Genomic DNA, 56,180 nt, shown 5'->3' with positions numbered 1-56,180 from the left:
ACATCGGCAAACATGGTCATAAGCACGCCAATCTTCACGGCGCCGTTCAGTGTTGAAGCGAGCTCGCGCAGTGGTGCGTAAATTTGATGGACCGGGATACCGCCGCAGGCCCACAGAATCTCCGCGTTCTTGGCCATATCAGCGGTGATGGTTTGTTCGCTGTGGACGACGACTTTGTTGGCGAACTTGCGGCCAAGCTGATGGCGTGCCGCCTCGATCTTTTCTCGAATATGGAAGCGCTCCATCGTGCCTTCATACTGCACGACAAAGGCGGTCCGCGTGCCGTCAGCATAGTCGACAAGGTAGTCGAATTTGCACTCGCAGATTTCCCCGTCCGCCGTTACGTAGGACACGGGGGCGGGGCGATCCTGGATCGAGATCACGTTGCGATTGACAAGCATCATGTAGAGAAACTCCGCCTGCAGATGGTTCTTATGAATCAAGGCGCGATTTGTCCGCGGGTCGACCAGGCTACCGTTGAAGCGGTGGCGCGAAGTCGGCTTCAGGGGACGTTCGGCAGTCGAGCTTTGATGGAGAAGGCGCGCCTTCCCACCGTAGGCGTCTACTTGGCGCAGACCCCTATGCGGCAGCCCCCGGCGGTGGTGGGCGCGGCAGGTTCCAACGTAATGAGATCGTTGGCCGGAAGCGGAAACTGGGGGATATGGGTATCAGAAGACATGGGATGACCTTTCAGATGGAGGCGAATAACTGCAGTGCCGTCACCAAGCGGTGACGGAGTTATTTGGCTGCAGCTATTTGTCTAAAGGTCGTCTTCATGGTGTGCATTGTTAGCAGATCCTTCCTAGTTTGTCGATCGAAATCTTCAAAAAACATAATAATATCAGTTAGTTGAAGAAAATTTGTCTCGACTTTTAAGGATCACGCCGACGATGAGCTGTAGTTTGCGAAGCGAGCCACCCGGCCAAGATGATCGCATCGCATCGAGTTCCACCTGATCGAACGAGCCCACCCATCTCGGGTCCAGGCCCTGTTCCTCATGTAGTGTAGCCATGATGCGGCTGGCCAAAGGCACCAGATGTTCTGCGGTCGGAGTTGGAAAGATAATGCGTCTGCAGCGATCACGCAGCGGAGCTGGAATCCCGTTCATGCTATTGGCCGTTCCAATCCAAAGAACATGTCGGAGGTCAACAGCCGCTTGAACGTAAGGATCATGCCATCGCTCGGACGATTGCGGTTCAGTCATGCTGAGCAACGCATCTAAGAGCGATCCGTTTTGCTTTGAGGTGGCCACTTTCTCAGTTTCATCAAGCAGGATGCCTGGCGAAGCAAGCATATGCCGCAGCATCAGCGAAAGAGGCAGGCAAGCCTCTCCACTGCTCCAGCGGCGAGCCGTGCCAGCCAGCGTGGCGTCCGCAACACCACCGCAGCCGTAGAGTTCGTAAGGGACGCCGAGAAGTTCAAAAAGCCTGCGAGCAAAGGCCGTCTTCCCACTTCCGGGGGTGCCGACAAAAATCGTCGGTCTGAACTTCACATGGTCGCGGCCCCGTAGATCATTGATGACGTTCTCGATAACAGGCGCCGCGTAAGAGAACTCGGTTAGTAAAGTCTTCCGGACGACTGCAAGGTCCGGCATGGGTAGCAACGGAAGGGGCGTATTCAAGATCGCCTGGAATTGCTTGACGATTGCTCTGCCTTCGGTGGAGGCAGGGCTGCCAATCTCCCTCATCACCACGGCTGTAGGGATGTTCTCCACATCAGCATCATCAGCTTCCTCGCCCGAGGCAGAATCGGCACCCCGTTTCTTAAGAGCTGTAAGGCGCGAGACTGCCTTGCGATCCTCTCCGGCTGTATCTGCCGAGATTTGTTTTTGGATTTTCGCGGCAGTGTCGACCTCGGTTACGATACGGTCCACCATCCTGAAGCCAAGTTCGTGGGCGATGACATGGCGCGGCTTCCAGTATCGCGGGAACCCCTTTGCTTTCCCGGCCGCCACCAGAACCCAACCGACGCCAACCGTACTGAAGGCGAGAACCTGCTCACCTGGTGTTCGTGGATCGTCAGCCAGATCGAAACAGTATCCGGCGATCCTCCACGCTGTCTCGTCACTGCCAGAGACGGCCGCATAGAGCTCACAGCGTCGGGCACTTTCTTCCCACATCACCTCATGCTTCTCATCCTCGTCCGCAGTGAAGCGAAGAGCCTGTGCCGCGGTGAGGCACGTTTCGGCATCAGTTGTTAGTGAAAGAGCGAGCAGGGCCTCCTTTGTGGGTTCAAACGTTGCCCAGTGAGGTTTCAAGCGGGTCATGAGGCGTTGCGCAAATACCTTGGCGTCGTGCTGCATGTCCCCGCCGCAAAACCCCTGCATCTGGAGCAGCTCATGCAGCGAAGGAAGATGGAGGCCCGTTTCGGCCGCCGCAGATCGGCGCTTGAACGCTTTGGCGCGGCGTGATCGAGCTAGGATTTCCTCGTTTGATACCTCGCTCATTGCACCTTCTCCTCCACTTCCTGGAGGGAAGCGCCGAGCTTGTACCAGCGGCTGTAAGTTCGTGCCCAACGAGCCGCGTGGTCTCCTGCCCAAACCTGCGAAGTCGTGATTTCGCTCATTCCAAGCAAAGGATGGCCGACGGACGTGCCTTTCAGGCATGGCGCAGACCTGATGGCCATGCGCCAGCCTACGAGGAGCGGGGCGTCCGCCAAATCGGCTGCGGTTGGAGCTTGTCCTGCGGCAATCCTCTTCAGGTCCGCGAGGAGGGCTTCGAGGGTACGGATTTCGGCGAGGGCGTACGCAAGCATGCGCCCTTCATACGGTGGCTTCATGGAGTTCACCTGCAAATTGGGATTGGGGCGGCCCCAGGAGGCCCAGGGCGGCGGCTAATGCAGGCGACGGAAAAGGGAGCGGTTAAGCAGCCATGGCGCCACCTGCAGCCTGACGTATTCGCAGGCGGCAGGTCGGGAAGGTCGTTTCGCCAGCAGAGTGAAGATAGATAGTCATGCTGGGAACATAAAGCGAACATAGAGCCGGAGTCAACACCCCAGCATCGTGAAAAACTGTGCTCCTGTAATTGCTTGCCAGTGTAAGGAGAATGAGCGAATTTCCTACAATCTCAAGGAATCATCGCGTTTTTCCGGGGGTAGTGTACGGCCTGACGATACCATTTTCCGGATCGTGCCTGTCAGGTCCGGCACGTTCAGCGCGTAGGCATGTCTAGGGGCAGCAATCACAATGAACGCCGTCGAGATCGAGGAAGCCATATCGACTCTCGCCGAGCAGCCGTTTGACGCTGCAGAATTCCCGTACCTTTTCCTGCAAGCGTTCGGGAACAAGGAGACGACGCTTAGAAGGCTGCGCAAGGGCGAGACAAACAAGTCCGATCTCGGCGGCGTTTTGCAAACTAATCACATCCACATAGCATCTGCCGCGCCGGGAGAAGTCACCAAGACCTTGTTTGCGCTCAAGGCCAGCCCGATGACGGGAAAGGCCAAAGCCAAATTCGTCCTTGCAACGGATGGCGCGACCTTTGAAGCCGAAGATCTGACAAGCGGTGGCACCGTAGCCTGCGCTTACAAGGACTTTCCTGACCATTTTGGCTTCTTCCTGTCACTGGCGGGTATTACAACCGTCGAACAGGTTAGGGAAAGCTCCTTCGACATTCGGGCGACCAGCCGTCTAAATCGGCTCTATATCGAATTGCTAAAGGACAATCCCGACTGGAGTACGTCAGCGCGTAGCCATGACATGAATCACTTCATGGCTCGGCTGATCTTCTGCTTTTTCGCTGAGGATACAGATATTTTTCGTAGCACTGGTCTGTTTACGAACACGGTCGAACAGATGAGTGAGAAGGACTCGTCCAACACCCACGAGGTGGTTGGAACGATCTTCCGCGCAATGAATACAAAGATTGAAGATCGTACCGCCGCGAAGCTGCCTCGCTGGGCAGATGCTTTTCCGTATGTGAACGGCGGTCTGTTTGCGGGCAGTACAGACACTCCACGCTTTAGCAAGATCGCGCGCTCATATCTAATCCACATTGGCAATCTCGATTGGAAGAAAATCAACCCGGACATTTTCGGGTCGATGATCCAGGCCGTCGCGGATGAGCACGAGCGTGGCGCCTTGGGTATGCATTATACAAGCGTGCCGAATATCCTGAAAGTTCTGAACCCTCTATTTCTCGATGACCTACGGGCTAGGTTAGAGGAGGCCGGAGACAACCCACGCACGTTACTCAATCTTCGGAAGCGCATGGCGAGGATAAGAGTATTCGATCCCGCCTGCGGGTCTGGCAATTTCCTCGTCATCGCTTACAAAGAGATGCGGTTGATTGAGGCGGAGATCAATAAGCGACGCGGTGAATCAGATCAGAATAGTGAAATCCCACTCACAAATTTCCGAGGAATCGAGCTGCGAGATTTTCCAGCCGAGATCGCACGGTTGGCGCTAATCATCGCGGAATACCAATGTGACGTTCTCTATCGCGGCCAAAAGGAAGCCTTGGCAGACTTCCTGCCGCTGGATACACAAAACTGGGTTACCTGCGGCAATGCCCTTCGTGTCGATTGGCTAAGTATCTGCCCGCCCACCGGAACGGGGGTGAGGTTACAGGCCGACGATCTCTTCGCGACGGCGCTGGATCAGGCACAGATCGACTTCGAGAATCAAGGTGGTGAAACCTACATTTGCGGCAATCCACCTTACTTGGGAGGGAAGACGCAATCGCCAGAGCAGAAATCTGAATTGGCTTCAGTCTTTGGCTCAAGCGAGAGCATCGGCGAACTGGACTACGTTTCTGGATGGCTGTTGAAGGGCGCAGAATGTGCTGCTACGACGCACGCAAACGTGGCCTTCGTGGTGACCAATTCGGTGAACCAGGGCGCGCAAGTGCATCAGTTGTGGCCGCGAATATTCAGCCTGGGTATCGAGCTGTTCTTCGCCCACAAAGATTTTAAATGGGCTAACAACGCAACACATAATGCCGCTGTTATTTGCTCGATCGTCGGTCTCAGACCTAAAGGCGGGAAGAAGAAGACTTTGTTCTTTGACGGTCTTGCACGTGAGGTGGATTGCATCGGTCCATATCTTGTGCCGGGCCATGAGATTGTTGTCGAGCAGGCCTTAGCGCCAATTTCCGAGTTAAGTCCAATCATTACGGGCAACAGCCCTTATGACGGCGGAAATTTGCTGCTCACGGCAGAAGAAAAATCGGATCTACTGTTGCGCTATCCAGAAGCGAAATCCGTGGTCAAACGCCTGTATGGGGCGAAGGACTACTTAAGCGGCGATCAACGATACTGTTTTTGGATCGATGACGCCTCTCTTCCCTTGGCAATTTCCATTCCTGAAATTCAAGGTCGGATAGAGAAGGTTCGTGAATTTAGACTGTCCGGGGGGCAAGTTGCCCGAAGTCTATCGTCGCGACCCCATCAGTTTCGATATACACACCAGGCGAAGACGCACTTGATTATCGCCCCCCGAGTTTCTTCGGAGCGCCGACCATACATCCCGTTTGGGCTACTCTCCGAGGATTGCATTGTTTCTGACTCCGCTCAGGCAATATATGACGCGGAGTTATGGCACCTGGCCATTCTTCTTAGCCTTCTTCATATGGCGTGGGTGAGAACTGTGGCAGGCAAACTCAAGACGGATCTGAGATACTCCTCAGCCTTGTGTTACAATACGTTTCCAATGCCGCGATTGACCGACAAGAACAAGGTTGATCTCACCAGATGCGCCGAAGATATCTTATTGGCGCGAGAGAAGCATTTCCCAACCACTATCGGCGACCTTTATGACCCAGATGGAATGCCAACCGATCTGCGTGAAGCACATGATCGCAACGATGAAGTGCTGGAGCGCATCTTTATCGGTCGTCGCTTTCGAAACGATACCGAGCGGCTAGAGAAGTTGTTTGAATTGTACACCAGAATGAGCGCCGGAAGCAGGGCGACGAAGAAGGCGAAATAGAGGTTGAGGAAATGACGGACGGCATCAAATCAGTTCCATCTATTTCTGTTTCTTACGCCCGCAACGGTAGCTCGACAAAAGCCAACGCCTTGGGGATGCGCTTGATGCAGGAGCGCGCATACGAAAGGCGCGGTGAGCAATATCTACTGATCAAGTCGCCACCCGCATCTGGCAAGAGTCGCGCGCTCATGTTTATAGCCCTCGACAAGCTAGCCAATCAGGGAGTTAAGCAAGCGATCATCGTTGTGCCGGAGAAATCGATTGGTGCGAGCTTCCATGATGAGCCGTTGGCTAAGTTTGGCTTTTGGAGCGACTGGAAAGTCGACCCGAGATGGAATCTCTGTGATGCACCTGGCACTGACAATGGCGGTAAAGTTAATTCTTTAGGCGCGTTTCTGGATAGCAGTGAAAAGGTGGTTGTTTGCACTCATGCAACCTTTCGCTTCGCCGTCGAGAAGTTTGGTATCGAAAAGTTCGATGGTCGGTTGATTGCTGTAGATGAGTTTCATCACGTATCGGCCAATCCGGACAATAAACTTGGACAGCATCTGGGACAATTCATCGCTCGCGACAGAGTACATATTGTAGCGATGACGGGTTCATATTTCCGCGGAGATGCAGAGGCAGTTTTGGCTCCCCAGGACGAAGCAAAATTCGATACCGTAACCTATACATACTATGAGCAGCTCAACGGCTACGAATACCTCAAGAGGCTCGATATTGGATACTTCTTCTATTCCGGTTCCTACGTCGACGACATCCTCCATGTCCTCGATCCGGAGGAGAAGACAATCATTCACATCCCCAGCGTCAATTCACGAGAGAGCACCAAAGATAAGATCAAAGAGGTCGAACATATCATTGAGGAACTGGGCGAGTGGCAGGGGACCGATCCCAACACCGGATTCCAGTTAGTCAAATCCCCTTCGGGCCGCATCCTTAAGATCGCTGACCTTGTTGACGACGATCCTAGCAAGCGTGAGCGTGTTTCAATGGCCCTAAAGGATCCAGGGCAGAAGAGCAATCGTGACCATGTCGACATCATTGTCGCGCTTGGAATGGCTAAGGAGGGATTCGACTGGATTTGGTGCGAGCATGCGCTGACTATTGGATATAGGGCCAGCCTAACCGAAATCGTCCAAATTATTGGCCGTGCTACGCGTGATGCGCCAGGCAAGACCCGCGCCCGGTTCACCAATCTAATTGCGGAGCCAGATGCCTCGGAGCAGGCGGTCACAGAAGCCGTAAATGATACGCTGAAGGCCATCGCGGCCAGCTTGCTTATGGAACAGGTCCTGGCGCCACGTTTCGAGTTCAAACCCAAGAATCCGGGTAACACCGCTACCCCTGGTTTCGACTATGGCGAAGGTGGGTACGATCCCACCAAGTGCAACGTGGGCTTCAGCGAGGAGACGGGGGAATTCCAAATTGAGATAAGAGGGCTGGCAGAGCCTAAGAGTAAGGAAGCACAACGCATCTGTCGTGAGGACTTAAATGAAGTCATCGCGGCCTTTGTGCAAGACAAGCCCACTATAGAGCGGGGACTATTCGACGAGGAGCTCGTCCCAGAGGAACTTACTATTGTTCGGATGGGGAAAATCATAAAAGAAAAATACCCAGAACTTGAGGACGACGATCAGGAAGCAGTGCGTCAGCATGCCGTAGCAGCCTTGAATCTTACGCAGCAGGCCAAGAGAATCGTTCTGGATGACGATGAACTTCCTAGTGCCAATACTGCGCTCATTGACGGTGTTCGCAAGTTTGCGATGGATGTGCGCGAGCTGGATATCGATCTTATCGACCGCATCAATCCTTTTGGTGAGGCGTACGCAATCCTCGCGAAGACAATGAGCGAAGAAAGCCTGAAGCAAGTGGCGGCAGCGATTTCAGCTAAGAGAACTACTCTGAATGCTGAAGAGGCTCGTGAATTGGCGAGGCGAGCGCTCAAATTCAAGCAGGAACGCGGACGACTCCCATCGATCACGTCAAGCGATGCCTGGGAGAAGCGCATGGCTGAAGGAATCGCATTTTTAGCGCGGATGAAAGCAGAGGCAGCCCGTGGCTAAGGGATTTACCGATGAAGATGATGCCCTTCTTGAGGAGCTAGGGGTCGAGGTTGACGTCAAGAAAGATACTGGCCGGACAGCGAGAGAGGAGCGTGTGATCACGGGGTTTGAAGAAATCCAGCGTTTCGTGGATAAGCACGGTCGCATGCCTCAGCATGGTGAAGGCAACGATATCTTTGAACGGCTTTACGCCATGCGCCTCGATCGACTGCGGGAGCAGATTGATTGTCGGGCCATACTTGAACCATTGGATCGCCAGGGGATTCTTACGGGAGCGAGTGTTGCTGCTCCTACCGTGGACACTCTAGATGATGATGCACTTTTGGCCGAATTGGGCGTGGATGTAGCTGGAGACCACATCTCCAGTCTGCGGCATGTTCGTTCCGCCGCCGACAAGCGGGCGGCCGAAGAAATCGCAAACCGTACGAAATGCGAAGACTTCGAGCAGTTCAAGCCGTTGTTCTTGGCAATTAAGGGAGATCTCGACGCGGGTATCCGCGAAACCCGTCCCTTTCAGAAAATGGCCGAGATTAAGAAGGGTGAGTTCTTTGTCGTCGGAGGTCAGGTTGCCTATGTTGCGGAAGTTGGCGAGGAGTTCATTTCGCAATATGAACGCCGCGACAGCCGTCTGCGAGTGATCTATGACAACGGAACGGAGAGCGATGTGCTCCTGCGTTCCTTGCAACGGGCCCTTCACCGTGACGGGACGGGGCGGCGAATCACCGACCCTGTGGCAGGACCGCTGTTCTCTGAAGAAATTGAAGAGGGCGACCAGTCGAGTGGCACGATCTATGTACTTCGCAGCCAGTCAGACGATCCTGTTGTGGTCGCCAATCGAGGTGTTCTGCACAAAATTGGGGTCACAGGCGGAAAAATTGAAACTCGCATCGCCAATGCCAAGCTTGATCCGACTTTCCTAATGGCTGACGTTGAGATCGTCGCAACCTACAAGCTTTCTAATATCAGCCGTGTAAAATTGGAAAACCTCATTCACCGGATCTTCGGTCCGGCTCGGTTGGATATCGAGATTAAAGATCGCTTTGGAAATGGCATTCTTCCGCGCGAGTGGTTTCTTGTGCCTTTGTTCGTGATTGATGAGGCAGTTGAGCGAATAAAAGACGGAACGATCACTAATTATAAGTACGACCCGATGAAGGCTTCTCTCGTTAGCAGTACGAAATAGCTAACCTCCGCCAGCCTGTTTCGAGCATCTCTGTTATCTGATATAGACACCCATAGGTAGAGACGATTCGTTTCGAGTCGCCTCACAATAGTGTGCGGGCGTGGTGCTCGAAAGAGGCGTCTATGTCTGATCCATCACTTAAGGACGGGAACAAGATCAAAATTCTGACCATCTTGGTCGCGAATCTTATTGTCTACTATCTCGCCGTCAAAACGGATGCGCTCTTTGCCACAGATTGGTCCACTCTCGCCAATTCGCTGGTAGAAGGAGCCCCTGCGGGCATCCTGCTAATTCTAAGCGGGATCGCCAATGCTCAGCTTTCGCCGATGGCAAAGGCGCGCATTTCGTTCCTTCGTTGGAATGATCCGCTTCCAGGCAGCCGAGCATTCTCTCACTACGCTCAGACCGATCCGAGAATCGATCCCGCCGCTCTGGCGCAGAAATACGGAACTCTGCCGACGGACCCCAAGGATCAGAATCGGCTTTGGTACAAAATGTATAAGTCGATCGAGAACGAAGCGGCCGTTCTGCAGGTCCATAGAGAATATCTCTTCACCCGAGACTACAACGGTTTGGCGCTATTGATGCTCATTGGCCTGGGTATCGCGGGAGTTATCCAAATCCCGTCCTTGGAAACTGCGGGGTACTACGCGGCAATCCTTCTCGCACAGTTCTGGTTCACAGGGCAGGCGGCGCGCCATCATGGGCAGCGCTTCGTTACGACCGTGCTCGCGCGGTGCGGCGCCAAGGAATAAGGGGAGTTCCATGGCGGACTATTTCGAAATCGATTTTCTCGACGTGGAGACCACGAAGAGTGGCGACGCTATCGCCTTGCGGTACTCCGTAGGTGGACAGGTACAAATCCATGTGGTTGATGGCGGTTACGTCGACACTGGGTCGTCTTTGGCAGCTCATATTCGCGCGCACTATGGAAACCCTGGGATCATAGACCGAGTCATCGTTACTCATCCTGATGGGGATCACGTGAATGGTCTGCGAACCATTCTTGAGGAGTTCCAGGTCAGGCAGCTCTGGATGCTGCGCCCGTGGGAATATGCGGCTGAGCTGCTGCCACGGTTTGCACGCTTTAATAATGTCGAGAACCTGAAAGCGCGCCTGAAGGAGATATATCCCTATATCGCAACCTTGGAAGATATCGCGAAGGCAAAGGGAATACCCATCGGCGAACCCTTCCAGGGAACTCTACTTGGTCCTTTCGCCGTTCTCGCTCCCACGAGAGCGCGGTACTTGGACCTAATCGTGGAGTCCGACAAGACACCCGAGGCGACGAAGGAACTGTTCGAGGCAGCGGCAGCCGCCATTGCTGAGCTTGGGGCAAAAGTGGTCGCGAAGGTGACCTTGAAGCTGTCTGATTGGGGGCTTGAAATATTCTCCCCCGAGGAGACCAGCGCCGAGAATGAGATGAGTGTGGTGCAGTACGCTAACATCTGCGAACAAAAAATACTTCTGACCGGGGATGCTGGACGCGGAGCGTTGGCCGAGGCTGCGGCCTATGCTCCTGTGGTTGGCCTCAATCTACCTGGTATCAATCGATTTCAAGTCCCGCATCATGGCTCTCGACGGAACGTATCATCTGCGCTTCTGGACCAATGGGTAGGCCCGAAGCTGGCCAATAAGATTGAGCCGGGGCAAGGGACCTTTTCCGCAATCATCAGCTCAGCTAAAGCGGACCCGGATCATCCGAGGAAGGCGGTGGTAAGAGCACTGATGCATAGGGGCGCAAATCTCTACACCACTGAAGGAAAGACGGTCTGCTCGTACAAAGACTCCCCAGCAAGGGCAGGTTGGAGTGCAGTGACACCTGAAGCCTATCCAGACGATCAAGAGGAATAAGCTGTGGCCGAGCCGGAACACCAATTTAGCGGGTATAATCTGGATGCCATGAACGAGACAGATGTTCGCGAGGCGATAGTATTCCCTCTGCTCCGCGAGCTTGGTTACAGGCATGGATCTCCAGCAAACATTGTTACCGAGAAGAAGCTCCGCTACGCGAATTCCTTTCTCGGCCGAAAGAAGGATACGGATCCACCTCTGGCAGGCAGAGCCGATTACATCTGCGATGTCGTCGGCTATGGGCGTTGGGTAATTGAGGCAAAGCCACCAACCGTGCCCATTAGCACCGATGATATCGAGCAAGCGTATTCATACGCGGCGCATCCTGAAATAGGTGCCTTGTTTTTTGTTGTTACCAACGGTCGCGAGTTCCAGGTCTATCGAATTGGAAATGCGACCGATCCAATCTTCAGTTGGAAACTCGAAGAGACTATGGATCGCATGATGGCGATCCGGAATTTGCTCGGACCAGATGCTATTCGAAGGCGTGTCGAGATTCATATTGATCTCGGAAAGCCACTGGCTCTGGGGTATGGATCGCACATCAAAATTGCTGGTGGCTCGCTCACCTACCAAGATTTTTCTAGCAATTGGGGCATGCTCGATCAGACTGGCGTGCTTGAACAGCAGAAGGCCGCGATTGTCGGAGGAGAGATTTATCGGTTGCCTGATGGTCGTATCGAAGGGCACGTTGAACAGGCTGGACCCTATGATCTTTTTACCTCGATCGCGCAAATGGGCGGCGCTGACATCCTGAAATTTTCATGTTCCGAGGAGTACATTTCGACTCAGAAGTCCGATCCCACCATTATGCAGAACTTCGTGGATTGGAAGCTCGCTGCGGGGACGCCTTTACCTGCCTCCTTGCTAATCCAATTTGGCGGGTTGAGAAACTTGCCCTTCAAGGTCTATGCAACGGCGCTCACCGAAGTCGTCGGCTATATCGACGGCGTCACTTTGAAAGGGTCCTTCACGGTCAAGTTTTCGCTGGCCCTTAGTGCATGGCAGGTCCGCTTACCAGCGGGAGCAGTTCCAAGTCAGATTGAAGCGGATTCTGCTGGGATATTTGAGGTGAACATACAGGATTGGGGGGGGAGGGGCTGAAAAGGCCTTCGCGCCCTCCGGCTGAATACGGCCAGCCTGCAAAGCGAAATGGCAAAAACCTACGCGGTACGCCTACCGTAGCTTTCAAGCAGCCCTCCGAGGCCCACACGATCTAGTGATGTGCCGACCCGCGGGGCCGACTTGTGTTCGGTGTAGATCATGTAGTTGCCGTTCGCCTGCACATGAATCCGCATATGCCCGTCAGATCGTGTCGTCAGAACTTTCCGCATGGGATAGGCGCCCAAGGGATAGCTCATATCCGGGATTCCTTGGACGCGGTCCCCGTACCAGCTCACGGTCTGCTGAGTATCGTGTTTGTGCTCGTAGTCGGAAAAGATGACGACGTGGGGACGGCAGAAGTTGAAGAGTTCCGGGCATTGCCCGTTACGCCGACCGTGATGCGAGGCAACGAGGACCGTGACGCGAGCCAGGCGGCGGCGGAAATCCGGACTGACCAGCAGGTTCCTCCAGCCGTCGGCTTCCAAATCGCCGCCAAATAGGATCGTGAATCCGCCTTTACCGACAAAGAGCGGCATGCTCAGGTCGTTGGTCTCGGTGAATGGGTTGCCGTAGTTATTCCAGAACGAATGCCACCAAAAGTCCGGGAAGGCAGCGTTCGGCCCGAAGTTGGGGCCAGCGACGGCAAGAATTCGCCACAAGGCCCACAGCGCGTCATTCATGCCACCTTCCTCCTTCATTCGCAGGAAGGTTTCGGCAGAGATCGAATGATTGCTACGAAACGCCTTGAAACCGACGTGGTTCATCAGGTCAGGAAGATCGTCGACATGGTCGCTGTCCAGGTTCTGGACAAACAGCATCTCCATGTTTTGCCCGGAATAGCGGATCGACGGGAAAAACGGGGCCTCTAGGCCATAGCCGCAGTCGATCATAATCTTGCGACCGTCGGACGACGTGACCACGGAACAGGCGCCATGGCCTACGTTGTGAATATCGATGAGCATACTCAAGCTCCTTCGTTAATGCCCCATCTCCCTCTGCCGTTGCCCCTAATCGCTCACCTGAGTTGCCCTCAGGCTCTCCTTCTAAAGAGCCACCCCCAGCGCCCGATTCGGGGCCTTCTGGGGGTGGTTTTCAATCTACTGCACGCTGTTGAGTCATTTACTGCAAGCTATGCACCCATTTTAGATAAACTATGAGTCACATCTCACCCTTGGTTGACCTCTTCCAAAACCTTATGAGCAGCCGCTGGTCGAGCCGCAGGTGGTGCACTTCATGCAGGTGCCGTTGCGCACCAGGGTGAAGTTGCCGCACTCGCCGCAGGCGTCGCCCTCATAGCCCTTCATCTTGGCTTCGCGGATCTTGCTGAGGCGGGAATCCACGGCCTGCACGACCGAGGCGCTGACGCTGGTCTGCGTCGCCGTCACCGAGACGCTGGACATGCCGTTGCCGCCGTCATTGCCGCCATGGCTCGCCGAGGCGTGGGCATGGGCGTGGTCGTGATCATGGGCATGATCATGCGCCAGCGCCGTATTGCCGACGGTGCCGCCCATCATCGAGGCGTTCTTCAGCACGATCAGGTTCGAGCGCACATAACCGGTCGAGGTGATGCGGCGCACGGCTTCGACGCCGCGATCCGTCGTTTCCTTTTCCGGCAGGGCCTGCTCGTCGGCGCCGCTGCCCATGGCGTCGTGCAGCAGATCGGAGGGCTGCACGTGAGCGAGATCGTTGCGGCCGAGATAGGAGACCGCGAGTTCCCGGAACGTGTAGTCGAGGATCGAGGTCGCCATTTTGATGGCATCGTTGCCTTCGACCATGCCATTGGGCTCGAAACGGGTGAAGGTGAAGGCCTCGACGAATTCCTCGAGCGGCACGCCGTATTGCAGGCCGATCGAGATGGCGATGGCGAAGTTGTTCATCAAGCTGCGGAAGGCGGCGCCTTCCTTGTGCATGTCGATGAAGATCTCGCCCAGCTGCCCGTCTTCATATTCGCCGGTGCGCAAATAGACCTTGTGGCCGCCGACGATGGCCTTCTGGGTGTAACCCTTGCGGCGCTCCGGCAGGCGCTTGCGGCCCTGCTCGACGATGCGTTCCACAATGCGCTCGACGATGCGTTCGGCGACGATGGGGGCGCGGGCCGCGGCCGGCGCTTCGATCACGTCGTCGAGAGTGTCTTCATCGCCCAGCACCGAAGCCGAGAGCGGCTGCGAGAGCTTCGAGCCGTCGCGGTAGAGAGCGTTCGCCTTGATGCCGAGCTGCCAGGAGAGCAGGTAGGCGTTCTTGCAATCCTCGACGGAAGATTGGTTCGGCATGTTGATGGTCTTGGAGATGGCGCCCGAGATGAAGGACTGGGCGGCGGCCATCATGCGGATATGGCTCTCGACCGAGAGATACCGCTTGCCGATACGGCCGCAAGGATTGGCGCAATCGAACACTGAGAGATGTTCGTCTTTGAGGAACGGTGCGCCTTCCAGCGTCATGGCGCCGCAGACATAGGTGTTGGCGGCTTCATATTCGGCCTTGCTGAAGCCGAGCGAGGTCAGCATGTCGAAAGTGGGGCTCGCCAGTTCCTCGGCCGAGAAGCCGAGTTCGCCCTGGCAGAAGCCTTCGCCGAGATTCCACTTGTTGAAGACGAAGCGGATGTCGAACGCCGATTCCAGCGACGCTTCAAGCTTGGCCAGCGTGTCGTCGTCAAAGCCGCGGGCCTTGAGGCTCTGATGGTTGATGTAGGGCGCATCCTTCAAGGTCGCGTGACCCACGGCATAGCGCACCATCTCGTCGATCTGGGCCGGGCTGTAGCCCAGTGTCGTCAGCGCGTCCGGCACCATGCGGTTGATGATCTTGAAATAGCCGCCGCCGGCGAGCTTCTTGAACTTCACCAGGGCGAAGTCGGGCTCGATGCCGGTGGTGTCGCAATCCATGACGAGGCCGATCGTGCCGGTGGGCGCGATGACGGTCGATTGGGCGTTGCGATAGCCGTGCTTTTCGCCGAGCGCGAGGGCTTCGTCCCAGGCGCGCTTGGCGGCGTCGATCAGGCGCTTGTCGGTGCAGCTCTTATGGTCGAGCACGACGGGAAGGACGGAGAGGCCTTCATAGCCGGTGGTCTCGCTGTAGGCGGCGCGACGGTGGTTGCGGATGACGCGCAGCATATGGTCGGCGTTCTTGGCATAGCCCGGGAAGGCGCCGAGTTCGCCGGCCATCTCGGCCGACGTGGCATAGGCGACGCCGGTCATGATCGCGGTCAAGGCTGCGGTGATGGCGCGGCCTTCTTCGCTGTCATAGGAGAGGCCGATCGACATCAGCAGGCCGCCGATGTTCGCATAACCGAGGCCCAGCGTGCGGAACTCGTAGGAGAGCTGGGCGATTTCCTTCGACGGGAACTGCGCCATCAGCACGGAGATTTCGAGGACGATGGTCCACAGGCGGACGGCATGCTCGTAGGATTCGATGTCGACCAGGCCGTCGGCGCCCTTGAAGGTCATCAGGTTCAGCGAGGCGAGGTTGCAGGCCGTGTCGTCGAGGAACATGTATTCCGAGCACGGATTGGACGCGTTGATGCGGCCGGATTCCGGGCAGGTGTGCCATTCGTTGATGGTGGTGTCGAACTGCACCCCCGGATCGGCGCTGGCCCAGGCGGCCTGGCCGATCTTTTCCCACAGGTCGCGGGCTTTGAGGGTCTTGTGGACCTTGCCATCGGTGCGGCGGATGAGATCCCAATCGCCATCCTGCTGCACGCGCTCGATGAAGTCGTTGGCGATGCGGACGGAATTGTTCGAGTTCTGGCCCGAGACGGTCAGATAGGCGTCAGAATCCCAATCGGTGTCATAGGTCTTGAAGTCGATCTTGCTGTAGCCCTGGCCGGCGAAGTGGATGACGCGCTGGACGTAATTGTCCGGCACCTTCGCCTTGCGCGCGGCGCGGATCGCGGCCTTGAGGGCCGGGTTCTGCTTCGGGTCGAGCTTGCCCGGGCCTTCGCCGTCATGGGCGGCCTTGATCACCTTGTTGAGGTGTTCGTTGCAGGCATGGCTGCCGGAAACGAGGGCTGCCACCTTCTGCTCCTCGAGCACCTTCCAGTCGATATAGGCTTCGATATCCGGATGGTTGAGGTCGACCGTCACCATCTTCGCCGCACGGCGCGTGGTGCCGCCCGACTTGATGGCGCCGGCAGCGCGGTCGCCGATCTTGAGGAAGCTCATCAGGCCCGAGGAACGGCCGCCGCCGGAGAGCTTTTCACCATCGCCGCGGAGTGCCGAGAAGTTGGAACCCGTGCCCGAACCATATTTGAAGAGACGCGCCTCACGGACCCAGAGGTCCATGATGCCGCCTTCGGAGACGAGGTCGTCCGCGACCGATTGGATGAAGCAGGCATGGGGCTGCGGGTGTTCATAGGCGGAAGCGGAAAGGGTGAGCTCGCCGGTCTTGAAGTCGACATAGTGATGGCCCTGGGCCGGACCGTCGATGCCATAGGCCCAATGCAGGCCCGTGTTGAACCATTGCGGGCTGTTCGGCGCACCCATCTGGCGCGCCAGCATGAAGCGCATTTCGTCATAGAAGGCGAGGGCGTCTTCCTCGGTGTCGAAATAGCCGCCTTTCCAGCCCCAATAGGTCCAGGTGCCGACCATGCGGTCGAAAACCTGCTTGGCGCTGGTCTCGCCGCCGAAGCGCTTCTCGGCCGAGAGTTTCACCAGGGCTTCCCGGTCGGCCTCGCGGCGCCACAGGAAGTCCGGCACGTCGCCTTCCACCACGGGGCGCATCGCCGCCGGCACGCCCGCCTTGCGGAAGTACTTCTGCGCCAGCACGTCGCTCGCCACCTGCGACCAGTCGGCCGGGACCTCGATATCCTTCAGCTGAAAGACGATCGATCCATCCGGATTCTTGATCTCGCTCGTGGTACGGCGGAACACGATTTCCGAATATGGCGACTGGCCGGCTTTGGTGAAACGACGTGCAATGCGCATCTTCTTGGCCCCCGAAAGTGATCTTTATCTGCCCTTCACGAACCGAATCCTCGCCCCTCTGCAGAATCTGGTTCAGCAAAACGGGGTAAAGGATTGGTTCGGCGCGCCTATATCTAGGTGCCTAGAGTGGCGCCGTGACCAGATATTGATGCCGCGAGGGGTCGAGCAGCAACTAGAAAATATCAAGATTTGGTGATTATTAATCTTGACGCCCATAGATGTTGAGGATGCCCCCGGTTTATGGGCCTTTCTGGATCATGCTGCAGCGCAAAATGCCGATATTAACCGATTCTCATTTTTTGTGACGTCCGCTGACGCTCGAAAAGATGATGGAAATCAACAGGATGAGAGTGCCGATCCATTGCTGCGGCGACGTCGCTTCGCCTAGGACCAGGGTCGCCGCGACCAGGCTGATGGCCGGTTCGAGGTTCAGGGTCATGGCTGTTTCGGTGGGCGACAGGGTTTTCATCGAGCTGAACCAGCAGATCATCGCCGTTACATAGCAGGCGGTCGCCCCCAGATAGCCGACCCAGCCCATGCCGCTGGCCGGCAGAGCCACGCCGCCGACCGCGCCCACATAAAGGGTGGCAAGGCCGATCATCCACAGATTGGCCCAGAAATTCATGACGCGTGAGTCGACACCGTCGAGATAGGCCCCGCCCCAGGTGACGAAGCCGGCGACACCCAATGAGGCGATGAGCGCCAGGGCCGCGCCCCGCCAGTCGAGCGAGATCTGGCTGGAATCGAAGGCGATGCCGCCAAGATCGACAGTGAGGCCGATATCGCGCCCCAAGGCGATGACGAGCCCGGCAAAGGCCGTCACCAGCAGCAGCGCGCGCAATGGATTGATCTTCTCGCGGCCGGAAAGGGCGGCAAAGACCGCCACCAGCAGCGGATAGGTATAGAGGAGGATGACCGCGAGACTCACCTTGATGAAGGCTACCGAGCTCAGATAACCCACCGACATCATCATCAGGCAGATGGCGATCCAGAAGGTGGCGCGGAAATTCCGTCTGGGCAGGCGGAAGGTTCCGCCGGCGAGCTTCAGAATGATCCACAGGGCAATGACCAGGGCCGTGAAGCGCGACCAGACCAGCAGCATCGGCGTCGCCCCGCCCTGATAGGCAAGGCTGGCGAAAGTCGTGATCAGGCTGACGAAGACGGTGCCGACAAGCAGCAGGCCCAGTGCTGCCCAATGGCTGCGGCCTTGGGCGATAGGTTGGTCGCTCAGGATGGTCCCCCGAAGAAAATGCGCCCGCTTTGCGCGGATCCGTGTAGGGGCCGAACATGGTATAAAGTCCACGAAGCGTCAAACAGCCCTCCGCCCCCTGAGATATCTGCCAGCATGATCCGCTACCCGCGCGCCGCCCCGGAAGACGTGCCGCAGCTCGTCGGCCTCATCCATACCTGCTTTGCCGAACTGGCGAATTTGACGCCGCCCTCCGGCGCCATTGCCGAGACGCCGGCCGCCATCGCCGCGCTGCTGGCCAAGGGCGCCCTGGTGAAGGCGGTCATGGACGGCGAACTGGTCGGCTGCGTCGCGGCGGAGCCGCGCGGAGACCATGTCTATGTGGGAAGGCTCGCGGTGCTGCCGGCGCGGCGGCGTCTGGGAATCGCGCAAGGGCTGCTTGCGGCAGTTGAGGATTATGCGCGGGAAGTGGGTGCCGGCGCGCTGCGGCTCAATGTCCGGCTGGTTCTTTCCGGGAATATCCGGCTGTTCGAAGGGCTTGGCTACCGCATCACCGGCCAGGGAAGCCATCCCGGTTTTGCGGTACCGACCTACCATGTGATGGAGAAGCGGCTCGTTTGATCCCCCATATGTGGGGGAGGCTGCGAATCCCGTTCCTTGCCTGTCAAACGGCTGGCTTGTATAGTCCCGCCCGAGTTCTTAACCTGTTGCTCTGATTGGCCCTTCCTGGCCCTTGGCGACACAAGACGGCGAATCACGCGATGAGCATCGGCACACGGCTTTTCACCTGGCTGAACGGCGAACTGGTCGGCACAGACGAGTTCGGCAACAAATACTACGTTCACCGCCGCATGAAGGGGCATAAGCGCGAAAAGCGCTGGGTTCTTTATAATGGCGAAGCAGAAGCCAGCCGCGTGCCGCCGGAATGGCATGCCTGGCTGCACGCAACCACTGCCGTGGCGCCGACCAATCGTGCCAAGCCCAAGGATTGGCAGAAGCCGCATGAGCCGAACCGCACGGGTACCGAGCTTGCCTATCGCCCGCCGGGCCATACATTGATGGGCGGCCAGCGCGCCAAGGCCACCGGCGATTACGAACCCTGGTCGCCGGCATAAACGCGTCGCCGCGACGTCCAGACGCCACTCCGCCAACCGCCAGGGTTAGTATCCATGCAGCGCAACGTTCTTGAAACCATCATGGGTGCCGTGGTGCTGATCGCCGCGGCGGCGTTTCTCTACGTGATCTATAGCGGCAGCGGCATCAAAGAGGATCGGGGCGGTTATCAACTGACGGTCCGCTTCGACCGCGGCGGCTCCGTTCTCCCTGGTACCGATGTCCGCATCAGCGGCGTCAAGATCGGCGCCGTCACGTCACAGGATTTCGACCCCAAGATGTTCCAGGCGGTCGTGAAACTGAACATCCGCAGCGATGTCGAATTGCCGGTCGACAGCTCGGCCATCATCACCAGCGACGGCCTGCTCGGCAATTACTACATCAAGCTGGAACCGGGTGCCGAGGACGCGCTGCTCAAGAACGGCGATGAAATCGCCCATGCCCAGGGTGCCCTTGATCTGGTCGAGCTGATCAACAAATTCGTGGTCGGCGGCTCTGCGGAAGAGAAGCAGGAAGAATCAGCGACGCCCTGAAGGCGGCAAAACGATGAGCAAGGACAAGCCGAACGCTGGTTTTGAAGTTCCGGTCTGGAAACAGCCCGACGGCCAGCCCGTTTCCTGCCTCGAAAAGGTCAAAGTCCTCAATCAGAATCTGATCGAGATCAGGCAGCTGGCGCAGGATGCGCTGGAGGATGCGGTGCTGATGGGTTGCGATGAAGCGCAGATCCGCGCCGTCTTCTACGATCTCGTCGCGAAACTCGAGAATCCCTACGGAAAGAAGTCATGAAGTTGAGTTCGGCTGGCGTGGCAATGGCGGGCTTGGGTCTCTCGCTCGCCGTCACCATCGCCATTCCCACCGCGCTGGCGATCCCTGGCGACAATGTCGTCCTGCGCGCCATGGACAAGATCACTGCCCGCGTTTCGACCATCACGGTGCCCGTGGGCGGCACGGTGACCTTCGGTTCGCTGCAGATCACCGCCAAGGCCTGCGACAAGCACCCGCCGGAAGAAACGCCGGAAGCCTCGGCTTTTCTCGATGTGGTCGAGGAGAAGCCGGGCGAAGCACCGCAGCCGCGCTTCCAGGGCTGGATGTTCGCCTCGAGCCCGGCGCTCTCAGCCCTTGAACATCCGGTTTATGACCTCTGGGTGCTCGATTGCACCAGTGACGACGCACCCGCCGCGGCTCAGCCGGCAGAGTCGGCGCCGGCCAATTCCAGCACCACTGAATCCGGCACCTCGCAATAGAAGGTGGCGGGCTTCGCCAGCGCGATATTGAGGCGCACGCGATAATCGTCGCGCGGGATCTCAATGGCGCCGAAGCGGGCGAGATGCTTGGTCACGAATTGCGTGTCGAGCAGGGAATAGCCGCCATAGCGCAGCCGCGCCACCAGATGCACCAGGGCCACCTTGCTGGCGTCGGTCGCCCGGCTGAACATGCTTTCGCCGAAGAAGGCGCCCCCTAGGCTGATGCCATAAAGCCCGCCCACCAGCGCTTCGCCGTTCCATACCTCGACGCTGTGCGCGTGTCCCATGAGGAAGAGTTGACGGCAGAGATCGAAGATCGTGTCGTTGATCCAGGTCTGGCCGCGGCCCGGGGCGGGGGCCGCGCAACCGGCAATGACCGCCTCGAACGCCTTGTCGCAGGTGACGCGGAAGCCGTCCGCTTCGTTGGCCAGGCCCTGGCGGACGGTTTTCTTCAGGCTGCGCGGAATGTGGAAGGAGTCGAGGGGCAGGATGCCGCGCTGCTCGGGGTCGATCCAATAAAGTTCGGGGTCGTTGCGGGCTTCCGCCATCGGGAAAATGCCGATCGCATAGGCGCGCAGCAGCATTTCTGGCGTAATCTTGGGCGGCTTGACCCTGTTGGACATCGACACCTCTGCTGTCCCGGTACACCCACGACTTGAAGAGTGCCGCAGGTTCGGGGCAGCGTCAAATGCCGACGAATTTCTCCAGCCAGCGGATGTCGTAATCGCCGTTGATGAAGTCGGGCGCTGTGACCAGCCGCTGATGCAGGGGGATGTTCGTCTTCACGCCTAGAATCACCATTTCCTCAAGTGCGCGGCGGGCGCGCATGAGGGCTTCGTTGCGGGTCTTGCCGTGCACGACCAGCTTGGCGATGAGGCTGTCATAGTTCGACGGCACCTTGTAGCCGGCATAGAGCGCCGAATCGACTCGGACGCCCAGGCCGCCCGCAGCATGGAAATCGGTGATGAGGCCCGGCGAGGGCATGAAGGTGACCGGGTCTTCGGCATTGATGCGGCATTCGAAGGCATGACCGGTGAAGGTGATGTCCTGCTGGCCGAAGCCCAGGGGTGCCCCGGAGGCGACGCGGATCTGCTCGCGCACCAAATCGATGCCGGTGATCATTTCCGAGATCGGATGTTCGATCTGCAGGCGCGTGTTCATTTCGATGAAATAGAACTTGCCGTCCTGGAACAGGAACTCGATCGTGCCGACCGAGCGATAGCCCATGGCCTTCACCGCCTTCACCGCGATCTCGCCGATCTCGGCGCGCTGGTCGGCGTTGAGGGCGGGTGAGGGCGCTTCTTCCAGCACTTTCTGGTGCCGGCGTTGCAGCGAACAATCGCGCTCGCCCAGATGCACCGCGTTGCCGTGATTGTCGGCGAGGATCTGAATCTCGATATGGCGCGGATGACCCAGATATTTTTCCATATACATCTGGTCATTGCCGAAGGCGGCCTTCGCCTCGGCTTTCGCCATGGCAAGCGCTTCCTTCAACTCGCCCGGATTGTTGGCGACCTTCATGCCCTTGCCGCCGCCGCCCGCTGCGGCCTTCAGCAGGACCGGATAGCCGGTCTCTTCGGCAATGCGTGGTGCATCTGCATCCGTGATGGCGCCGTCGGAACCCGGCACGCAGGGAATGCCGAAGCGCTTGGCGGTCAGCTTGGCTTCGACCTTGTCGCCCATCTGCGACAGATGTTCAGGCGACGGGCCGATGAAGGTGAAGCCATGTTCCTCGACCATCGCCGCGAATTTGGCGTTCTCGGACAGGAAGCCGATGCCGGGATGGATGGCATCGGCGCCGGTGATGGTGGCGGCGGAAATGATTGCCGCCATGTTGAGATAGGAATCGCGCGACGGCGCCGGACCGATGCAGACGCTTTCATCAGCCAGCCGCACATGCATCGCGTCGGCATCGGCGGTCGAATGGACGGCGACCGTGCGGATGCCCATCTCGCGGCAGGCGCGATGGATGCGGAGCGCGATTTCGCCGCGATTGGCGATGAGGACTTTTTCAAACATCGTCGCGGCCGGTCCCTATTACTCGATGACGAGAAGCGGTTCGCCGAACTCGACCGGCTGCGCGTCGTGAACGAGCACTTCCTTGACCACGCCGGCGGCGGGAGCGGAAATCGGGTTCATCACCTTCATCGCTTCGATGATCAGCACCGTCTGGCCCTTGGCGACACGGTCGCCGACCTTCACGAAGGGCGTACCGCCCGGTTCCGACGACAGATAGGCCGTGCCGACCATGGGCGAGGTGAGAGCGTTCTTGGCGGCTTCCGCCTTGGCCGGGGCTGCCGCGGCCGGGGCGGTCACATTAGCGACCGGCGAGGCGTGGACCACCGTGGCGGGTGCGGCCTGCGAGGTCACGCGGATGCGCTGACCGTCTTTTTCCAGCTCAAGCTCCGTGAGGCCCGTTTCCTTCAGCAGGCTGCCAAGCTTGCGGATCAGGGCTTCATCGATATCGAACTTGCTCATGCGCGTGCCTTTTTCGTCTTGATCAGATTGGCCATCGCTTCCAGGGCCAGCAGATAGCCTTGGCTCCCCAACCCGCAGATGACGCCGGTGGCGGCCTGCGACGTATAGGTGTGATGGCGGAACGGCTCTCGCCGATGGATGTTGGACAGATGCACTTCGATGACGGGAAGTTCCGTTACCAGCAGGGCATCGAGGAGGGCAATCGAGGTATGGCCGTAGCCGGCCGGGTTGATGACGATCCCGGCATGGCGGCCCCGGGCCTGCTGCAGCCAGGTGACCAGTTCGCCCTCGATATTGCTCTGGCGGAAATCGATCCCGAGGCCCAGGGCCTTGGCCTTGGCCGCGCAGACAGCCTCGACATCGCCCAGGGACTCACGCCCATAGACGTCAGGCTGGCGCACCCCCAGCATGTTCAAATTCGGCCCGTTGAGGACCAAAACGGTCGGCTGCTTGGCCAAGATCGATATTTCCCAATGATATCGGGCGGTAAAACGATGAATCCGCGCCCTTATAGCTGTGCCGGCATGCCAGGGCAACCGGCCGCGGCCGGGGCTTTGAGAACTTATTCAGAACGTGTTTAATCTGATGCACAAATTTTTAACATCGTGCACAATTATGCGAATTAAATCCGGCCGTCAGAGCCGGGACGCTGGGATATGCAGGGGGAAGAATTGGCTCATTCGGACGCGGCGCCCGAAAGCGGGGCACCTGATTCTCGGTTGATCGAAGCGGGCCTCGGGGGTCTCGAAAGCCTCCAACACGGGATCGCCCGGGTCCTCGAGGCCCAGGCCCTGTCCCTGGGCGAAATCGCTGAACGCAGCCAGCGGATGAGCGCCGCCCTAGATCACTCGACCGAGGAGGTGCTCTCCAGCGGCCGGATCGCCGGCGATCTGCGGCAATCGCTTGCCGCCGAGATGGCGGCCGTCGTGGCCAGCATCCGTGGCGAGTTGGAGCAGGTCGTCTCGGCCATAGAAAGCAAGGCAGGGGACGCGCTCTCGGTCCTGCGCGAGATCGAGAGCATCGCCAAATCCGTCAACCTGCTGGCGCTCAACGCGACCATCGAGGCGGTCCATGCCGGTGAACAAGGGAAGGGCTTCGCGGTCGTCGCCAGCGAGGTGCGGCAGCTGGCGCAGCGCACCATGCAGAGCGCCAAGGAAGCCGGCCGCAGCATCGACCTCAGCGAAGTGCAGAAACGTGTCGCCGGCACGGCCAGCAAATCCGACCAGATGCTGCACGAGATTTCCGACCATCTGGCGCGCGAGCTTGACCGGCTCAACGCCAACTTCCAGGCGATCAACCAGCGCATCGACGAATTGAAGGACAACAACCGCGTTATCTCGGTTGCCGTACCCCAGGCGACGGCGCGCAATGACGGCGTCGTCGGCAAGTCGCGCTGGTCGATGCAACTGGCCGAAGAACTGGCCGGCGCCTTGGAGCAGGGGACGGACGCGGTGCGCGACGTCCTGCAGCGCCATCACCTCCCTAGCAGTGCCGATTTCGACCGGCTGGCGGAAATCCGCCGCCGCGGCAAGGTGCGCATCGCCGTCGAACCGGCTTTCGTCGGCCTCTCGTTCCACCTGCGTCCCGGCGCGCCGCTCACGGGCCTCGACATTGACTATGCGACGGCCTTTGCCAAATGGCTCGGCGTCAAGGCGGAGTTTGTCGAATACCCGTGGGATCAATGCACCGAACTGCTGCATCTGGGCTCGAAACCCGGCGAGCCACCCGCCGATCTGGTGTGGAGCGCGCTGCCGCCCAATGCCGCCTATCGCGGCGTCGCCTTCTCGGAAAGCTACACCTATCTTCATTACATTCTGGCGCGGCGCTTCGGTGACGACCAGATCCGCGGCGTCGGTGATCTCTCCGGGAAGGTGTTGGGCTGCATCAACGACCCCGGCGCCTTCGCGACGCTGGAGGCGGCCGGCATACGCTGGGCCGCCAATGCCAATAAACCCGGCGGCAAAGTGCGCCTTGCCAATCTCATCGCCTATTCGGATCAAAGCCAGATCCATGATTGTCTGGTCGACAAGGTGGTCGACGCCTTCGCTGTCGACCAGCCGATCTATTTCTGGGCGGCAACGGGGGCTGAAAGCCGCTGGCGCGGCAGGATCGAATTGCTGCCCGGCAATCTGGCACCCGCTCCCTGGTACTACGCCGTCGGCGTCGCGGCGACCGGCGCCAGCTACGCCTTGCTTGCCAAGGTGAATGAATTCATCCGCTGGTTCCGCGACCAGCCGGAACGCGCCGCTCTTGAGAGCAAATGGCAAGGCCAGGCCGTTCAGGGCACCAGCACCTATCGCGACGAAGCCGGCGATCTCCTCGGCGAAGAGGATCTGGCGAGGCTCGTGCTCAAGGCGCCGGCTGGCTGATCACGACCCGTTGCGGGCATCCGCGATGAGGTTCTTGAGATCATCGATCGACAGCGCACCCGGCATGACCTTGTCCCCGATGACGAAAGTCGGTGTCGAGCGGATGGAAAGGGCCAGCGCCAGTTCGTGATTGGCGGAGAGCTGCTTCTCGATCGCTTCCGACCCCATATCGTCGACCAGCTTCTTCCCGTCGAGTCCGACCGATGCCGCGACCGAGGCGATCGAGTTGAGATCGAGGGCGCCGCGATGAGCCATCATGGCCTGGTGGAAGGGCAGGTATTTGTCCTGCTTGGCCGCGGCCAATGCCGCGCGCGCGGCCAGCACCGACGGATCGCCCAGGATCGGGAATTCTTTGAACACGATCTTCAGGTTGGGATCGTCCTTGAGCAGGCCTTCGAGGGCCGGCGAGACCTGTTTGCAATAAGGGCATTTGTAGTCGAAGAACTCGACCAGCGTCACGTCGCCCTTGGGATTGCCGGCCACCGGCGCGTCGGCATCGGCATAGAGCTGGTCCTTGAGTTTCGCTACGGCTTCCGACTGGCGGTTGGCCTTGGCGGCTTCTTCCTTGGCCTGCAGCGCCTGGATGGCGTCGCGGATCACTTCCGGATTCTGCAGCAGATAGTCATGCGACAGGCGTCCGATCTCGGCCGCCTGCGCCTCGCTGAAGCTCGCTGTCGCTGCCGCGGGTGCTGCATCCTTCGCCGGACCGGCAAGGCCGAAGGCGAGGGCAACGGCGCTGAGGGCGAGGGCCGCGAGGCCCGGCAGTTGACGCATGAAGGAAGACATTTATGGAACCTCGGCTGAGCGGGACCCGGTCGACAGCGACGCGACCGGGCCGGAACGCTATTTGTTTTCTTTGATCAACTGGGCTTCGCTGATGATGTCGTTGGCTTTCAGCCAGCCGGGGGAACCCGCTTCCATTCCCTCCAGCGCGCGCTTGGCCTGGGCCCAGGCCTCTTCGGAATTGCCCTGCGCCATGGCCTGCTCGGCCTGTGCCAGGGCCGACATCGGCAGATTACCGTCGCGCCCATAGGCGACGGAAAGGAAATACCAGGCGCGCGCATTGCGCGGCTCGATCGTGGTCACGGCCTCAAGATGATGAATGGCCGACTTCGTATATTCAGGCTGTTCCATTTCGATCTCGACCTGCGCCAGTTCCAGCCCCAGCAGCGGCTCGGTCGGCAGCTGGTTGAAGGCGGCTGTATAGAGCGGCAGCGCCTCGGCAAGCTTGCCGTTCTCGAACAGGATCTGCGCCTTCTGTTCCTGGAAGAAGGGATCGTTGGGCACGTCCGCGAGCAGGCTGTCCATCAATTGCAGCGCTTCAGGCATGCGGCTGACGCGGAAGAGGGCGATGGCGCGGGCATAGCGGGCGCCGATCGACTTGTCGCTCTGCGGGAATTCCTGCTCGACCCGCGACAGGGGCCAGATATAGCCCTTCAGCTTTGCCACCATGCGCTCATGGCGCGCGATGTCCGCGGGCGGGTCCTTGGATTCGCTGTAGGTCGATTGATCGACATGCTGCTGCACGGAATCGATACGGTCGGTGGTGAGCGGGTGGGTCAGCAGATAGGGGTCCTGGTTCTGGCCCAGCAGAAACTCCTGCCCTTCCAGCTTTTCGAAGAATTCCAGCATGCCGCGCGAGGATTGCTTGGTGGCGTCGAGAAAGCCCATGCCGGCCTGGTCGGCGGCGGCTTCCTGCGTACGCGAATATTTCAGCAGGTTGCGCTTGGCGATTTCGTTGCCGAGTGTCACGCCGGCAACCATCGCGCCACCATTGCCGCTGGCCACGGCCGCGGCACCGCCCAGCACCATGCCGATGATCTGCTCGATCGTGGCGTTCTTGAGTTCGTCCTGAATGCGGGATAGATGCGCGCCGGCGATATGCCCGGTTTCGTGCGCGATGACACCTTTCACCTGGTTGGGGGTGTCGGCCCGCATCAGGAGGCCGGTATTGATGAACAGCCGCATGCCGCCGGCGACGAAGGCGTTGATCGAATCCTCGTTGACCAGCAGGACGCGGATGCCGCTGGGGTCGAGGCCTGCGGCCCTGAACAGCGGATCGGCATAGGAACGGACCGTCGCTTCGATCTCGGCGTCGCGGATGAGGCTGAGACGGCGCGACTGGGCCTGGGCCGCCGGCACGGGCCCGAGCAGGCTCAAGACCAGCGAAATGGCCAGAATCGGGGCCAGAAACCGCCTTGCATCGGCTCGGTTGATCAATCCGGGCATCCTTCTCTATGCTCCCCGGCAATCGGGGCGTCCCTAGACCCCCACCTAACAATGTCAGCAGGGCGGAGTTCACTATGTCTGGTGCCTATCATAACGACCAAGCCAACAGCGGCCAAGGCGGGTCCGACGGCGGCACGGCCGGCGGGTATCGGCGCGGCCGGCGATTCGCTGCTCAAGCGGCAATTGGCCGGGGACGGCTGGGCGGAGTTGCCCTGGGCGTCGTGGCGACTTTGCTGCCGGTTGTGCTGGGCAGCTGCGGCAATACGCGGTCCGTGGCGTCGGACGCCACCCAGATCCAGGGCTTCCGGGCCGGCGTCGTGGCGGATGATCCGCGGGCGGCGCTGATTGGTCGCACCATGATCTCGAATGGCGGCAATGCGGCCGACGCGGTGGTCGCCGCCTATTTCGCCATGTCTGTGACCATGCCCGCGTCTGCCGGGCTCGGCGGGGGCGGCGTCTGCATTGCCCACAATGCCGATGAAAAGACCACCGACATCATCGATTTCCTGCCGCGTGCAGCCGCCGCCGGTGCCGTCGCCATCCCCGGCAATGTCCGCGGCATGGCGGCCCTCAACGCGCGCTATGGCAAGCTGCAATTGGCGGCATTGGTCGGGCCGGCGGAAAGCCTCGCCACGACCGGCGTCCCCGTCAGCAAGGCGCTGGGGCGGGACCTGCAGCAATATGGCGATCTGCTGAACAACGATCCCACCCTGCAGGCGACCTTCCAGCACCTCGACGGCACCCGCTTGGCCGAAGGCGACAACATGCGCCCGGTCGATCTCGCCGCGAGCCTCGGCCAGATCCGCGCGCAAGGCGTCAACGCGTTCTACAGCGGCTTCCTCGGCCAGAAGCTGGTCGAGGGCGCGCAGGCCATCGGCGCGCCGCTCACCATCGACGATCTCCGCAACTACAAGGTCGCCATCTATCCGCCGCTGGAAACGCCCTTCACGGATCTTAGCCTCTATGTGGCGGCCCCGCCGGCCTCGGGCGGCGTCATCACGGCGCAGGCGGTCTCCTTGCTCGCCTCGGCCGACAATTCGCCGGCCGGCCAGGCGGCGATTTCGCGCCAGATCATGGCGGCGCGCGGTGCCTGGATGCAGGCCGACGGCAGCACGCAGGCGGCACCGGCCGAATTGCTGGCGGCCGAAAAGGTGCGCGCTCTCGCCAGCCAGAACAGCCTCGCCTTGCCGCAGGAAAACACCAGTGCCGCCAGCGTTGTCGCCATCGATTCCGATGGTGTGGCCGTGGCCTGCACCTTCACGATGAACGCGCCCTTCGGTGCCGCCCGCGCGGCGCAAGGGACCGGCATCGTGCTGGCGCCGGCACCGAACGATCAAGGTGTGGGTTTCTCCACCCTGTCGCCGGTCATGGTGGCCAGCAAGTTCAATGGCGAGGTCTATTTCCTCTCCGGTGCCGCCGGTGGCGCGCCGGGGGCGCTCGCCGAAGGATTGGTGCTCGACGCGGTCATGCATCGCGCCATGCCGCTCGACCAGGCGATGCAATTGCCGCGCGGCTATGATGACGGCACGCAGCAGATCGATGAATCGGCCGGCCTGCGCATCGGCCGCTTGAATGCAATCTTCTGCAGCAGCGGCGCGCCCTCCGACCCCGATACCTGCCAGTTGCGCAACGATTATCGCGGGTTTGGTCTGGCGGCGATCCTGGGCGAGGAATAGACCGTATCATGGCCTTGAAGGAGTCGCGCCGCGCCGCCATCGATCCCTTCATCGTCATGGAGGTGCTGCGCGCCGCCAATGAGCGCGCTGCGTCGGGCGGCGATATCATCCATATGGAAGTGGGCCAGCCTTCGACGCCGGCCCCGCGCAAGGTGCTGGAGGCTGCCAAGCGCGCGCTGGACAACGACCTCATCGGCTATACCGACGCGCTCGGACTGCCTGCCTTGCGCAGCCGCATCGCGCGGCATTACCGCGATTTCTACCGCGCCGACGTGCCGGCCGAGCGCATCGCCGTCACCACCGGCTCGTCAGGCGGTTTTCTGCTGAGCTTCCTTGCGGCCTTCGATCCCGGCGACCGCGTGGCGCTCGCCATGCCGGGTTATCCCTGCTACCGCCACATCCTCACCGCCCTCGGCCTCGAACCCGTGCTGATCGAGACCGGGCCGGAAACGAAATATCAGCCCGACATCGCGGCGCTCGAAAAGATCGACGGCCGCCTCGATGGCCTCATCCTGGCGTCGCCCTCGAATCCCGTCGGCGCCGTCGTGCCGCCGGCGGAACTTCACGCCATCGCCGCCTGGTGCGCGCGTAAGGGGGTGCGCCTCATCTCGGACGAGATCTATCACGGCATCACCTATGGCCTTGCCGCCGCGACGGCCGCCAATGACGCCGGCGCCATCGTCATCAACAGCTTCTCCAAATATTTCAGCATGACCGGCTGGCGCTTGGGCTGGATGGTGCTGCCGGAGGATCTGGTGAAGCCGGTCGAGCGCCTGACGCAGAATTTCTTCATTTCCGCCCCGGCGCTGTCGCAGCTGGCCGGCATCGCGGCCTTCGACGCCGAGGATGAGCTTCAGGGCAATATCGCCCGCTACGGGAGAAACCGCGAGATCCTGCTCAATGATCTGCCCAAGGCCGGCTTCGACGATCTCATCAGCACCGACGGCGCCTTCTACATCTATGCCAATGTGGCGCGCCTGACCAATGACAGCCTGGATTTCTGCCAGCGCATGCTGGTCGAAACGGGTGTCGCCGCCACCCCCGGCATCGATTTCGATCCCATGCGCGGTCGCCACTTCATGCGCTTCTGCTTTTCCGGCGCCACCAAGGACATGGTCGAAGCCGCAAGGCGCCTGCACGCCTGGCGGAAGTAGGGGCCTTAGCCCACCTTCACCACGACATGTTTCTTCTTGCCGGCGGAAAGCTTGATGACGCCGTCGGCGTTGATGTCGGCCACACCCACTTTCAGCGCATCGTCGCTGATCGGCTGGTCATTGAGCCGGGCCCCGTTTCCTTTGATGAGGCGGCGCGCTTCGCTCTTTGAAGCAGCAAGCCCTGCTTGCACGAGCAGGTCGATCACGGCGATGCCGGCCTCGATTGCAGCGCGCGCGACGTCGATGGTGGGGAGATCGCCGCCGAGGCCACCCTCGACGAAGACCTTCCGCGCGGTTGCTTCAGCATCCGCCGCGGCCGCGTCACCCCGGCACAGGCGCGTTGCCTCATTGGCCAGCACGATCTTGGCTTCGTTGATCTCGGCGCCTTCCAGCGATTCCAGCCGCTCGATCTCGGGCAACGGCAATTCGGTGAAGAGGCGCAGGAAGCGGCCGACATCGGCATCCTCGGTATTGCGCCAGAACTGCCAGTAATCATAGGCGGAAAGGCGCTCCTCGTTGAGCCAGACGGCGCCGGCCGCGGACTTGCCCATCTTGGCGCCCGACGCCAGCGTGATGAGCGGGGAGGTGAGGCCATAGAGCGCCTTGTCGTCGCAGCGCCGGCCCAGTTCCACACCATTGACGATATTGCCCCATTGGTCCGACCCGCCCAGCTGAGCCACGCATTTGTGGCGCCGCGCCAGCTCCAGGAAGTCGTAGGCCTGCAGGATCATGTAGTTGAATTCGAGGAAGGTGAGGGGCTGCTCGCGCTCCAGGCGGATCTTGACCGAGTCAAAGCCCAGCATGCGGTTGACCGAGAAGTGGCGGCCATAGTCGCGCAGGAATTCGAGATAGTTGAGCTTGTCCAGCCAATCGGCATTGTTGACCATGATGGCGTCGGTGGGGCCGTCGCCGAAGGTCAGGAATTTCGAGAAGATCTGCTTGATGCCGGCGATGTTCTTCGCGATGTCGGAATCGGACAGCACCTTGCGCATGTCGTCGCGGCCGGTGGGATCGCCCACTTTGGTGGTGCCCCCGCCCATCAGCACCACGGGCTTCCCGCCCGAGCGTTGCAGCAGGCGCAGCATCATGATCTGCACCAGTGAGCCCACATGCAGCGAATCCGCGGTGGCGTCGAAGCCGATATAGGCCACCAGCGGCGCCTTACCCGGCATGGCGAGGGCGTCGAGCTCCTCCATGGCGGTGCATTGGTGCAGGTAACCCCGGGCGACGAAATCGCGCAGGAAGGGGGATTGCGGCTGGAACATGGATCTTGCTCGTCGGCTTGGCTTGTTTTGAGGCCGGTCATGTAACACATTCGCGCGAAGCGGGCCAAGTCTACCAAGAATCGCTGACAACCCCTCACCCCAACCCCTCTCCCCGGAGGGGCGAGGGGCTTCAGGGCAAGTTCGGCGGAGACCCCCTCGCCCCGCTTGCGGGGAGAGGGTCGGGGTGAGGGGTTCCGCGCTGCGGTTAGGACTTAAGGGATGTCAGATGGCTGGAAAATGGGCGATCGGGCTGATGAGCGGGACCAGCGCCGACGGGGTGGATGCGGCCCTGATCGAGGCCGATGCCGAGCATATCTACGGCTTCGGCCCCGCCCTTTCCGAACCCTATGACGCGGCCTTCCGCGCCAGGCTGACATCGACTTATGGCGGCAAGGGTTCGGCCGAATTCATCGCCGAAATCGAGCTGGAACTGACGCGCCGCCATGCCTCGGCGGTCCTGCATCTCCTTGAACGCGCGCAAATGAAGCCATCCGACATCGCTGTCGTCGGCTTCCACGGCCAGACCATCTTCCATGCGCCGCATGAAGGCCGCACCTGGCAGATCGGCGACGGCGCCTTGCTGGCCAAGCTGACCGGCATCGACGTGGTGAACGACTTCCGCAGCATGGATGTGGCGGCGGGCGGGCAGGGGGCGCCCCTGGTGCCGATCTTCCACAAGGCGCTGGCCGATGCCTTGCCGCCTGAGGTGAAGCGGCCGCTGGCTGTCCTCAATATCGGCGGCGTAGCCAACGTCACCTGGATCGGCCCCAATGATTCAACGGGGGATGGATCCTTGCTCGCCTTCGACACCGGTCCCGGCAATGCCCTCATCGACGATTGGGCACAGCGCCACAAAGGGACACCGGTCGATCTCGGCGGCGCGCTGGCACGGATGGGCCGCATCGACGAGGATGTGCTGGCCCATCTCCTCAGCCATCCCTTCTTCGCTCTCGCCGCCCCCAAATCCCTCGACCGCAATGCCTTCCATTCGACCCGCGTCGATCATCTCTCGGTCGAGGACGGTGCGGCGACCCTGACCGCCTTCACCGCCGCCGCCATTGCGCGCGCCGTCGATCATTTCCCCGCACCGGCGCAGAACTGGCTCATCTGCGGCGGCGGCCGGCACAATCCCGTCTTGATGGAAGCGCTCGAGGAACGCCTCGACGCCCCCGTGCGCGGCGTCGACGAAATTGGCTGGGACGGCGATGCGCTGGAAGCCCAGGCCTTCGCCTATCTGGCCTTGCGCTCTGTCGCCGGATTGCCCATCAGCTTCCCCACCACGACCGGCGTGAAACAGCCGATGACCGGCGGCAAGCTGTGGCGTGCGTCATGACAATGTCATGACGCGGCTTGGCGTGCCGTAAGCTTCCTAACAGGTTGCTGTGATCGATTCCGGCTTGCGGTGATCACGGGCTGCCAGCGCCCGGTGCCGTTCAGCGCTCCATCATGCCTGGGTTGAGGAAGCACATGTCTCTATTGCGGTCACCGCAGGCGTTTCGGACCGGCCGGGTGCTGCCCGGCACGCGCGCCTTGCGCTACTTTGCCGGCGCCACCTGCATTCTGGTGCTGCTCGAGGCTCTGCTGGCGCGGGAGCCGGTGGTTGCTTTGGCGGGCCTTGGCCTTGGCCTCTCGATCGTCTTCGCGGCACCTTGGCTCGTCGAGCGCAATCGGCGCCTTGCGCGCTGGCCGGCCGCCATCGGCCCAGGCGTCCCCGCGCCCTGGCTGCTGCGGGCCCTCGGCGGTGTGGGCCTCGCGCTCGCGCTCCTTGACCTTGGCGATCTCACGGAGAACGAGCCGGGCCTCTCTTATCCGATCGTCCAGCTGAGCCTGCCGGTCCTCGCCTTTTTCGCAGCCCTGCTGGTGAGCCTGCGCCGGGTGCAGCCGGCACCCGCATCGGCTGATCGTCGGCTTTCGCCGCAGGAGGAATCCCTCCGGCGCGCCTGCCTGGCGTTCCTCGCTTGCGGGACAGTGGCGCTGGGCCTCTCCGAGCTTGCCGAACATGGCGTGCCGGGGTCGGACACGCTTTATCTGATCGCGGCGTTTGCCGGCGGGCTCGTCCTTCTCGGCGCATTTCTGCGTTGGTATGTGTTGGGCTTCACCTTGCCGTCCTTGCCCCGATCGGTCACAGCGCCAGGCGCCGAAGACCTGCAAATCCCCGAACTGCAAACGCCCGAACTGCAGACCCCCGAATTGCAAACACTGGGTGTCCGCGTCGACGGTCGCGTCAAATGGGTTGATCTGCTGGAAGACTGCATGAGCTTCGGCCAGCGGCGCAACATCCTGGCGGCGACCTTGGCGGCGTCCCGGATCGGCGCCGGTCAAAATCTGCTCGACATCGGCTGCGGCACGGGCGAACTCGTCGTCGCGGCGGCCACCATCATCGCCGATGGCGGCCGGGCGCGGGGCGGCCATGCGATGGGCGTCGATGCGACACCCGGCATGATCGATCTGGCGCGGCGGCGGGCCGATCTCCAGGGCATCATCGCCCGCTTCGAGGTGGCGGTCGCCGAATCCCTGCCATTACCCGACGGCGTCATTGATGGCGTCACCAGTTCGTTCTTTTTTCATCACCTGCCCAGCGCCGTGAAGTGCCAGGCCCTGGCCGAGATGTGGCGTGTCCTGGCGCCGGGCGGCCGCCTCGTCATCACCGATTACGGCCGGCCGCAAAACCTCCTCGGTCACATCGCCTCTTTCCCGATGCGCTTCAACTACCATGAACATGTGCGCGGCCAATTGGGTGGCGAGCTTGAAGCCATCATCGCCGCGGCCAGCATCGGCACACCCCGGATCGAACGGTCTTTCCTCGGCTATATCAATGTCATGACGCTGGAAAAGCCGATGCACCCGGCATGCGCTGATCGGACGCCTTCCCACGCCTGACGGTTCGGTCCAGACTTTCGCGATCGGGACAATCCCGCAAGCGAAACGAAAGGACCGGCCATGGCCAAGGAATACAAGGCGATCATCGGCGACATCAGCGCCTACACCAAGGAACTGCACAAGCTGATCCCCGACACGATGGCGGGCTTCTCTGCCATGGCCAAGGGCGCCACGCAGACCAAGGCGCTCGATGAAAAGACCAAGGAACTGATCGCCCTCTCGCTCGGCGTCGCCGCCCATTGCGACGGCTGCCTCGGCTTCCATACAAGGACGCTGGCCAAGCTCGGCGCCACCCGCGATGAAGTCGGCGAAGCCCTGGCGATGGCCATCTATATGGGCGGCGGCCCCTCGCTCATGTACGCTGCCGACGCCCTCCGCGCCTTCGACGAGTTCAAGGGGCAATAGGGCGCGCAATCCACGTCTCCCTCTCCCCTCGCGGGAGAGGGTCCCGTCGGCGCATGCCGACATTCGTCGGCGGGGGTGAGGGGGATAGGCGAAGACCGGCGCCAAGCTGGCGCCATCGGCACACGCAACGGAGAAGGCTATGAGCGAAGGCGAACGACATGAAGGCGGTTGCGTCTGCGGGGCCGTGCGCTATGTGGTGCGCGGCCTGCCGGAGCGGGTCAGCCTGTGCCATTGCACCTGGTGCCAACGCCGCACCGGCTCGGCCTTCGGCACCGAAGCCGTCTTCAGGCCTGAGAACGTGACCTTCACGGGCGCCGTGCCACGCGTCTACCGCCACCACTCGGATCTCTCCGGCCGCTGGCTCGACCAGCATTTCTGCCCCACCTGCGGCGCCAATCTCGGCCTCACCATGGAAGCTGTCCCCGACATCCGCTCCATCCCCGCCGGCACCTTCGACGACGCCGCCTGGCTCGACCCGGCGAAGATCCCCTTCCGCCACATCTTCATGCGCTCCGACCACGGCTGGGCGAATGTGCCGGAAGGCATGGAGCAGCACGCAGAGCATTTCCGGAAGTAGGGCGATACGCCATTGCAGACCACTCCGAGAGCTACCACAGGTGCATTCTTTATAGGCCGGCATCCCCAGCCTTTTTTGAACCGTCATCCCCGGGCTTGACCCGGGGATCAGCCCGCAACCGATGGACAGAACCCCGTCAACCTAGATGCCCCTGTCAAGCCCGGGCATGACGAATTTGGATTCATGCGATTGCCCCGCCTTCGAAAGGAAGGAGGCGACGATCTTGTTAGGAAGCTAGTAGAGTGCTGTATGAATATTACAATTAATGATATATAAACTCTTACTTGACCCGCTGTAGTCAATAAACTACATATTGCATGTACGAACTGAGACAAACGGAGACCTTTCGCAGGTGGCGTACGCAGCTTAAGGACGAGCGCGCCCGCGCGTTGATTGCGTCTCGGCTCGATCGCCTCGCTTATGGGCATGCGGGCGATGTCGAACCGGTCGGAGCGGGGATCAGCGAATTGCGGATTCACTATGGCCCGGGCTATCGCATCTACTTCCATCGGCAGGGCAAGACGCTGATCCTGCTGTTGTGTGGCGGCGACAAGAGCACGCAGGCAAGAGATATCAGGGCTGCAAAGCGGTTGCTGAATGAATGGACGGAATGACATGACTGCAAAGCGCAAGGCCGCCAGCAAGATCACGGCCTACGATCCCGCTGAGGATCTTACCTCCGACACGGCCATCGCCATTTTCATGGCCGAGGCCTTTGCGACAGAAGATTCCGGCTATATCGCCCATGCTTTGGGTGTGGTGGCGCGTGCGCGCGGCATGGCGCAGATCGCCAATGAGACTGGCCTCTCGCGCGAACAGCTCTACCGCTCCTTCAGCCGGAACGGCAACCCGACCCTGAAATCGACCCTCGCCGTCATGAAGGCCCTCGGCATCGAACTGACAGCCAAGGCACATCGCTGACATTCGTCGGTCAGGCGAGCCGAGGCAACATGTGGCAAATCCCACTTCACTTCGCGGCATAACCACGCCACAGTCTAGCGGTCTTACTGCAGAATCGACTCCCCAGGACCCCCATGCCCCCCACCTCGCACGCCCGCGGTATCGCGCTCTACCTCGCCGGCGTGGCACTCTTCGCCGCCAATGATGCGCTCGGCAAATGGATGGTCACGGACTATTCCGTGGCGGAGCTGATGTTGATCCGCTCGGTCGGGGCGGGGGTGTTGCTGCTGATGCTGGCGCGGTCGATGGGGATCTCGCTCCGATTGCCGGCCGGGCAGGTACCGCTGCATGTGCTGCGCATCCTGCTGCTGGCGGGGGACAGTTTTTCCTTCTATTTCGCCACCAAGGCGCTGCCTCTGGCGGATGTCATGACCTTCTACATGTCGGCGCCGCTCATCATCACGGCGGCCTCGGCGCTGCTGTTGAAGGAGCGGGTGGGCCTCAAACGCTGGTCGGCGATCTTCTTCGGTTTCGGCGGCGTCGTCATCGCGCTGCAGCCGACCGGGGCCGCTTTCTCGCCGGCAGCCCTCGTGGCGCTCGCGGGCGCTGCCTGCTTTGCGCTGGCCATGGTCATCACGCGGCGCCTGCGCGATTGCCATTGGCTGCCGCTGGTGGCCTGGCAGTTCATCGGCTGCGGCATCGTCGGTGCGGCGGCCTCGCCGCTCGACTGGGTTACACCCACCGGGCTCGATTTCTCGCTGATGGCGCTCGTCGGGCTGGTCGCCAGCGGCTGCTTCATGCTCATCACCAAGGCCCTCAGCCTGGCACCCGCCTCGCTGCTGGCGCCTCTGCAATACACCGCCATCGTCTGGGCCTCGATCCTGGGCTGGATCTTTTGGGCCGACAAACCCACGCCGCACATCATCCTCGGCAATTGCATCATTATCGGCAGCGGTCTCTTCGTCCTCTACCGCGAGCGCACGCTCAAAGTGGATGTGAACCAGCGCATCGAGCCCATTCCCTGAGGCGCTGGTGTGGAAGTTCTTGAAATGTTCTTGACAAGAACGCTAGGAATATGATACTAGTTCAAGGGCGCGCATAGATCACGAAACACCCGGTCCGGCGAACGACTTGCCGGCGCCGGGCATCTGGAATGACTCGGTTGTCGCCGGTGCAAGCGGTCCCGTTTGGGCTGCGCAGACCCGACCCCGGGCGTTGCGGGGCGTCGGCTCGTTCGCGGGTCGGCGATAGCAATGCATCCTGGCTGGTGATCGATCAGCCTCCCGGACCGCAGGGTGAGCGGTCCCCCGCAGGGCCCGGCGGGTGAAGGGGCCCCCCGCGGATCGTGACGGGTGATGCGATTCCCCCTTGGGCCAAGCGGACAGCCGGCCTCCCCGGATCGGCAGGGACAGCGATCCCCCCTTGGGCCAAGCGGATAGTCGGCCTCCCCGGATCGTCAGGGACAGCGATCCCCCGCGGTTTGCCTGGGTTAAGGCGCCCCCTGTTCGGCCGGGACAACCGAACAATCTTGCCGGTGGCGTCAGCCGCCGGAACGCTGCCCGAGTGATTCCAGATGGGTAATTTCAGACGGGTGAGTTGATGAGGGAGCGAGGAAATTGATGAACAGGCTTAGGGCCGGCGCAGGATGAGGACGCTGCAATGGCCTTCGGCGACGAGTGCTGCGCAGATGTCGGGATCGGTTTCGGCCGCATCGAGCACCAGCATGTCGCATTTCATTTCCGCGCTGCGCCGGGCGAGCACCGATGCGGCATGCGATTCGTCGCGCTGCAGATAGACGACCGACCCGCCCAGTTTGGCCGCCAGGGGTGCCGCAATGCGCTGAGCGCGCGGCTGCTTCTCGCCATCCTGCAGGCTGCCGATGACGAGCTTGTGCACCAGCCCCTGGTTGAGCACCAGCACGGAAGCACCGTCGGTGGTGAGGCGGCGCGGCCAGGAGGATCGCAGCCTGGCCTGTCCGGTCACAGGCCGCGAGAAGCCCTCAACGATCACCAGGTCGGTGCCGCGAACGCCGATATTGGCCAGCGTCGGTTGGCCGCGCCATTCAGTGAAGGAGGGGCGAATGCCGGCCTCGCGCGCGGCAAGATCAAGCGCGTCGCGACAACGCAGCATCTCGACCTTGATGGCGGCGATCAGCAGATCGGATTCGAGAGCGCGCGACATCTGATTGCCGAGGTCGAGATGCGCGGCGAGCGACAAGGTGGCGACGTCGAGCAGCGCCTCATCCTCGGCGAAGACGGCCTGGAGCGGCAGTTCCAGGGTCGACGCCAGATCGATGGCGGCCTGGATGCCGGCGCGATGTTCACCGCCCGGTTCGAGGATCAGCACGATGCGCTCGATGCCAAGCTCGCTCATACCGGACGGCCGATCGTGAGTTGCGTGCCGCCGCTCCATTGCTTCTGGCCCTCGGCAAAGACTTTCAAGCGCTGCATCACCGCCTGATTGAACGTACCGGCCGGATATTCGCCCGTGATCGCCAGTTCGCCGGCGGGCATTCCCGACAGCAGGGCGATCGCCTGATCGACATGGCCGATGGCATGGATATGGAACTGGCCGCGCGATACCGCATCGACCACGTCCCGGCGCAGCATCAGATTGCGCACATTCGTTGCCGGGATGATGACCCCTTGTGCGCCGGTGAGGCCGCCGAGATTGCAGACGTCGAAGAAGCCCTCGATCTTGTCGTTGACGCCGCCGATGGCCTGCACATTGCCATGCTGGTCGACCGATCCGGTCATGGCGAAGGATTGGCTGAGCGGGCGCTCGGCGATGGCCGACAACAAGGCGACGAGTTCGGCACAGGAGGCGCTGTCGCCCTCGACGCCGGAATAGGATTGCTCGAACACGATGCTGGCATTCAGTGCCAGCGGCTGCTTCATGCCATAGCGGCCGCCCAGGAACGCGGTGAGGATGAGAACGCCCTTGGCATGGATGGGGCCGCCGAGTTCCGTCTCGCGTTCAATATCCACCACCTGGCCGCGTCCCAGCTGGACCTGCGCGGTGATGCGGCTGGGGCGACCGAATTCGGTGCCACCGATCGAGACGACGGACAGGCCGTTGACCTGACCGACGCGCTCGCCCGCAGTCTCGATGCGGATAGTCTCGGTGGCGACCAGCTCGTGATAGCGCCGATAGAGCCGGTCGGCGCGCCGCCGCCTTGCCTCGATGGCGCTCTCGACGGATTGGGCGCTCACTGTCTTTTCACCGGCGGCCTTGGCGCAGTAATCCGCTTCGGTCGCGAGGTCGGCCAGCGCGCTCATGTCGGCCGTGAGCTTGTGAGCGTCACCGGCAAGGCGGGCGGCGTATTCAATGACGCGGGCGATGGCACCGGGAGCGAAGGGCAGCAGCTTCTCTCGCTGGGCGATATGAGTGACGAAGGCGGCATATTGCTTCGTTTCTTCCGCTGTCCGGTTGATCTGGTCATCGAAATCAGCGGCCACCTTGAACAGGGTTGCGAATTCCGGATCGAGCATCGAGAGCAGGTAATAGGTGCGCGGCTCGCCGATCAGGATGACCTTGAGGGCGAGCGGCATGGGTTCGGGCTTCAGCGAAACGGTGCTGGCAAGGCTCAGCAATTGTTCGATGGATTCGATTTTCACCTCGCCGGCGCGGAGGGCGCGCTTCAGCGATTCCCAGGAGAATCCGTTCATCAGCAATCGTTCGGCATCGATCACCAGATAGCCGCCATTGGCGCGGTGCAGGGCGCCGGGAATGAGCAGGTTGAAATCGGTGAGCAGCGTGCCCATGCGCGCAATATGCTCGACGCGGCCGACCAGATTCTGATGCGTCGGGTTGTCCTCATAGATCACCGGCGCGCCGCCAAGGCGGCTGTTGTCGACGATCACATTGACCTGGTAGCGACGGAAGGAAAGCCCGTTGCGCGAGCTGCCTTCCAGCGGACCATCGTTCTGGTTCGGCTCGTGCGCCGCGGACAGGAACTCGTCGGCATTCTGCTGGATGTCTTTCTCGACCACGTCGAGATAGGCGCAGACCGCCGGCAGGTCCTTGAACTTCTCCTTGATCTCGCCGAAGGGCAGGCTGGTGACGGCGAGGACGATTTCCTGGTTGAGATTGCGGATGGCCTCGCGCACCTCGCGTTCCCAGTTGGGGATCTGCCGAACCAGCTTCTCCAACTCGACCTGCAGGATTTCGATCTTCTCGCGGATCTTCTTCTGTTCGCTTTCCGGAAAGATGTCGAAATCGGCCGGGCGGATCGGTTCCTTGTTCTTGAGCGGCGCCAGCGTGAGGCCGAAGGGCGTGCGCATGACGGCGACATCCTGCGCTTCGGCGCGCTGGCGGAATTCGTCGAAGGTCTTTTCATGTGCCGACTTTGCCTGCTGCTCGAAGGCATCGCGACGGGCGCGGTAATCCTCTCGCTCGAACGCGGCAGGGAGGGCCGCGCGCAGATCCTTGATCAGATGCGCCATCGCCTCGCGCAATTCGACCGCGCGGCCGGCCGGCAGCCGCAGGATGGTCGGCTGGTGCGGCTCGGCAAAATTGTGGATGTAGCACCAATCGTCGGGCCGTGGCCGCCGATCGGCGGCTTCCTGCAGCAGGGTCTGCACCAATGTGTGGCGCCCGGCACCGGTCGGCCCGTGGACGAAAATATTGTAGCCCTTGGTCTCGACGCCGATGCCGAAGGCCACGGCTTCCATCGCGCGGTCCTGACCGATTGCGCGTGGCGCGGCGCCATCTTTCGGCTGGGGAGCTGGCAGATCGGCGGGCGCGCAGGGATGATAGAGGGCCGAAACGGGCACCCTGGTCGACGCTTTCGCATCAGAAGTGTCTGCCATGCCCATCTCTCCCTTCGGAACCATTTGACACCTTAAGACCCTGCGCGCGAAAGAGGGCTTGATTTAGGTCAAGGACAGGTCCCGAATTAGGGCCAAGCCTGATCTTGTCGGTATTACAGAGTCTGGAACGGCCATGAAAATTCCCCTGCAGATCACCTTCAGCAACATGGACCCATCCGATGCCGTGCGGGTGCGGATCGAGGAACTGGCGGCCAAGCTCGACCGCTTCAGCGAGCAGATCGTCAGCTGCCGCGTCGTCATCAGCGCCCCCAATAAGCGCCAGCGCAGCGGCAAGCTCTATCATGTCAGCATCGACCTCGCCTTGCCGGGCCATGAGATCGCCATCAACAAGGCCTCGCCCAAGGACCAGGCACATGAGGATATCTATGTCGCCATCCGCGACGCCTTCGATGCGCTGACCCGGCGCGTCGAGGATGCGACGCGCAAGATGCGCCACGACGTGAAGTCGCATGAGGCGCCGGCCACGGCGCGCGTCGTGCGCCTGTTCCCGGAGCAGGATTACGGCTTCCTCGAGGATGCGACCGTGGGCGAGGTCTATTTCCATGCCAACAGCGTTCCCCATGGCGGGTTCAAGAAACTTGCCGTCGGCGCGCGCGTCACCTATGTGGCAGCACCGGGCGAGAAAGGCTTGCAGGCAAGCGTCGTCAAGCCGCTGGCGTGAGCGCCATGCCGAAGGGTACCGCCATGGTGCTGGCAGCGCCGGGTGCGGCGCTGCAACGGCAGGAACGGCACTGGCCGCAACCGCAGGCTGGCGAGGTGCTGATCAAGGTTCATGCCTGCGGCGTCTGCCGGACCGATCTTCATGTCGTCGACGGCGAATTGACGGAGCCGCATCTTCCCTGCATTCCCGGACATGAGGTGATCGGCACCGTGCTGGCGCTGGGTTCCGGCGTCACCTCGGTAGCGTTGGGTGCCCGCATCGGCGTGCCATGGCTGGGATTCACCTGCGGCAATTGCGAACATTGTCGGGCTGGCCGCGAAAACCTGTGCGCACTTGCTTCCTTCACCGGCTATCAGCGCGACGGCGGCTATGCCGAATTCATGATCGCCGATGCGCGCTATTGCCTGCCCATTCCGCCGGGCTATTCCGATGCCGAGGCAGCGCCATTGCTTTGCGCCGGCCTCATTGGCTATCGCGCCTTGAGGAAAGCGGGGGAGGGCAAGCGCCTCGGCCTCTACGGCTTCGGTGCTGCGGCACATATCATCGTCCAGGTGGCGCAGTATGAGGGCAGGGAAGTCTATGCCTTCTCGCGCCCTGGCGACGATGCGGCGATGGATTTTGCGCGCGGACTTGGTGCCGTCTGGGCCGGACCGTCAGACACGCTGCCACCGGTCGAACTCGATGCCGCCATCATCTTCGCGCCCGACGGTGTCCTGGTGCCGCGAGCCCTCCGCGCCATCCGCCCTGGCGGCCGCGTGGTCTGCGCCGGCATTCATATGAGCGATATTCCAAGCTTTCCCTATCGCCTGCTGTGGCAGGAACGCGAGATCGTCTCAGTGGCCAACCTCACCCGCCAGGACGGCCTCGACTTCCTCGCCCTCGCTCCAAAAATCCCCGTGCACACCCAGGTGACGCTCTATCCATTGCATGAGGCCAACCGCGCCCTATCCGATTTGCGCAAAGGAAGATTGCAGGGCGCGGCGGTGCTGGTGCCGGGAGAGGGGTGAAGCTTCAGAGGTGGTACGAGACGATAGCGATGTATATTGGCGGCCGACTTTGAATATTGAAAATTGGGTAGCAGTGATCTCTGCGCGGGTTCTTTGCATTCGTTCGTCAGATGCGACGCCGATCAGGCTTTGGGGAATTCGAAGCCCATCATAATCATGTCTACTGAGGCGCCGTCAGATGCCAATGGCAGCAAGAGCATGCCATAGCGAAAATACTCGCCGTCAATGATGACTGATCGACGCACCATCAACGGCACGCGTTCCAGGACGGTTTTGCTCATGACCTCCTTTATGAACGCTCTCGATTGAACGCGCGGGAAGTCCTCGACGAAGGTATTGGTCGGATCAAAGCCAAATTGCGTGACCCAATCGGTGCCGACCAGCCGAAAACGAAAGCGCAGCGGATCTGAAAGTACGTCGACTATCACAATTCGACCGAGCAGCTTTCGCATGTCCAGTGGGTCGAACGAGGCCCGTGCCGGGAGGCCGCCCGTCTTGCGCCGGTCAAGCCACATTGAAAGAAGCTGCGAAAGATCGCCAAGCCCCGCCATATCGTCGACAGTGGGAGCGGTGACGCTCGTGTGTTCGTCAAGGTCGTTCATCTTGACTTCCCGCTGTGCGCAAAGTCGCGCGGCATAAGAGAGGCTGCAACTCCTGGCTTTTCTCCTTTTGCCGAGCTAGCCATTCTCCACAGCCGCAACAATGCGACCGAAGCTCCAGTTACGCGGTGATCGCTCGCGTCACAGAGACATCGAAGCATTGCGATAGACAGAGTGTCATCGGCGAATCTGATTGCCAATGACTTACTTCGGTCGTTGTCCATTAGCGGAGGATTGGATGCCTAGATTCGGTCAAAACCGGACTGTCGGCGATCCCGCTTTGGCCCGCGATCTCCTGGCGCTCATCTTGCGATAGTCGGTTGCAGCCGAGCCTACTTCCCAGCCCGCGACTTTGCAGCCGCCTCGGGGAGTGCCGTGTCGAGGTAGGTGTCGCAGATCTTGGTGAGCTGATCGAGATGCTCGGTGAAGAAGTGCGAGGCGCCCGGCACGATCTGGTAGTCGATCTTGATGCCGCGCTGGTGGGTGAGTTTGGTCACCAGCTTCTGCACCGATTCCTGCGGCACGACATTGTCCTGGTCACCCTGGACCACGAGGCCCGAGGAGGGGCAGGGGGCGAGGAATGAGAAGTCGTAGATATTGGCGGGCGGGGCTACCGAGATGAAGCCGGAGATTTCCGGGCGGCGCATCAGGAGCTGCATGCCGATCCAGGCGCCGAAGGAAAAGCCGGCGATCCAGCATTGCGGGGCGTTGGGGTTCCAGGTCTGCAGCCAATCAAGGGCCGCCGCGGCGTCCGAAAGTTCGCCTTCGCCCCGGTCGAACTTGCCTTGGGAGCGGCCGACGCCGCGGAAATTGAAGCGCAGGACTGAAAACCCACGCTGCTGGAAGGTCTGGTAAAGGCTATAGACGACCTTGTTGTTCATGGTCCCGCCATGCTGCGGATGGGGGTGCAGCATCAGCGCTATAGGGGAATTAGGGGTGCTTGCCTGCTGATAGCGGCCTTCAAGCCGGCCTTCCGGCCCGTTCATAATAATCTCAGGCATTTCTTGTCCAATAACCGATCTATATCAGCAGGTTAAGGGTTCACGGCCAGAATGTCACAGACGCTTGGTTGACATTTTCCGATGGAAAACAACCGGCCAGAACCCTGGGTCATAACGATCAATACTTGATCGTCATAGTCAGGCATATTATATCACCTTCGAACGGTGACCACCGCAGTGGGCCGGGCTTATAGTTGACTGCTTATATCAGCTATAGGCCGAAACCGGCGGCGCGCTAATAAACACGATGGCGATGATGTTTTTCAAGAACATTGCGGCTGAGCTCGATGCAATTAAGGCCCGCGACCCGGCTGCCCGGTCGCGGCTGATGGTGGCGCTCACCTATCCGTGTTTCCATGCCGTGCTGCTGCATCGCCTGGCGCGGCCGGTCTATCTCGCCGGATTTCCGACCCTGGCGCGCATGGTTTCGCAGTTTTCACGCTTCATCACCGGTATCGAGATTCACCCCGGTGCCCAGATCGGCAAGCGCTTCTTCATCGACCATGGCATGGGCGTCGTGATCGGCGAGACGGCGGTCGTCGGCGATGACGTGACCCTTTATCACGACGTGACCTTGGGCGGCATCGCGCCGGCCATCAATTCGGCAGCCCAGGTCAATGTGAAGCGCCACCCGACGCTGGAAGACGGCGTCATCGTCGGTGCCGGCGCCCAGGTGCTGGGCGACATCGTCGTCGGCAAGGGTGCCCGCGTCGGCGGCAATGCCGTCGTGATCAAGAGCGTGCCGGCCAACAGTGTGGCGGTCGGCGTCCCGGCGCGGATCGTGATGCCCAAGGAATGCGGCAGCGAGTTCGCGGCCTATGGCATGCCGACCCAGGACCTGCCCGATCCGGTGGCGCGCGCCATCGAAGGATTGCTGGACCAGATTTCGCGCCTGCAGGCGCGCATCACGGTCTTGGAGACGGAAGTGGAACGCGGCACCGGGCCGGCGGCACCCAAGACGGATGGACAAGAAGACGGCGAGCTCGGCGATGTGCGCCGGTTCGGCCACAACTGACGACAAGACGGAAATCGAGGGCGGGGCGGGGCAGACTCCCGTCCGGCAAGCTTTAGGAGAAGTGTCATGAGATTGAGCACCAAGGGCCGCTACGCCGTGATGGCGCTCGTTGATCTGGCGACCAACAGCCAGGGTCGACCCGTTTCGCTGGCCGATATCTCGAGCCGGCAGGAAATTTCGCTGTCCTATCTCGAGCAGCTGTTCGCCAAGCTGCGCCGGGCCGGGTTGGTGAAGTCGGTGCGGGGTCCCGGCGGCGGCTATCTGCTGGCGCGCACGTCGGACGATACGCGCATCGCCGATGCGATCCTCGCGGTCGACGAACCCATCCGCGCCACACGCTGCAAGCCGAACACGGCCACCGGCTGCCATTCGGACAAGTCGCGCTGCCTGACCCATGATCTGTGGGAAGAGCTGTCGCGCCAGATCCATCTGTTCCTCAGCTCCGTGTCGCTGGCGGATGTGGTCGAGCGTCGTATCCTCGGCATCGCGCACAAGGTCGAAGGCGCACAAATGAGCGCACCGGCCAGCAACGGCAACGGTGCCGACCATGCCGCGGATTCGGCCGCGGCGGCAGCGGAGTAAGACAACAGCATCATGAACCGCGCCCTCTACATGGACTGGAATGCGACCGCACCGCTGCGCGCAGAAGCGCTGGCGGCGATGTCGGCCGCATTGCAGGAGGTCGGCAATCCGTCCTCGGTCCATGCCTTTGGCCGCCGTGCGCGGGCCTGGGTCGATCATGCGCGGGAGGCCGTGGCCGCTCTGGTCGGCGGTCGGGCGCCGCTGGTGACCTTCACCTCGGGCGGTACGGAAGCGAACAATCTGGCGCTTCATGCGCGCCAGGGGCGGCCGCTGGTGGTGTCGGCGATCGAGCATGAATCGGTGTTGCGCCCGGCGCGGCTTGCCGGTGCGCAAGTCGCACGCGTGGGGCGCAACGGCGAAGTGGATGTGGCGCATCTCAGCCACCTGCTCGACAAGGCCGATCGCCCGGCCTTCGTCTCGGTGATGCTGGCCAATAACGAGACCGGTGTTATCCAGCCAGTGGCAGAGATCGCGCGCGTGGCAAAGGCCAAGGGTGCGCTGGTGCATTGCGACGCCATCCAGGCGGCGGGGCGCATCCCGGTCGACATCAATCAGCTGGGCGTCGATTACCTGACCTTGTCGGCACACAAGATCGGCGGGCCGCAGGGTGCGGGCGCCCTGGTGCTGGCCGGCGATCTGCCGGTCGAGCCGCTGGTGCAAGGCGGCGGCCAGGAGCGCAACCGGCGCGGCGGCACCGAGAATGTGGCCGCCATCGCCGGCTTCGGTGCGGCGGCGGAAGCGGCGGCGAGTCTGGTGGAGAGTACGCGCATCGGCACATTGCGCGATGCGTTGGAGGAGAAGCTGGTGGGTTTCGGCCTGCCGGTCACGATTTTCGGCCGATCGGCCATGCGTTTGCCCAACACGTCCTGCTTTGCCAGCGGTACCAAGACGGCGGAAACGCTGGTGATGGCGCTGGATCTCGCAGGCATTGCCATTTCGGCGGGCTCCGCCTGTTCGTCAGGCAAGGTGCGGCCGAGCCATGTGATTTCGGCCATGGGCTTCGATGCGGCGACGGCTGGTTCGGCCATTCGCGTCAGCCTCGGCTGGCAGAACAGCGCTGCCGATATCGATCAATTCATCGCCGCCTGGGCGCGCGTGCAGCGGGCGGGCCTCGCCCGCAACGACGCTGAACAAGCGCGCGTTCCGGCTTAAGAGAGAGTGGAAGGGTAGCCAAGTCATCATGAACATCGCCAACCAGAACACCAAATCGGCATCGAGCGGCAGCAATCCGGGCGTCAACATTCCCAAGCTGCCGATCTATCTCGATTACCAGGCGACGACGCCGTGCGATCCGCGCGTGGTCGAGGCGATGCTGCCGTTCTTCACCGAGCATTTCGGCAACCCGCATTCGCGCAATCACAAATATGGCTGGGACGCCGAAGCCGCCGTCGAGAAGGCGCGCGCACAGGTGGCCAGCATCATCGGCGCGGATGAGAAGGAGATCATCTTCACCTCGGGCGCCACGGAATCGAACAACCTGGCCATCAAGGGTGTGGCGCATTTCTACAAAGACAAGAAGAACCACATCATCACCACGGTGACCGAGCATAAATGCGTGCTCGATTCCTGCCGCCATCTGGAGCTGGAAGGGTTCGAGGTCACCTATCTGCCGGTGCAGAAGAATGGCCTCGTCGATCTCGACGTGCTCAGGAACGCGATCACGCCGAAGACGTCGATCGTCTCGATCATGGCGGTCAATAACGAGATCGGCGTCATCCAGCCCTTGGCCGAGATCGGCAAGATCTGCCGTGAGAAGGGCGTCTTCTTCCACACCGACGCGGCGCAGGCCGTGGGCAAGATTCCGCTCGACGTCGATGCGATGAACATCGATCTGCTCTCGATCTCGGGTCACAAGATCTATGGGCCCAAGGGCATCGGCGCGCTCTATGTGCGGCGGAAGCCGCGCGTGCGCCTCGAAGCGCTCATTCATGGTGGCGGTCAGGAGCGCGGTTTCCGTTCCGGCACGCTGCCGACCCCGCTTTGCGTGGGCCTCGGTGAAGCCTGCGCCATCGCCGAGAAGGAAATGGGCGCCGAGTCCGAACGCCTCAAGAAACTCGCCAAGCGCTTCTATGACGGCGTCACGGCGAAGCTCTCGGAGGTCTATCTCAACGGCGATGCCGAGCACCGCATCCCCGGCAACCTCAACCTCTCCTTCGCCCATGTCGAAGGCGAGGGGCTGATGATGGGGATCAAGGATCTCTGCGTGTCGTCGGGTTCGGCCTGCACTTCGGCCTCGCTCGAGCCGTCCTATGTGCTGCGTGCCCTCGGTGTCGAGGTCGAGATGGCGCATACCTCGCTCCGGATCGGCATCGGCCGTTTCACGACCGAGCAGGAAATCGATTACGCCGTCGAGCATCTGGTGCAGGCGGTGCAGCGTCTTCGGGAAATGAGCCCGCTCTGGGAAATGGCCCAGGCCGGCATTGATATCAAGTCGATCCAATGGGCCGAGCACTAAGCCCCGTGTTAAGTTTCTTGGGCATTGGACAGCAGGTGTAAGGGAGTAGGTCATGTATAGCGAAAAAGTCGTCGACCATTACGAGAACCCCCGCAACGTCGGCGGTTTTGCGAAGGAAGAAGCCGGTATCGGTACCGGTCTGGTCGGTGCGCCGGCTTGCGGCGACGTGATGAAGCTGCAGATCAAGGTGGGTGCCGACGGTCGCATCGAGGATGCCAAATTCAAGACCTTCGGCTGCGGTTCGGCCATCGCCTCGTCGTCGCTGGCGACCGAATGGGTCAAGGGCAAGACGCTCGCTGAAGCGGAAACGATCAAGAACACCGAGATCGCGCAGCATCTGGCGTTGCCGCCGGTGAAGATCCATTGCTCGGTGCTGGCCGAAGACGCCATCAAGGCAGCGATCAAGGACTACCGCGAGAAGGCCGGCATTGCGGACAAGGCGGCGGAATGAGTGACGGTGGCAACATGACCGAGACGAGTACGGCGCAAGGAGCGCCGGCACCGGCGCCGGTGAAGCCCGCGCGGCGCCCCAAGCCCGCGGCGATCACGGTGACGCCGGCGGCGCTGGAACGCGTGCGCGAATTGCTGGGCAAGCGCGGCAAGCCGTCAGTCGGCATCCGCATCGGCATCCGGTCGAAGGGTTGTTCGGGCCTTTCCTACACGATCGAATATGCCGACGAACGCGGCCAGGGCGACGAGGCGATCGAGCAGGACGGCGTCACCATCCTGATCGATCCCAAGGCGTCGCTGTTCATCTTCGGCACGGAGATGGATTTCGTCGAAGAAAAACTGCAGAACGGCTTCGTGTTCCGCAATCCCAATGAAAAAGGGCGCTGCGGCTGCGGCGAGTCCTTCCACGTTTGAGCGCATACGATGGCTGTGGTTCAGAATATCGGCGGAGCGGGCGCCGGGGGCGCCGGCGCGGAGTTCGTGCCGTGCTGGTCGTGCAAGGGTCCGGTAGATAGCCGGGCGTTGTTCTGCCACACCTGCGGCGCTGTCCAGGCGCCGGGATCGACGGATCATTTTGCGCGACTGGGGATGGAGCGCAGCTTCGACCTCGATGATGAGCGGCTGGAAAAGCAGTATCTGGGATTCCAGCGCGTGCTGCATCCAGATCGCTTCGCCGGCAAGCCCGCCAAGGAACGCGCCATCGCCGAATCCCAGGCCGTAGCTCTCAACGAAGCCTATGAGACGTTGAATGATCCGCTGAAGCGGGCGACCTATCTGCTGCGCCTCAAGGGCGTGCTATCGGAAGCCGCCGCCGACAAGACGATCAACGATCCGGCGCTGCTGATGGAAGCGATGGAGAAGCGCGAGGCGCTGGCGGAAGCCGAAAGCGCCGATGCGATCGAAGAGCTGATGGTAGGTGCCGCGGCCGGCGCCATCCAGCTGCTCAGCGACATCTCGCTGGCCTTCGCCGCCGACAATCTTGTTGCCGCCAATCGCGCCGTTCTGCGCCTCAAATACCTGCGTAAATTCCTGGAAGAAGCGCGCCTGCGACGGGCCGCGCTGGAATCCTGATGGTGAAATACTGATGCTGCTGCAGATTCACGAACCCGGTGCGACGCCGGAACCACATGCGCTGGAGCGCAGCCAGGCGATTGGCATCGATCTGGGGACCACCAATTCGGTCGTCGCCATGGTGTCGGGCGATCATCCAGAGGTGCTGCGTGACGGTTCCGGCGATGGGCTGGTGCCCTCGGTGGTCGCTTATGCCTATGACGAGCCGATCGTCGGCCGCGCCGCGCTGGCGGAACTGGCGCAGCATCCCGACCTCGTCATCTCCTCGGTCAAGCGCCTGATGGGGCGGGGTGCCGCGGATCTCAAGACCCTCGCTGGCGCGCTGCCTTATGAAATCGCACCCGATGCGGACGGCCAATCCGGCGGCATGGTGCGTCTCAAGGTCGGCGATCGCATTCTGTCGCCGGTCGAGATTTCGGCCGACATCCTGAAGGCGCTCAAAATGCGCGCCGAGATCAGCCTGGGCCACAAGGTCGAGAAGGCGGTCATCACGGTGCCGGCCTATTTCGACGATGCCGCGCGCACGGCCACCAAGGACGCGGCGCGTCTGGCCGGGCTCGAGGTGCTGCGCCTCGTCAATGAACCGACGGCGGCGGCGTTGGCCTATGGCTTGGACAGTGCGGCGGAAGGCATCTATGCCGTCTACGATCTGGGTGGCGGCACGTTCGACATCTCGCTTCTGAAGCTGCAGAAGGGCGTGTTCCAGGTGCTGGCGACCGGCGGCGACGCGCAATTGGGCGGCGACGATTTCGACCATGCGCTGGCGAGCTGGGCCATGCGCCGCACCGGCATCACCGGCCTGACCTCCGGCGAGGCGAAAATTCTGCTGCAGGCCGCGCGCGCCGCCAAGGAGCGCCTCACGACGGCATCGGGTGCGGAACTCAAGGCCAAGGTCGCCGGCCATGATGTGCGCCAGTCGATCGACCGCGGCACGTTTGAAGTTCTCATCGAGCCCTTGATCGGCCGCACCTTGCGTGCCTGCCGCCAGGTGCTGGAAGACGCCAAGCTCTCGCCCGTCGACGTGAAGGGCGTGGTGCTGGTGGGCGGATCGACCCGCGTGCCGCTGGTGCGCGCCTTCGTGGCCGATTTCTTCAAGCAGGAGCCGCTCGCCGACATCGATCCCGATGAGGTCGTGGCCGTCGGCGCCGCCTTGCAGGCGAAGGCGCTGACGCAAGGGTCCGACACCTTGCTGCTTGACGTCATTCCGCTCTCGCTCGGTATCGAGACGATGGGCGGCATCGTCGAACGGGTGATCGAGCGTAACACCCCGATCCCGGTCACCAAGGCGCAGGATTTCACCACCTATCAGGACGGCCAGACCGGTATGCTGATCCATGTTGTGCAGGGCGAGCGGGAAACCGTCGACGCCTGCCGTTCGCTGGGCCGGCTGGAGCTCAAGGGCATTCCGCCGATGGTGGCGGGTGCCGCGCGCATCCGTGTCACCTATGCGGTCGATGCCGACGGGCTGCTCACGGTGAGCGCCGAGGAACGGATGACGGGTGTCAAAGCCGAGATCGCGGTGAAGCCGTCTTACGGCCTCAGCGACGACCAGATGGCCGACATGCTGCGCGACAGCTTGACCTTTGCGCGCGAAGATATGGAAAAGCGCCTGCTGCTCGAATCCCGCGTCGAGGCGGAGCGGGTGCTGCTGGCCTTGAACGCGGCCCTGAAGGCCGACGGCACCCTGCTGGATGCGGCGGAGCGGGCCGACATCGACCGGGTGGCGCAAAAGCTCAAGGATCTGCTGTCTACCGAGGACCGGGTCCAGATCCATGCCGGGATGGAGGAATTGGACCGCGCGACCCATGCTTTTGCGCAAAAACGCATGGATCGGGCCATTCAGGCGGCCTTGAGGGGCCAGCGGCTTGACGAGGTCGAGGCCGGTATGGCAACTGACGGCGCGCAATAAAGGGTTTTTGGGCCGGACCGATGCCGGGGCCCGCGATAGAGAGTGTAAGCAAATGCCGAAGATGACGTTCGTGAAGCAGGATGGGACCCGGGTCGAGTGCGAGGCCCCCTTGGGACTGTCAGTCCTGGAGATCGCCCACCGCAACAGCATCGACCTGGAAGGCGCCTGCGAAGGGTCGCTGGCCTGTTCGACCTGCCATGTCGTCATCGACCCGGAATGGTATGACGTCCTCGCCGAAGCCAGCGAAGACGAGGAAGACATGCTCGACCTCGCCTTCGGCCTGACGCACACCTCGCGCCTGGGTTGCCAGATCAAGATGACGGAAGAGCTGGACGGCCTCGTCGTCAGCCTGCCCTCGGCCACGCGCAACATGCAGGTCGACAAGTAGGAGAGAGCGGCCCCGCCATGGCGAAGAAGCTGCGCTGGACCGATATCCACGACATCGCCATCGAACTCGATGAGCGGCATCCGGATGTCGACGTCGTCAATCTGCGCTTCACCGATCTGTGGAAATGGGTCCAGGAACTGCCCGATTTCGAAGACGACCCGCAGAAGAGCAACGAGAAGATCCTCGAAGCCATCCAGATGGCCTGGCTCGACGAGCGCGATTGAAACCATCTTCCAGCGAGCGCCCCGACATGAGTAGCAATGCCGGCCTCGCCCGACTTCTGGCCAAACCCTGGATCGATCCCCTGTGCCTGTGGGGCATGGGCTGGCTGTTGCCGGCAGCGCGTTGCTGGGCGGCAGCTGGGGCAGGCGACGTCGATGCCTTTGCCGAGACGCTGAATCTGCATGCCGTTCCCGCCGGCATCGCCGCGCGCGTGCGGCAGACGGCGGAACTGGGACGCCTGTCGGCGCAGGCGCAGGCGCAGTGGATCGATGCAGCCTTCGGCCATGGACGCGATCTTTATGCCGCCGAGCGGGCGCGGCGCGAGGCGGCGCATAACTTCCTCGGTCACCGCTTCAACTACATCTGGTTCGCGCGCCGGGCGCGCGTGCCGGCGGTGCGGGTCGACGTGCCGCTGCCGCCGGAGTTGGACATCGCCATCGCTGGCCAGAGCCCGGATGCGTTCTTCGCGCTGCCCGCGCAATTACCTGCGGTCGAGCGCAGTCATGTGATCGAGCATGCGGATGTGCGCGAATACTGGCTGCGCTTCCCATCGCCCGACGATCCCACTGATCTCTGCTGGGTGCATGTCTATGAGGGGCGGCAGGAGAAGGTGCCGAGCCTTATCTACGGCCATGGTTTCGCCATGGAGATGGAGATGATGCGCGGCGATCTGCGCGGGTATCGCAGCCTTGCCGCCCATGGCTGCCGCATCCTGCTGCCGGATGCACCGGGCCATAACAGGCGCACCGTGCCCGGCCTCTATGGCGGCGAGAGCTTCATGCGCCGGCCGCCGCTCTCCGGCCTGCTGCATTTCCGCCAGGCGGCACGGGAGCTTGGCACCATCATCCATTGGTGCCGGCAGAACGGCAGCACGCAGGTGGGCCTCAGCGGCACCAGCCTGGGGGCGCTGACGGCCCAGGTGCTGGCCGAGCGCATGGGCAGCTGGGACGAGGCATCGCGACCCGACAAGCTGATGCTGCTCACCACCACCGACCGGGTGAGTGCGCTCACCTTCAATTCCTCGCTGGCCACCATCACCGGGCTCGACAAGGCCGCCAAGCTCGCTGGCTGGGGCGAGGCGGAGATTGCCGCCATGGGCCGCTTTACTGACAGCGCGGGCGAGGCCCCGATCGACCCCGCCGGGATCGTGCTGCTGATCGGCACCAGGGACAATGTGACACCCTATGACGGCGGCCGGCGGTTGGCCGAAAACTGGCGGATTCCTGCGGAAAACCTGTTCGTGCGGGAGCAGGGGCATTTCTCCGCCGCGATAGGATTGGAAGCGGACCCGGCCCCCTTTATCCGCACGATAGGGCTGCTAAAGGGGCATTTTGGCGCCTGAAGCGGCCGGTGATATAAGCTCGCCCCATGAACTCACTCGGCTTTGATAAGGCACCCGCCGATACCCGCGTTGTCGTCGCCATGTCCGGCGGCGTCGATAGCTCCGTCGTCGCAGCACTCCTCAAGGAGCAGGGCTATGACGTGGTCGGTGTGACGCTGCAGCTCTATGACCATGGCGTGGCCCTGGCGCGCAAAGGCGCCTGCTGCGCGGGGCAGGATATCTATGATGCGAGGCAAGTGGCCGAGCGGCTCGACTTCCCGCATTACGTCCTCGATTACGAGAGCAAGTTTTCGGACGCGGTGATGCAGGAATTTGCCGACTCCTACCTCAAGGGCGAGACGCCGATCCCCTGCGTGCGCTGCAATCAGCGTGTGAAATTCCGCGATCTCTTGACCCAGGCGCGCGACCTCGGCGGCGACTGCCTGGCGACCGGCCATTATGTGCGCCGGGTGATGACGACGCGCGGGGCCGAGCTGCATCGAGGGTCCGACCCAACGCGCGACCAGAGTTATTTCCTGTTCGCAACCACGCAGGCGCAGCTGGATTATCTGCGCTTTCCGCTGGGCGATATTCCCAAGACAGAGACGCGGGCGCTGGCCCAGCACTTCGGCCTCGAAGTCGCCAACAAGCCGGACAGCCAGGACATCTGCTTCGTGCCCAACGGCAATTATGTGAGTGTCGTGGAGCGGCTGCGCCCGGGCGCCGTCGATCCCGGCGAGATCGTGCATGTCGACGGGCGCGTGCTGGGGCACCATCAGGGCATCGTGCATTACACGATCGGCCAGCGTCGCGGCATCGGCGTCAACGAGAAGGGCACCAATAACGAGCCGCTTTATGTCGTGCGGCTCGATGCGGGCGCCAAGCAAGTGATCGTCGGCCCGAAGGCCGCGCTCGCGCGCGACCATGTCACCCTGCGCGAGATGAACTGGCTGGGCCGGCCCGGCGAAACGATGACCGACGTCCCCGTCGCGGTGAAGCTGCGCTCGATGAGCGAAGCCGCCCCGGCGCGCCTCACCGTCGGCACGGATGGCGCGGCGGAGATCACCCTCGAGGCGCCGCAATTCGGCATCGCTCCCGGCCAGGCGGCCGTCGCCTATCAGGGCGACCGGCTGGTGGGCGGTGGCTGGATTGCCGCCACGGCCTCTCTCGGGCAGAATGAGGCCAGCGCGACCGAGTAGGGGATACCGCGCGGGTCCTGGGGGAGGGTGTCGGATGGACGCGGAAAGCCTGATCGCCGAAATGCGCCAGAGAGCCGGGCAGAACCTCAAGCTCGGCTACAAGGTGAAGTTCGTGGTGGATGACGAGATCATCTTCTGGGACGGCACCGAACACCCGCCGGTCATCGACGGGACGGACCATGGCGACGCCAATACGACCATTACCATCACGGCCGAAAACCTCGCCAAACTGATGGCCGGCAAGCTCGACCCGACGCTCGGCTACATGACCGGCAAGCTGAAGGTCGAAGGCAGCATGGGGGTGGCCCTGAAACTGACCGCCATGTTCGCTGACTGAAGCCGAATCCGGCTTTTATCCCAAGGGCTTGCGTAATCCTTGACAGTGGGGGCAGCCCCCCTATATACGCTTCCCCGACCGGCCGGGCGCCAACGCCCCAGACCGGCCTCGCTTGCAAAGCGTGTGGCACCGTAGCTCAGCGGTAGAGCAGGGGAATCATAATCCCTTGGTCGGCGGTTCAAATCCGTCCGGTGCTACCATTTCCCCCCACGGATCACCATCGGCCCGTTTCTTGTCGCTGCTTAGTTCCGCGATGAAACCGTCGACATGGGCGTAGAACGCTACTGTAAACTACTCCTCAGCAGCGGCGATCGCACGCAAACTGAACGTGCAAGCAACGACCGCGCCGGTGTGGTCGCCGCTTAAGCGTTGCGATCATGCCGGGGATTCGCCTGCAGGGCGCTAATGGAACTCTCATTGTGAAGCTGGCTAGGACATGCGACCCAGCGCGGTTCAGCCTTGAAGCCGTTGCCGGAAGTTCGCCGCCGTCTTCTCGATGCCCGTTCATACCCCGGCGGGTCTATGCATAAACTCATAGTTGGTCTCGGTAGAAAAGCCTACTCAAAGTTTGACGCCCATTCGCCTTGGGAAGGGGACCTCAAT

Annotated in this window: 54 protein-coding genes and 1 tRNA gene (2 of these 55 only partly in view); 38 read left to right on the top strand and 17 right to left on the bottom strand. The window is 61.5% G+C overall.

Annotated elements, in window-relative coordinates:
* The 3 genes from ACE3OA_RS16970 to ACE3OA_RS16960 all read right to left on the bottom strand — a co-directional run.
* Positions 1–404: the 5' portion of a hypothetical protein gene (locus tag ACE3OA_RS16970; protein ID WP_374312866.1), read on the bottom strand. The gene continues 121 nt to the left of window position 1, outside the view; the window shows 404 of its 525 coding nt (coding positions 1–404); the start codon lies at positions 402–404; its stop codon lies off the left edge, out of view.
* Between the two features lie 437 nt (positions 405–841).
* Positions 842–2,446 carry an AAA family ATPase gene (locus ACE3OA_RS16965; RefSeq protein WP_374312864.1) on the bottom strand — a complete coding sequence of 535 codons (1,605 nt, stop codon included), beginning with the start codon at positions 2,444–2,446 and terminating at the stop codon, positions 842–844.
* Entirely contained in the window at positions 2,443–2,778 is a 336-nt protein-coding gene (locus tag ACE3OA_RS16960) for a DUF6634 family protein (protein ID WP_374312862.1), read from the bottom strand. The genes ACE3OA_RS16965 and ACE3OA_RS16960 overlap by 4 nt, the downstream gene beginning before the upstream one ends.
* A 406-nt stretch (positions 2,779–3,184) precedes the next feature.
* Here ACE3OA_RS16960 and ACE3OA_RS16955 point away from each other — a divergent pair, with 406 nt between their 5' ends.
* From ACE3OA_RS16955 to ACE3OA_RS16930, 6 genes are all read left to right on the top strand, one after another.
* Entirely contained in the window at positions 3,185–5,926 is a 2,742-nt protein-coding gene (locus ACE3OA_RS16955; protein ID WP_374312860.1) for a class I SAM-dependent DNA methyltransferase, read from the top strand.
* An 11-nt stretch (positions 5,927–5,937) separates the two neighbouring features.
* Positions 5,938–7,992 (top strand): DEAD/DEAH box helicase, encoded by a 2,055-nt coding sequence (locus ACE3OA_RS16950; protein WP_374312858.1) that lies wholly within the window; start codon positions 5,938–5,940, stop codon positions 7,990–7,992.
* On the top strand, positions 7,985–9,175 hold the full coding sequence (locus ACE3OA_RS16945; RefSeq protein ID WP_374312856.1) for a GIY-YIG nuclease family protein: 1,191 nt from the start codon (positions 7,985–7,987) through the stop codon (positions 9,173–9,175). The genes ACE3OA_RS16950 and ACE3OA_RS16945 overlap by 8 nt, the downstream gene beginning before the upstream one ends.
* A 122-nt stretch (positions 9,176–9,297) precedes the next feature.
* On the top strand, positions 9,298–9,930 hold the full coding sequence (locus tag ACE3OA_RS16940; protein WP_374312854.1) for a hypothetical protein: 633 nt from the start codon (positions 9,298–9,300) through the stop codon (positions 9,928–9,930).
* Positions 9,931–9,940: 10 nt separating this feature from the next.
* On the top strand, positions 9,941–11,029 hold the full coding sequence (locus ACE3OA_RS16935) for a ComEC/Rec2 family competence protein (protein ID WP_374312852.1): 1,089 nt from the start codon (positions 9,941–9,943) through the stop codon (positions 11,027–11,029).
* Positions 11,030–11,032: 3 nt separating this feature from the next.
* Positions 11,033–12,133 (top strand): hypothetical protein, encoded by a 1,101-nt coding sequence (locus tag ACE3OA_RS16930; protein WP_374312850.1) that lies wholly within the window; start codon positions 11,033–11,035, stop codon positions 12,131–12,133.
* 59 nt (positions 12,134–12,192) lie between these two features.
* Here ACE3OA_RS16930 and ACE3OA_RS16925 read toward each other — a convergent pair whose 3' ends face one another.
* From ACE3OA_RS16925 to ACE3OA_RS16915, 3 genes are all read right to left on the bottom strand, one after another.
* Positions 12,193–13,095, bottom strand: coding sequence for a ComEC/Rec2 family competence protein (locus tag ACE3OA_RS16925; RefSeq protein WP_374312848.1), 903 nt, complete (start codon positions 13,093–13,095; stop codon positions 12,193–12,195).
* Between the two features lie 231 nt (positions 13,096–13,326).
* Positions 13,327–17,049 (bottom strand): vitamin B12-dependent ribonucleotide reductase, encoded by a 3,723-nt coding sequence (locus ACE3OA_RS16920; protein ID WP_374312846.1) that lies wholly within the window; start codon positions 17,047–17,049, stop codon positions 13,327–13,329.
* A 292-nt stretch (positions 17,050–17,341) separates the two neighbouring features.
* Positions 17,342–18,352: a DMT family transporter gene (locus ACE3OA_RS16915; RefSeq protein ID WP_374312844.1), complete on the bottom strand. Its 1,011-nt coding sequence runs from the start codon at positions 18,350–18,352 to the stop codon at positions 17,342–17,344.
* Between the two features lie 42 nt (positions 18,353–18,394).
* On the opposite strand from ACE3OA_RS16915, the gene ACE3OA_RS16910 reads away from it, so the two are divergent.
* The 5 genes from ACE3OA_RS16910 (at position 18,395) to ACE3OA_RS16890 (ending at position 20,595) form a co-directional block, all read left to right on the top strand.
* Positions 18,395–18,859: a GNAT family N-acetyltransferase gene (locus tag ACE3OA_RS16910; protein WP_374312842.1), complete on the top strand. Its 465-nt coding sequence runs from the start codon at positions 18,395–18,397 to the stop codon at positions 18,857–18,859.
* A gap of 140 nt (positions 18,860–18,999) precedes the next feature.
* Entirely contained in the window at positions 19,000–19,353 is a 354-nt protein-coding gene (locus ACE3OA_RS16905; protein WP_374312840.1) for an NADH:ubiquinone oxidoreductase subunit NDUFA12, read from the top strand.
* Between the two features lie 54 nt (positions 19,354–19,407).
* Positions 19,408–19,884 carry an outer membrane lipid asymmetry maintenance protein MlaD gene (gene mlaD, locus ACE3OA_RS16900; protein WP_374312838.1) on the top strand — a complete coding sequence of 159 codons (477 nt, stop codon included), beginning with the start codon at positions 19,408–19,410 and terminating at the stop codon, positions 19,882–19,884.
* Between the two features lie 13 nt (positions 19,885–19,897).
* Positions 19,898–20,137 carry a hypothetical protein gene (locus tag ACE3OA_RS16895; protein ID WP_374312836.1) on the top strand — a complete coding sequence of 80 codons (240 nt, stop codon included), beginning with the start codon at positions 19,898–19,900 and terminating at the stop codon, positions 20,135–20,137.
* Positions 20,134–20,595: a DUF2155 domain-containing protein gene (locus ACE3OA_RS16890; protein WP_374312834.1), complete on the top strand. Its 462-nt coding sequence runs from the start codon at positions 20,134–20,136 to the stop codon at positions 20,593–20,595. The genes ACE3OA_RS16895 and ACE3OA_RS16890 overlap by 4 nt, the downstream gene beginning before the upstream one ends.
* Here the strand turns inward: ACE3OA_RS16890 and aat are convergent.
* The 4 genes from aat to aroQ all read right to left on the bottom strand — a co-directional run bounded on the left by aat (position 20,535) and on the right by aroQ (position 23,531).
* A complete protein-coding gene (gene aat / locus ACE3OA_RS16885) occupies positions 20,535–21,218 on the bottom strand; it encodes a leucyl/phenylalanyl-tRNA--protein transferase (protein ID WP_374312832.1) in 684 nt (227 codons plus the stop codon). The genes ACE3OA_RS16890 and aat overlap by 61 nt on opposite strands.
* A 61-nt stretch (positions 21,219–21,279) precedes the next feature.
* Complete coding sequence (gene accC, locus ACE3OA_RS16880) at positions 21,280–22,614, bottom strand: acetyl-CoA carboxylase biotin carboxylase subunit (protein ID WP_374312830.1); 1,335 nt, start codon at positions 22,612–22,614, stop codon at positions 21,280–21,282.
* A gap of 18 nt (positions 22,615–22,632) precedes the next feature.
* On the bottom strand, positions 22,633–23,073 hold the full coding sequence (gene accB, locus ACE3OA_RS16875) for an acetyl-CoA carboxylase biotin carboxyl carrier protein (protein WP_374312828.1): 441 nt from the start codon (positions 23,071–23,073) through the stop codon (positions 22,633–22,635).
* The gene (aroQ, locus tag ACE3OA_RS16870; protein WP_374312826.1) at positions 23,070–23,531 is read right to left on the bottom strand and encodes a type II 3-dehydroquinate dehydratase; all 462 of its coding nucleotides are present in this window, start codon (positions 23,529–23,531) and stop codon (positions 23,070–23,072) included. Before aroQ ends, accB begins: the two co-directional genes overlap by 4 nt.
* Positions 23,532–23,744: 213 nt before the next feature.
* On the opposite strand from aroQ, the gene ACE3OA_RS16865 reads away from it, so the two are divergent.
* A complete protein-coding gene (locus ACE3OA_RS16865) occupies positions 23,745–25,442 on the top strand; it encodes a methyl-accepting chemotaxis protein (RefSeq protein ID WP_374312823.1) in 1,698 nt (565 codons plus the stop codon).
* Here the strand turns inward: ACE3OA_RS16865 and ACE3OA_RS16860 are convergent, their stop codons facing one another.
* Both ACE3OA_RS16860 and ACE3OA_RS16855 read right to left on the bottom strand, forming a co-directional pair.
* On the bottom strand, positions 25,443–26,228 hold the full coding sequence (locus tag ACE3OA_RS16860) for a DsbA family protein (protein ID WP_374312821.1): 786 nt from the start codon (positions 26,226–26,228) through the stop codon (positions 25,443–25,445).
* Positions 26,229–26,285: 57 nt separating this feature from the next.
* On the bottom strand, positions 26,286–27,662 hold the full coding sequence (locus ACE3OA_RS16855) for a M48 family metalloprotease (RefSeq protein ID WP_374312819.1): 1,377 nt from the start codon (positions 27,660–27,662) through the stop codon (positions 26,286–26,288).
* A gap of 83 nt (positions 27,663–27,745) precedes the next feature.
* Here ACE3OA_RS16855 and ACE3OA_RS16850 point away from each other — a divergent pair, with 83 nt between their 5' ends.
* Together ACE3OA_RS16850 and ACE3OA_RS16845 are read left to right on the top strand one after the other, a co-directional pair.
* Positions 27,746–29,347, top strand: coding sequence for a gamma-glutamyltransferase (locus ACE3OA_RS16850; protein WP_374312817.1), 1,602 nt, complete (start codon positions 27,746–27,748; stop codon positions 29,345–29,347).
* An 8-nt stretch (positions 29,348–29,355) separates the two neighbouring features.
* Positions 29,356–30,501: a pyridoxal phosphate-dependent aminotransferase gene (locus ACE3OA_RS16845; RefSeq protein WP_374312815.1), complete on the top strand. Its 1,146-nt coding sequence runs from the start codon at positions 29,356–29,358 to the stop codon at positions 30,499–30,501.
* A 5-nt stretch (positions 30,502–30,506) separates the two neighbouring features.
* Here the strand turns inward: ACE3OA_RS16845 and tyrS are convergent, their stop codons facing one another.
* Positions 30,507–31,766, bottom strand: coding sequence for a tyrosine--tRNA ligase (tyrS, locus tag ACE3OA_RS16840; protein ID WP_374312813.1), 1,260 nt, complete (start codon positions 31,764–31,766; stop codon positions 30,507–30,509).
* Positions 31,767–31,992: 226 nt separating this feature from the next.
* Between tyrS and ACE3OA_RS16835 the strand changes: the two genes are divergently transcribed.
* From ACE3OA_RS16835 to ACE3OA_RS16805, 7 genes are all read left to right on the top strand, one after another.
* A complete protein-coding gene (locus tag ACE3OA_RS16835) occupies positions 31,993–33,099 on the top strand; it encodes an anhydro-N-acetylmuramic acid kinase (protein WP_374312811.1) in 1,107 nt (368 codons plus the stop codon).
* A gap of 134 nt (positions 33,100–33,233) precedes the next feature.
* Entirely contained in the window at positions 33,234–34,646 is a 1,413-nt protein-coding gene (locus ACE3OA_RS16830) for a class I SAM-dependent methyltransferase (protein WP_374312809.1), read from the top strand.
* A gap of 60 nt (positions 34,647–34,706) precedes the next feature.
* Complete coding sequence (locus ACE3OA_RS16825) at positions 34,707–35,051, top strand: carboxymuconolactone decarboxylase family protein (RefSeq protein WP_374312807.1); 345 nt, start codon at positions 34,707–34,709, stop codon at positions 35,049–35,051.
* Positions 35,052–35,190: 139 nt separating this feature from the next.
* Complete coding sequence (locus ACE3OA_RS16820) at positions 35,191–35,628, top strand: GFA family protein (protein WP_374312805.1); 438 nt, start codon at positions 35,191–35,193, stop codon at positions 35,626–35,628.
* A 317-nt stretch (positions 35,629–35,945) separates the two neighbouring features.
* A complete protein-coding gene (locus ACE3OA_RS16815) occupies positions 35,946–36,242 on the top strand; it encodes a type II toxin-antitoxin system RelE/ParE family toxin (protein ID WP_374312803.1) in 297 nt (98 codons plus the stop codon).
* A gap of 1 nt (position 36,243) precedes the next feature.
* Positions 36,244–36,549, top strand: coding sequence for an addiction module antidote protein (locus ACE3OA_RS16810; protein WP_374312801.1), 306 nt, complete (start codon positions 36,244–36,246; stop codon positions 36,547–36,549).
* A 113-nt stretch (positions 36,550–36,662) separates the two neighbouring features.
* On the top strand, positions 36,663–37,553 hold the full coding sequence (locus tag ACE3OA_RS16805; protein ID WP_374312799.1) for a DMT family transporter: 891 nt from the start codon (positions 36,663–36,665) through the stop codon (positions 37,551–37,553).
* 604 nt (positions 37,554–38,157) lie between these two features.
* Here ACE3OA_RS16805 and ACE3OA_RS16800 read toward each other — a convergent pair.
* Positions 38,158–38,901, bottom strand: coding sequence for a hypothetical protein (locus ACE3OA_RS16800; protein WP_374312797.1), 744 nt, complete (start codon positions 38,899–38,901; stop codon positions 38,158–38,160).
* Positions 38,898–41,339, bottom strand: coding sequence for a Lon protease family protein (locus tag ACE3OA_RS16795; protein ID WP_374312795.1), 2,442 nt, complete (start codon positions 41,337–41,339; stop codon positions 38,898–38,900). Before ACE3OA_RS16795 ends, ACE3OA_RS16800 begins: the two co-directional genes overlap by 4 nt.
* Positions 41,340–41,472: 133 nt before the next feature.
* Here ACE3OA_RS16795 and ACE3OA_RS16790 point away from each other — a divergent pair, with 133 nt between their 5' ends.
* The gene (locus tag ACE3OA_RS16790; protein ID WP_374312793.1) at positions 41,473–42,021 is read left to right on the top strand and encodes an HPF/RaiA family ribosome-associated protein; all 549 of its coding nucleotides are present in this window, start codon (positions 41,473–41,475) and stop codon (positions 42,019–42,021) included.
* Between the two features lie 5 nt (positions 42,022–42,026).
* Complete coding sequence (locus ACE3OA_RS16785) at positions 42,027–43,028, top strand: zinc-dependent alcohol dehydrogenase family protein (RefSeq protein WP_374312790.1); 1,002 nt, start codon at positions 42,027–42,029, stop codon at positions 43,026–43,028.
* Between the two features lie 122 nt (positions 43,029–43,150).
* Here the strand turns inward: ACE3OA_RS16785 and ACE3OA_RS16780 are convergent, their stop codons facing one another.
* Both ACE3OA_RS16780 and ACE3OA_RS16775 read right to left on the bottom strand, forming a co-directional pair.
* On the bottom strand, positions 43,151–43,630 hold the full coding sequence (locus ACE3OA_RS16780) for a PAS domain-containing protein (RefSeq protein ID WP_374312788.1): 480 nt from the start codon (positions 43,628–43,630) through the stop codon (positions 43,151–43,153).
* A 329-nt stretch (positions 43,631–43,959) separates the two neighbouring features.
* Positions 43,960–44,628 (bottom strand): alpha/beta hydrolase, encoded by a 669-nt coding sequence (locus tag ACE3OA_RS16775; protein ID WP_374312786.1) that lies wholly within the window; start codon positions 44,626–44,628, stop codon positions 43,960–43,962.
* Between the two features lie 247 nt (positions 44,629–44,875).
* On the opposite strand from ACE3OA_RS16775, the gene epsC reads away from it, so the two are divergent.
* The 15 genes from epsC to ACE3OA_RS16700 all read left to right on the top strand — a co-directional run.
* The gene (gene epsC, locus ACE3OA_RS16770; RefSeq protein ID WP_374312784.1) at positions 44,876–45,643 is read left to right on the top strand and encodes a serine O-acetyltransferase EpsC; all 768 of its coding nucleotides are present in this window, start codon (positions 44,876–44,878) and stop codon (positions 45,641–45,643) included.
* A 66-nt stretch (positions 45,644–45,709) separates the two neighbouring features.
* Positions 45,710–46,225, top strand: coding sequence for an Rrf2 family transcriptional regulator (locus ACE3OA_RS16765; RefSeq protein WP_374312782.1), 516 nt, complete (start codon positions 45,710–45,712; stop codon positions 46,223–46,225).
* A gap of 12 nt (positions 46,226–46,237) precedes the next feature.
* Entirely contained in the window at positions 46,238–47,377 is a 1,140-nt protein-coding gene (locus ACE3OA_RS16760; protein WP_374312780.1) for a cysteine desulfurase family protein, read from the top strand.
* A 28-nt stretch (positions 47,378–47,405) separates the two neighbouring features.
* The gene (locus ACE3OA_RS16755) at positions 47,406–48,680 is read left to right on the top strand and encodes an IscS subfamily cysteine desulfurase (protein ID WP_374312778.1); all 1,275 of its coding nucleotides are present in this window, start codon (positions 47,406–47,408) and stop codon (positions 48,678–48,680) included.
* 52 nt (positions 48,681–48,732) lie between these two features.
* On the top strand, positions 48,733–49,131 hold the full coding sequence (gene iscU, locus ACE3OA_RS16750) for a Fe-S cluster assembly scaffold IscU (RefSeq protein ID WP_374312776.1): 399 nt from the start codon (positions 48,733–48,735) through the stop codon (positions 49,129–49,131).
* Positions 49,128–49,544 (top strand): HesB/IscA family protein, encoded by a 417-nt coding sequence (locus ACE3OA_RS16745; protein WP_374312774.1) that lies wholly within the window; start codon positions 49,128–49,130, stop codon positions 49,542–49,544. Before iscU ends, ACE3OA_RS16745 begins: the two co-directional genes overlap by 4 nt.
* 9 nt (positions 49,545–49,553) lie before the next feature.
* The gene (gene hscB, locus ACE3OA_RS16740) at positions 49,554–50,201 is read left to right on the top strand and encodes a Fe-S protein assembly co-chaperone HscB (RefSeq protein ID WP_374312772.1); all 648 of its coding nucleotides are present in this window, start codon (positions 49,554–49,556) and stop codon (positions 50,199–50,201) included.
* 13 nt (positions 50,202–50,214) lie between these two features.
* Positions 50,215–52,110 (top strand): Fe-S protein assembly chaperone HscA, encoded by a 1,896-nt coding sequence (gene hscA / locus ACE3OA_RS16735; protein ID WP_374312769.1) that lies wholly within the window; start codon positions 50,215–50,217, stop codon positions 52,108–52,110.
* Positions 52,111–52,162: 52 nt separating this feature from the next.
* A complete protein-coding gene (locus ACE3OA_RS16730) occupies positions 52,163–52,498 on the top strand; it encodes a ferredoxin family 2Fe-2S iron-sulfur cluster binding protein (RefSeq protein ID WP_374312767.1) in 336 nt (111 codons plus the stop codon).
* Positions 52,499–52,515: 17 nt separating this feature from the next.
* A complete protein-coding gene (gene iscX / locus ACE3OA_RS16725) occupies positions 52,516–52,722 on the top strand; it encodes a Fe-S cluster assembly protein IscX (RefSeq protein ID WP_374312765.1) in 207 nt (68 codons plus the stop codon).
* A 26-nt stretch (positions 52,723–52,748) separates the two neighbouring features.
* A complete protein-coding gene (locus ACE3OA_RS16720; RefSeq protein ID WP_374312763.1) occupies positions 52,749–54,062 on the top strand; it encodes a hypothetical protein in 1,314 nt (437 codons plus the stop codon).
* Between the two features lie 26 nt (positions 54,063–54,088).
* Positions 54,089–55,240: a tRNA 2-thiouridine(34) synthase MnmA gene (gene mnmA, locus ACE3OA_RS16715; RefSeq protein ID WP_374312761.1), complete on the top strand. Its 1,152-nt coding sequence runs from the start codon at positions 54,089–54,091 to the stop codon at positions 55,238–55,240.
* A gap of 34 nt (positions 55,241–55,274) precedes the next feature.
* The gene (locus tag ACE3OA_RS16710) at positions 55,275–55,577 is read left to right on the top strand and encodes an SCP2 sterol-binding domain-containing protein (protein WP_374312759.1); all 303 of its coding nucleotides are present in this window, start codon (positions 55,275–55,277) and stop codon (positions 55,575–55,577) included.
* Positions 55,578–55,702: 125 nt separating this feature from the next.
* A tRNA-Met gene (locus tag ACE3OA_RS16705) sits at positions 55,703–55,777 on the top strand.
* A gap of 401 nt (positions 55,778–56,178) precedes the next feature.
* Positions 56,179–56,180, top strand: a 2-nt sliver of a protein-coding gene (locus tag ACE3OA_RS16700; RefSeq protein WP_374312757.1) for a hypothetical protein. Its footprint extends 1,246 nt past the window's final position; only 2 of the gene's 1,248 nt are visible here; its start codon straddles the right edge of the window (only 2 of its three bases are visible, at positions 56,179–56,180); its stop codon lies off the right edge, out of view.

It is taken from the genome of Dongia sp. (assembly GCF_041906375.1).
Taxonomy (GTDB): domain Bacteria; phylum Pseudomonadota; class Alphaproteobacteria; order Dongiales; family Dongiaceae; genus Dongia.
This window is presented reverse-complemented; position numbering and strand designations above follow the sequence as displayed.

Excerpts from the sequence above, each read along its gene's own strand:
- ACE3OA_RS16895 (WP_374312836.1), top strand. The coding sequence starts at position 19,898 with ATGAGCAAGGACAAGCCGAACGCTGGTTTTGAAGTTCCGGTCTGGAAA.
- ACE3OA_RS16785 (WP_374312790.1), top strand. The coding sequence starts at position 42,027 with ATGCCGAAGGGTACCGCCATGGTGCTGGCAGCGCCGGGTGCGGCGCTG.
- ACE3OA_RS16780 (WP_374312788.1), bottom strand. The coding sequence starts at position 43,630 with ATGAACGACCTTGACGAACACACGAGCGTCACCGCTCCCACTGTCGAC.
- ACE3OA_RS16860 (WP_374312821.1), bottom strand. The coding sequence starts at position 26,228 with ATGTCTTCCTTCATGCGTCAACTGCCGGGCCTCGCGGCCCTCGCCCTC.
- ACE3OA_RS16820 (WP_374312805.1), top strand. The coding sequence starts at position 35,191 with ATGAGCGAAGGCGAACGACATGAAGGCGGTTGCGTCTGCGGGGCCGTG.
- ACE3OA_RS16955 (WP_374312860.1), top strand. The coding sequence starts at position 3,185 with ATGAACGCCGTCGAGATCGAGGAAGCCATATCGACTCTCGCCGAGCAG.
- ACE3OA_RS16835 (WP_374312811.1), top strand. The coding sequence starts at position 31,993 with ATGGCTGGAAAATGGGCGATCGGGCTGATGAGCGGGACCAGCGCCGAC.
- ACE3OA_RS16815 (WP_374312803.1), top strand. The coding sequence starts at position 35,946 with ATGTACGAACTGAGACAAACGGAGACCTTTCGCAGGTGGCGTACGCAG.
- ACE3OA_RS16830 (WP_374312809.1), top strand. The coding sequence starts at position 33,234 with ATGTCTCTATTGCGGTCACCGCAGGCGTTTCGGACCGGCCGGGTGCTG.
- ACE3OA_RS16810 (WP_374312801.1), top strand. The coding sequence starts at position 36,244 with ATGACTGCAAAGCGCAAGGCCGCCAGCAAGATCACGGCCTACGATCCC.
- ACE3OA_RS16940 (WP_374312854.1), top strand. The coding sequence starts at position 9,298 with ATGTCTGATCCATCACTTAAGGACGGGAACAAGATCAAAATTCTGACC.
- aat (WP_374312832.1), bottom strand. The coding sequence starts at position 21,218 with ATGTCCAACAGGGTCAAGCCGCCCAAGATTACGCCAGAAATGCTGCTG.
- ACE3OA_RS16760 (WP_374312780.1), top strand. The coding sequence starts at position 46,238 with ATGAACCGCGCCCTCTACATGGACTGGAATGCGACCGCACCGCTGCGC.
- hscA (WP_374312769.1), top strand. The coding sequence starts at position 50,215 with ATGCTGCTGCAGATTCACGAACCCGGTGCGACGCCGGAACCACATGCG.
- ACE3OA_RS16790 (WP_374312793.1), top strand. The coding sequence starts at position 41,473 with ATGAAAATTCCCCTGCAGATCACCTTCAGCAACATGGACCCATCCGAT.
- ACE3OA_RS16950 (WP_374312858.1), top strand. The coding sequence starts at position 5,938 with ATGACGGACGGCATCAAATCAGTTCCATCTATTTCTGTTTCTTACGCC.
- iscU (WP_374312776.1), top strand. The coding sequence starts at position 48,733 with ATGTATAGCGAAAAAGTCGTCGACCATTACGAGAACCCCCGCAACGTC.
- tyrS (WP_374312813.1), bottom strand. The coding sequence starts at position 31,766 with ATGTTCCAGCCGCAATCCCCCTTCCTGCGCGATTTCGTCGCCCGGGGT.
- ACE3OA_RS16800 (WP_374312797.1), bottom strand. The coding sequence starts at position 38,901 with ATGAGCGAGCTTGGCATCGAGCGCATCGTGCTGATCCTCGAACCGGGC.
- ACE3OA_RS16745 (WP_374312774.1), top strand. The coding sequence starts at position 49,128 with ATGAGTGACGGTGGCAACATGACCGAGACGAGTACGGCGCAAGGAGCG.
- ACE3OA_RS16850 (WP_374312817.1), top strand. The coding sequence starts at position 27,746 with ATGTCTGGTGCCTATCATAACGACCAAGCCAACAGCGGCCAAGGCGGG.
- ACE3OA_RS16775 (WP_374312786.1), bottom strand. The coding sequence starts at position 44,628 with ATGCCTGAGATTATTATGAACGGGCCGGAAGGCCGGCTTGAAGGCCGC.
- accB (WP_374312828.1), bottom strand. The coding sequence starts at position 23,073 with ATGAGCAAGTTCGATATCGATGAAGCCCTGATCCGCAAGCTTGGCAGC.
- ACE3OA_RS16710 (WP_374312759.1), top strand. The coding sequence starts at position 55,275 with ATGGACGCGGAAAGCCTGATCGCCGAAATGCGCCAGAGAGCCGGGCAG.
- ACE3OA_RS16720 (WP_374312763.1), top strand. The coding sequence starts at position 52,749 with ATGAGTAGCAATGCCGGCCTCGCCCGACTTCTGGCCAAACCCTGGATC.
- ACE3OA_RS16925 (WP_374312848.1), bottom strand. The coding sequence starts at position 13,095 with ATGCTCATCGATATTCACAACGTAGGCCATGGCGCCTGTTCCGTGGTC.
- ACE3OA_RS16965 (WP_374312864.1), bottom strand. The coding sequence starts at position 2,446 with ATGAGCGAGGTATCAAACGAGGAAATCCTAGCTCGATCACGCCGCGCC.
- ACE3OA_RS16920 (WP_374312846.1), bottom strand. The coding sequence starts at position 17,049 with ATGCGCATTGCACGTCGTTTCACCAAAGCCGGCCAGTCGCCATATTCG.
- ACE3OA_RS16825 (WP_374312807.1), top strand. The coding sequence starts at position 34,707 with ATGGCCAAGGAATACAAGGCGATCATCGGCGACATCAGCGCCTACACC.
- ACE3OA_RS16765 (WP_374312782.1), top strand. The coding sequence starts at position 45,710 with ATGAGATTGAGCACCAAGGGCCGCTACGCCGTGATGGCGCTCGTTGAT.
- ACE3OA_RS16730 (WP_374312767.1), top strand. The coding sequence starts at position 52,163 with ATGCCGAAGATGACGTTCGTGAAGCAGGATGGGACCCGGGTCGAGTGC.
- ACE3OA_RS16935 (WP_374312852.1), top strand. The coding sequence starts at position 9,941 with ATGGCGGACTATTTCGAAATCGATTTTCTCGACGTGGAGACCACGAAG.
- ACE3OA_RS16805 (WP_374312799.1), top strand. The coding sequence starts at position 36,663 with ATGCCCCCCACCTCGCACGCCCGCGGTATCGCGCTCTACCTCGCCGGC.
- iscX (WP_374312765.1), top strand. The coding sequence starts at position 52,516 with ATGGCGAAGAAGCTGCGCTGGACCGATATCCACGACATCGCCATCGAA.
- ACE3OA_RS16910 (WP_374312842.1), top strand. The coding sequence starts at position 18,395 with ATGATCCGCTACCCGCGCGCCGCCCCGGAAGACGTGCCGCAGCTCGTC.
- mlaD (WP_374312838.1), top strand. The coding sequence starts at position 19,408 with ATGCAGCGCAACGTTCTTGAAACCATCATGGGTGCCGTGGTGCTGATC.
- ACE3OA_RS16795 (WP_374312795.1), bottom strand. The coding sequence starts at position 41,339 with ATGGCAGACACTTCTGATGCGAAAGCGTCGACCAGGGTGCCCGTTTCG.
- ACE3OA_RS16890 (WP_374312834.1), top strand. The coding sequence starts at position 20,134 with ATGAAGTTGAGTTCGGCTGGCGTGGCAATGGCGGGCTTGGGTCTCTCG.
- accC (WP_374312830.1), bottom strand. The coding sequence starts at position 22,614 with ATGTTTGAAAAAGTCCTCATCGCCAATCGCGGCGAAATCGCGCTCCGC.
- ACE3OA_RS16905 (WP_374312840.1), top strand. The coding sequence starts at position 19,000 with ATGAGCATCGGCACACGGCTTTTCACCTGGCTGAACGGCGAACTGGTC.
- ACE3OA_RS16845 (WP_374312815.1), top strand. The coding sequence starts at position 29,356 with ATGGCCTTGAAGGAGTCGCGCCGCGCCGCCATCGATCCCTTCATCGTC.
- mnmA (WP_374312761.1), top strand. The coding sequence starts at position 54,089 with ATGAACTCACTCGGCTTTGATAAGGCACCCGCCGATACCCGCGTTGTC.
- epsC (WP_374312784.1), top strand. The coding sequence starts at position 44,876 with ATGGCGATGATGTTTTTCAAGAACATTGCGGCTGAGCTCGATGCAATT.
- hscB (WP_374312772.1), top strand. The coding sequence starts at position 49,554 with ATGGCTGTGGTTCAGAATATCGGCGGAGCGGGCGCCGGGGGCGCCGGC.
- ACE3OA_RS16755 (WP_374312778.1), top strand. The coding sequence starts at position 47,406 with ATGAACATCGCCAACCAGAACACCAAATCGGCATCGAGCGGCAGCAAT.
- ACE3OA_RS16960 (WP_374312862.1), bottom strand. The coding sequence starts at position 2,778 with ATGAAGCCACCGTATGAAGGGCGCATGCTTGCGTACGCCCTCGCCGAA.